Origin of the sequence: Mesorhizobium sp. M9A.F.Ca.ET.002.03.1.2 (assembly GCF_003952365.1) — a bacterium.
Taxonomy (GTDB): domain Bacteria; phylum Pseudomonadota; class Alphaproteobacteria; order Rhizobiales; family Rhizobiaceae; genus Mesorhizobium.
Genome location: NZ_CP034443.1, coordinates 1680755 through 1735138, shown reverse-complemented (window position 1 = coordinate 1735138; position 54384 = coordinate 1680755). Strand labels below are relative to the sequence as shown.

Sequence of the window (54384 nt, the reverse complement as noted above, 5' to 3'; positions counted from 1 at the left end):
GCGCCGACACGCGAAGCTGGTCGCCTTCACGGCGGGCGCTGCCTTCAACCACATAATCAACGCCGAGCCTCGCCCCGAGCTTGCGCACGTCCGTATCCTGCCCGTGCGCGGCGTAGGTGGAATCGCGCGCGATTACCTGCAGCTCTGAATTGCGGGCAAGGGCTGTCGTCACATCCTCGGTCAGTCCGTCCGCGAAATACGATTGCTCGCCGCTGCCGCTCATCGCGGCAAAAGGCATGACCGCCACTGACGGCCTGGGGTCGGCGCGGCTCTGGTCCATCGACAAGGCCGCCGGGATGCGGCTGACCATGGCTGCCAGGGAGAGCGGCTGGATTTGGGTGCCGATGAGGATGAGGGCTATGGCGGCCGCGCCATAAGACCAGCGGGCGGCGGTGCTGCGCAGCACCTGCGGCACCTGTCGCCATGGCGACCACAGAGAGCCCGCACGCCTTACGCGGTAGACGTTGAGAAGTTCGGGAATGTTCTTGGCCCGCCTGCGGCCGATGCGGACGAACCTGTCCGCGCTGTTGCGGTCGGCCGCCATCACCACGGCGCCGCTGACGAATATCTGCCCCGGATCGCACATGGCCTCAAGACGGGCGGCCACATTGACGCCATCGCCGTATACGTCGCCGTCATCTTCGATGACATCGCCAAGATTGATGCCGATGCGCAGCTCGAACGGGCCTTTGTCGAAGCCCTCCTGTATGGCCAGCGCCGCATCAACCGCTTCGTTGACGCTGGGAAACATGGCGAGAAAGCCGTCTCCCGTCGTCTTGACGATGCGCCCGCCATGGCAGGCAATGGACGGGTCAATGAGCTCATCAAAAACAGCGCGCAGCTTCGCGTAGGTGGAAGCCTCGTTTTCAGCCATCAGCAGGCTGTAGCCGACGATATCGGCGGCCATGATTGCCGCGAGCTTGCGTTCCATCAGCATTATTCCTGAGCGGCGGGCCATGTACGGACTCTTTTACTGACACTTAAGGCGACGCTCGGCCCAAGATAAGACCCATAATCCCGGATAGGCTTATCGACACAGCTCACAAATGCGTGACGATTGTGGCTATACCGTTCTGACCTTCGTCAGCCATCATCTGCTTCGTCCGGAGCCATTCGTCGCCGCATCGGCGGAGGGCGACGCCGCATTGAACGGCCTGGGCCTTGCCTGCCTGCCAGACCACGCGCTGCGCCCCTTCCTTGCTGAAGGACGGCTTCAGCAGTGCTGGAGGACTGGTGCCCGCTATCATCTCTATTATCCAAGCCGCCGCCAGAATTCCCCGCGTTCGCTCTCCTGGTCGAAGCGCTCCGCTGGCGAGGATAGCCCGGCAGGGCCAACAACAAGTTCAGCGCTGCCTCGCCCTTCATCGCAATTTGGTCTGTGCGATTAACTAGGTTGGGATGTACATTCCAATTGGCGCGCCCGAAGAGATTCGAACTCCTGACCCCCAGATTCGTAGTCTGGTGCTCTATCCAGCTGAGCTACGGGCGCGCAACAGGCCATGCTTTGCATAGCCCCGCGATCCGATCCTGGCGACCGGCCGCGAATGTGACGTGTTCCCTAGCGACTGAATTTCCGAAAAGCAAGTCGATCCGGCAAAAGTTTTGTTGTTCGTGGCTTGGCCAGGATCGTAGGGGGCGAGGATCGGAGGGGGACCCGGCCAAGGCGCGGATCAGGCGGGGCGAGGATCAGGCCGGGCGGCGCAGGCTGTTGCGGGCCTGGTCGAGCCGGACCGGCTGGTCGGGGATGGTGACCGCGAATGTGGTGCGGCCGCCTCTGCTTTCGACAAGCTCCACAGTGCCGCCATGGGCGCGGATCAATTCATGGGCAATCGCCAGGCCAAGGCCGGTGCCGCCGCTGCGGGCCGAGCCGCGGAACGCCGCGAACAGGTTCTCGCGCGCCTTCGGCGGCAGGCCGGGGCCGGTGTCGGTGACCGTGATGCGGCTGACGCTGCCCAAGCGCTCGGCCGACACCGCCAACCGGCGCACCACCGCACTTTCCGCGTCCGCCGCCATCGCCTGCACGGCGTTGCGGCAAAGATTGCTGAGCACGCGAAAGAGCTGATCGGAATCGGCATCCACCTCGAAGGCCAGATCGACGGCATTGACGAATTCGATGCCGCCTTCGGTGTCGAGCAGGCCGTGGACGTCGTCGACCAGTTGGCGCAGCCTGAGCCTGCGGCGCGACGGCGGCGGCTCCTGGGTACGGCCATAGGCGAGCACACCTTCCGAATAGGACACGGCACGATCAAGCGCGCGCAGCAGTTTCGGCGCAAAGGCCTGCACGGTCGGGTCCTGAACCTGACGCAGGCGGTCCGACATCAGCTGCGCCGACGCCAGGATGTTGCGCATGTCGTGATTGATCTTCGACACGGCGAGGCCAAGGTCGGCGAGGTGTTTCTGCTCGGCAAGCATCTTTTGCAGCCGCTCCTGCATCTGCGAAAGCTCGCGCTCGGCGACGCCGATCTCGTCGGCGCGGGCGGCAGGGCGGATGATCCGCCCGGGGTCGTCCGGCGCCTCTGAGAAGGCCAACATCGAGCGCGTCATCGTCCGGATCGGACCGATCATGATCAGGTCTATGGCGGCGTAGACCAGCATGGCGGTGAACAGCGAGATCAGCAGCGAGACGAAGGCGACGTTGCGCGAATAGATGAGCATGGCATTGCGCAGGCTGTAATCGGGCATGATCAGCTCGAATTCCTTGTCGCTGTCGCCGACCGGCCCGAATACGCGCAGCATCCGCTCGCCGCCGAAAAACAGCGTGTCCAAAGCGCTGGTCATGCCCTCGACCAGGCCGACATTGGCGATGTCGATATGCTCGTCGACCTGCGGCGGCATTTCCGCCACGACCAAAAGGCGCGAGACGCCGCCGTCGCGCACGGCGATCGCCTTGGCGCCGATCGCCGTCAGCACGTCGTTCTGGGCGGCGCGGGAGAGCGAGGCGGGCTCTCCCTGCACCAGCACGATCGATACGGCCGCGGCGGTGCTCAGCCTTTCCTTCAGCCAACTCAGCCTGTAGCTGGCGATCCAGGGCAGAAAGATAAGGACTTCGGCCAGGAGCACGAAGACAATGGTGAGCAGCAGGAGCTTTGTCGACAATCCACGCGATAAAGGCACCGATCGGGCGTCGGCCGCCGCCCGATCGATCCTTTCATCCGCGGGTGGTATTTCACTCATGCTGCTTTTGTCTTCACGATCACTTGATCAGCCAAGATTAGGCCATTGCGGCATTTTTGCCAATTTCGTCCTTCGTCCCAACATGGGGTAAGACCGCCAAGACTTCAGCCATCGGCCCCGCGGCGCCGGATGCCGGCGCCGGATTGACTTCCAAAACCCTTCTTTCTATAAGCCCGCTCACGCTCGGGCCATTCGTCCCGGCGCGGTTTCGATCGCGCCAAAACCGGCCCGGCAAAGCTCCTGTTACAAAGTGACAGAATCAAGAAGGGCCGCACCCCGCGGTATTAAAACAAATGAAGCGTACCTACCAACCGTCCAAACTCGTCCGCAAACGCCGGCACGGGTTCCGTGCCCGCATGGCCACCAAGGGTGGTCGTGGCGTCGTCGCAGCCCGCCGCAACCGCGGCCGGAAGCGGCTCAGCGCCTGACCCGAGCGAAAGACGAGATCGTTGCCCGCAACCGGCAAGCCAGCGGGAGCACATCCCAAACGGCTTCTGAAACGCGCGGAATTCCTGGCTGCCCGGCGTGGCGAGAAGCGCCGCGGGCGGCTTTTTCTCGTCGAGGTTCTGGACCGCAGCGACAGCGAGGCGCCTCGTGTCGGCTACACGGTCACCAAGAAGGTCGGCAACGCAGTCGTCCGCAACCGCATCCGGCGGCGGCTGAGGGAAGCCGTGCGCACGCATGCAGCGGGTGACATGGCGCCTGGCAATGACTATGTCATCGTCGGACGCGAAGATGTGCTTACCATTCCATTCGGCCAGCTGAAGGCCGAACTTTCCCGCCGACTGCGCGGAACACGATAGGCCAAGGCTTTCGATGGAAAACAACCGGAACTTCTTCATCACCATCGCGCTGTCGGTGCTGATCCTGTCGCTTTGGCAGTATTTTTACGTGCTGCCGCGCAGCGAGGCGCAACGCGAGGCGGCCCGTATAGAAGAGCAGCGGATAGCGGAGCAGAAGAAGGCGGCCGAAAGCGCCAGTCCGGGCAGCAGTGAAACGCCGGCGCCGCAGCAAGGCGCCATTCCGAATGCACCGGGCGCCAATGCACCGGGAACCGACGGCACGACGCCGGCCAGCCGCGAGCAGGCGCTGGCGTCGACGCAGCGCATCAAGATCGACACGCCGAGCCTGGAGGGCTCGATCAACCTCACCGGCGCCCGTCTCGACGACCTCAAGCTCAAGCACTACACGCTGACGGTCGACAAGAACTCGCCCGAGATCGAACTGCTCAACCCGGCGACGCTGCCAACTGGCTACTATGCCGAGATCGGCTTTGTCGGCAGCGACAAGATCGGCACGCTGCCAGGGCCGGCAACGGTGTGGACCGTCGACGGCAATGCGACACTGACGCCGGCGACCCCGGTCACGCTGACCTTCACAAACGACAAGGGCCTGACCTTCAAGCGCACTTTCTCCGTCGACAGCGACTACATGTTCACGGTCTCGGACACGGTGCAGAATTCGGGTTCGGCCGCCGTCACCCTGTCGAACTACGGCCGTGTCACCCGCTTCGACAAGCCTGCCGTTGCCAGCATCTATGTGCTGCATGAGGGGCTGATCGGCGTCACCGGCACGGAAGGCCTGCAGGAACACAAATACGCGGCCGTCGAGGACGACAAGCAGTACACGCCGGGCAAGTCGACCGATGGCTGGCTGGGCATCACCGACAAATACTGGGCGGTGACGCTGGTGCCGACCGAGAAGCAGCCGTTCCAGCCGCATTACGCCTATTTCGAGGACGGCCGCCCTCGCTACCAGGCCGACTTCCTCACCGATCCGATCACCGTTGATGCCGGCCAGTCGGCAACTGTCGAGACCGAGATCTTCGCCGGAGCCAAGGAAGTCGCCAAGGTCAACGCCTATGCGCAGGACCGCAACATCAGGCTGTTCGACCGTTTGATCGACTGGGGATGGTTCATCTGGATCACCAAGCCGATGTTCTATCTGATCGACACGATGTACAAATTCTTCGGCAATTTCGGCCTGGCCATCCTTGCCACCACCGTGGTCGTCAAGGCCCTCTTCTTCCCACTCGCCAACAAGTCCTACGCGTCGATGGCGAACATGAAGAAGGTGCAGCCCAAGATGCTGGAGATCCGCGAGAAGTACGCGGACGACAAGATGAAGCAGCAACAGGCGATGATGGAGCTCTACAAGACCGAGAAGATCAATCCGCTCGCCGGCTGCTGGCCGGTGGCGCTGCAGATCCCGGTCTTCTTCGCGCTCTACAAGGTGCTCTACATCACCATCGAGATGCGGCACGCACCGTTCTTCGGCTGGATCCAGGATCTGGCGGCACCCGACCCGACCTCGCTCTTCAACCTGTTCGGCCTCATCCCGATTACCCTGCCAGCTATGTTGATGATCGGCGTTTGGCCGCTGATCATGGGCGTCACCATGTTCCTGCAGATGCGCATGAACCCGACGCCGCCGGACCCGACGCAGGCCATGATTTTCACTTGGATGCCGGTGGTCTTCACGTTCATGATGGCGGGCTTTCCGGCCGGCCTCGTCATCTACTGGGCCTGGAACAACCTGCTTTCGATCATCCAGCAAGGCGTCATCATGAAGCGCCAGGGCGCCAAAATCGAGTTGTGGGACAATCTGGTCGCGCTTTTTCGGAAGAAACCGTCGCCGGCGGAATAGCCGGCGATCCCTTTTTGCGAATCCAGCAAAGCCCCGGCCGGACCGGGGCTTTTTCGCACAAGCCGAGCCGCCATCGAACGGCGAACCAGTCGGCCCAACGATAGACGCCGCCGCGACACATCCCTAAAGCGCGTCGCGTTTGAACGGATTCATGCGACGCGCTTTAGGTTCTGGTTTTTATGCATGTCGTTATCGCAAAACCGCTGCACACTTTTGCGCAACATGCATTATAAGCTCGCTCTCGTTTCAGGAGTGCTCCGTCGATGAACAGGTAAGGATGATCCGCTCCGCACGCGGTTGGTGCTGCCGGGCGGATCGCGCTATTTTGACCTTGCCTGTTTTCGTCGATGGAGCCAGACCATGATCGGACCCAACCCCAATATCAAACACCCGATCCCGATGCATACGCGCGTCGGTTTCCTGAAGGGATTGATCACGGCGCCGAACATCGAGATCGGCGACTTCACCTATTACGACGATCCGGACGGGCCGGACAAATTCGCCGAGCGATGCGTGCTGCATCATTATCCATTCATCGGCGACCGGCTGATCATCGGCAAGTTCTGCGCCATCGCCGAGGGCGCGCGCTTCATCATGAACGGCGCCAATCATGCCATGTCCGGTTTTTCGACCTATCCGTTCAACATCTTCGGTCATGGTTGGGAAGAGGGTTTCGACCCGGCGACCTGGTCGAAGGAATTGCGCGGCGACACAGTGCTCGGCAATGATGTATGGATCGGCATGGAGGCGGTGATCCTGCCCGGCGTGACGATCGGCCATGGCGCCATCGTTGCGGCAAAATCGGTGGTGACGCATGACGTGCCACCCTATGCGATCGTCGCCGGCAATGCGGCCAAGGTGGTGAAGATGCGCTTCGACGACAGGACCATCTGGCGGCTTTTGGCGGTGTCGTGGTGGGACTGGCCGGTGGAAAAGATCAGCCGCAACCTCAATGCCATTCGTGGCGCCGATATTTCTCTTCTGGAGGCAGCGGTTTGAACGCGTTGAACAAGACCGTGATCGGCACCGAGCTGTTCACGCGGCCGTGGATCTTCATCCGCGGCGTGCCGGCGATGAAGTTCCTGCCGCCGGAAGGACCGCCGGAAATCGCCTTTGCCGGCCGCTCGAATGTCGGCAAATCGTCGCTGATCAATGCGCTGGTCAATCAGAAGGGGCTGGCGCGCACGTCCAACACGCCGGGCCGGACGCAGGAACTCAACTATTTCGTTCCGGGTGGATTTTCCGGCGACGGCGCCGATCTGCCGCCGATGGCGCTGGTCGACATGCCGGGCTACGGCTACGCCACCGCGCCCAAGGAAAAGGTCGACGACTGGACGAAGCTCGTCTTCGACTATCTTAAGGGCCGCGTCACGCTGAAGCGCGTCTACGTGCTGATCGACGCCCGCCATGGCATCAAGGCCAAGGATGACGAAGTGCTGTCGCTGCTCGACAAGGCGGCGGTGTCCTACCAGATCGTGCTGACCAAGACCGACAAGATCAAGGCGGCCGGCGTGCCGCGACTGATCGAGGAGACCCTCCAGAAGATCAAGAAGCGGCCGGCCGCGTTTCCGTTCGTTCTTGCCACATCGTCGGAAAAGAGCGAGGGCCTCGAGGAATTGCGCGCCGCGATCGCGCTTGCGGCCAATGGCGGCTAGGGCAATTCCAGGAAAGGCGTGTAGCGGTTTTCCGTCAGGAATTGCGCAAAAAAGAAGTTAGCTCTTCGCCTCTAGTGCAATCGTTTGGGTGCTTTCTTCCGCCGCAAGCCTTTCGGTGCCGTAAGCCTTCAGGAACATGCCGACGCCTGACCTGACGATGTGGTCGATTTCATCCTGGCTGGGTGCCTTGGTGCGGTAGGCGAATATGCACTGACGGAAGAGACCGGCCAGGCACAGTTCAGTGAACTGATAGGCGGCAAGATCGACATCGTCTATCCGCAGCATGCCGCGCTCGATGGCGGCATTGAGAAAGGCCACGACCTTGTCATGGCCGCGTTTCGGGCCGCGTTCGTAAAAACGCGCGCCAAGTTCGGGAATCCTGTCGGACGCGCCGATCACCGTACGCTGCGCCTGAACGACCTTAGCCGACGTGATCTTGAGGGACAGCACCTTTCCGAACTTCACCAGCGTCTCGCGAAGGTCGTCGGCGCGGTCGAGCATATCATACATATTCTTGAAAATCGTGCCGCGTTCTTCCTCGATCAGCGCCTCGAACAGCTCTTCCTTGTTGGCGAAGTAGACATAGATCGTTCCCTTGGAAACGCCGGCCTCACGGGTGATGTCGTTCATCGACGCAGCTTCGAAGCCCTTGTCGATGAAAACACGGCGCGCGCCGTCGATGATCTGGCTGCGCTTGACCGGATCCTGTCCCGCTGCCGGGCGGCCGCGGCGCAGGCTGTCCAGCAAGTCGCACGGGTCCTTGCCAGCGTCAGGCAGAGGGCCGGTGTCAGGGTCGGTCATAAGGTCACACCTCGAAAAATATTCGAACCGATCGGTTCGATCGCCCTTGATATGGGGCTCTCTCCGCGCTAAGTCAATGCTCGCATCGAACCGAACGGTTCAGTCTGACTGATTTTCCCAAAGAGATGCCAGAGAGATCCCCAATGTCCTCGAACGCGCCAGTCACCGCCGAAGTCCGTCCATTCCCCAACGCCAAGGTCGCGCCAGCAACCGAGGCGCCGAACGCACCGACCGTGCCCGCAATCAGCCCTCCGGCCGAGGCGCCGGCCAAAAAGAAACGTTCGGCGCGCTCCTTTCTGCTGCCCGTCATCGCGCTTGGCTTGCTGGGCGCCGGCGCCTGGTACGGCTACGACTATTGGACCGACGGGCGCTTCATGATCTCAACGGACGACGCCTATGTCCAGGCCGACATGGCGTTCATTTCGCCGAAAATCTCCGGCTATGTCGATCAGGTCAAGGTAATCGAGAACCAGCAGGTGAAAGCCGGCGACCCGCTGCTGATCGTCGACAACGGCGACTACAAGATAGCGGTCGCCCAGGCCGAGGCTGAGATCGCCACCTTGAGCAAGACGCTCGACCGCATCGACGCCCAGACCGAGGCGGCGCGCGCAACGCTCAATCAGGCGCAGGCGCAGAAGACCGCCGATCAGGCCGCCGCCGACAATGCGGCGCGTGTTCAAGCGCGCGCCGCCCAGTTGCTGAAGACACATGTCGGCACCCAGGCTCAACTGGATGATGCCCAGACCGCGGTCGAGCAGGCCAATGCCGCGCTTGCAGGCGCCGACGCCCAGATCGCGGCGGCGCAGGCCAATATCGGTGTGCTTCAGGCGCAGCGCGCGGAGACGGCAAGCACGCTGGCGTCGCTGCAGCTTGCCCGGGACAAAGCCGCGCGGGATCTGTCCTTCACCGTGCTGCGCGCGCCCTATGACGGTGTGGTCGGCAACCGCTCCGTCGAGCAGGGCGACCTGATCAGCCCCGGACAGAAGCTCGCCGTCATCGTGCCGATGGACAAGCTCTATATCGTCGCCAATTTCAAGGAGACCCAGCTTGCCCAACTGGTGCCCGGCGAAAAGGTCAGGATTTCGGTCGATGCGATCGATGGCCAGGATTTCGAAGGCACCGTCTCGTCGCTGGCGCCGGCTTCCGGCGCGGTGTTCTCGCTGCTGCCGCCGGAAAACGCCACCGGCAATTTCACCAAGGTCGTGCAGCGTGTCCCGGTTCGCATCGACGTGCCGGCGGACGTGCTGAAGACAGGCAAGCTGCGCGCGGGCCTCAGCGTCGTCGTCGCCGTCGACAGCCGCACCGCACCTTCCGCATCGAAGTAAGCGGCCGGGAGCAGCGTCATGGCGACCGCAACCCTGACCGCGGGATCGGAGCCGGCCAAGCCGGTCGATCACATCGAGCCGCGTCGCATCATCGCCTTCCTGGCTATGGTGTTCGGCATGTTCATGGCGATCCTGGACATCCAGATCGTTTCGGCCTCGCTGTCCGAGATCCAGGCGGGCTTGAGCGCAAGCTCCGACGAGATCCCGTGGGTGCAGACCGCCTATCTGATCGCCGAAGTCATCATGATCCCGCTGTCCGGTTTTCTCAGCCGGATGCTGTCGACGCGTGTGCTGTTCACCGTCTCCGCAGCCGGCTTCACTGCGGCCAGTGCGCTGGCGGCGACCGCCACCAACATCGATCAGATGATCGTCTACCGCGCCATCCAGGGCTTCATCGGCGGCGGCATGATTCCGAGCGTCTTCGCTGCCGCGTTCACCATCTTTCCGCCGTCGCGCCGCGCCATGGTGTCGCCGATGATCGGTCTGGTGGCGACGCTGGCGCCGACCATCGGCCCGACCGTCGGCGGCTATATCAGCCATGCCATGTCCTGGCACTGGCTGTTCCTGATCAATGTGGTGCCCGGCATCCTGGTGACCGCCGCGGCATGGTCGCTGATCGACTTCGACAAGCCCGATCTCAGCCTGTTCCGCAAGTTCGACTGGTGGGGCCTTGCCGGCATGGCAGCCTTCCTCGGTTCGCTCGAATATGTGCTCGAGGAGGGTCCTAACAATGACTGGCTTCAGGACCAGGCCGTTTTCATCTGCGCCATTCTGATGACGACCGGCGCGGTGCTGTTCTTCTGGCGCGCCTTCACCGCCGAGGAGCCGATCGTCGACCTGAAAGCCTTCACCAACGTCAACTTCGCTTTCGGCTCGCTGTTCTCCTTCGTCATCGGCATCGGCCTCTACGGCCTGACCTATCTCTATCCGGTGTTCCTCGGACGCATCCGCGGCTACGATTCCTTGATGATCGGCGAGGCGCTGTTCGTCAGCGGCCTGGCCATGTTCGCCACCGCGCCCATTTCCGGCATCCTGTCACGCAAGATGGATCCGCGGCTGATGATGATGATCGGCTTCCTCGGCTTCGCAGCCGGGACCTGGCGGATGACCCATCTGACCGCCGACTGGGATTTCTGGGAACTTTTGGTGCCGCAGATCCTGCGCGGCGCCTCGATGATGCTGTGCATGGTGCCGATCAACAACATCGCGCTGGGGACGCTGCCGCCCGAGCGGCTGAAGAACGCATCCGGCCTGTTCAACCTCACCCGCAACCTCGGTGGCGCGGTCGGCCTTGCCGTCATCAACACCGTGCTGATCGACCGCAACGCCTTCCACTACGCAAGGCTGGCCGAGCATGTGCAATGGGGCAGTGCCGAGGCGCAGACCAAGCTGCAGAACATGACGCTCGACTTCCAGCAGAATGCCGGCCTGGACGCCTCCAAGGCGGCTATCTCCAAACTGTCCGCCACGGTCCAGCAACAGGCGTCGCTGCTGTCCTTCATGGACGTGTTCTACCTCTTGACGGCGCTGTTCGCCACGCTGGCGATCTTCGTCCTGTTCATCCGCAAGCCGGCGGAACCGGGCGGCGGCGGCGGGCACTAAGGAGCGCTGGCTCCGTCCGGCATCCTCGCGCATGACCGAAAAGCAATTTTCGGGGTCATGCGAAAAATCAAATGCTGCCATGTTCTTGCGCGACATCCGTTAGCTGGTTTCGGCTAAAGTTCCGGCATGAACATCCTGATTCTCGGCGCGACCGGCTTCATCGGTTCCGCCGTCACGAGAAGACTGGCGGACGAAGGCCATCAGGTCACGGGACTTGGGCGCGATCCCGCGCGTGCCGCATTGAAGATGCCGCATGTCCGCTGGCTGGCGGCGGATCTCGCCGGCATGACACAAAGCGAGGATTGGCAGCGCGCGCTGGATGGCCAGCAGGCTGTCGTCAATTGCGCCGGCGCGCTGCAGGATGGCCTTTCGGACGATCTCGACGCAACCCAGGAAAAGGCGATGCTGGCGCTCTACGAGGCGGCGCGGGAAAGAGGGCTGTTAATCGTCCAGATATCGGCGGAGACGGAAAGCGTTGGCGGTAACCTTCCCTTTCTCGACACCAAGCGGCGGGCAGACGCGGCTCTCGCCGCAAGCGGCATACCTTATGTCATCCTTCGTCCGGCGCTTGTCCTCGGCCGCAATGCGCATGGTGGCTCCGCGTTGCTAAGGGCTCTCGCAGCCTTTCCATTGGCGATCCCGCTGGTTTACGCCAACAGCCCCATCACGACAGTTGCCCTTGACGACGTCGCGAGCGCCGTCAACGCGGCCATTCAGGGCACCCTGCCACCCGGATCCGATGTTGCTCTCGGCAGCAATGAAAGGCTCACGCTGAAGGAACTGGTTCTATTACACCGTAGCTGGCTCGGCCTCCCTTCAGCTCCGGTAATTGCCGTGCCGTCCGCAGTCGCGCGACCGGTGACATGGCTCGCCGATATGGCCGGCAGGCTCGGTTGGCGTTCGCCGCTCCGCTCGACCGCGATGGCGGTCATGTCAGGTGGTGTCGAAATCCGACGGCCACGGAACAACGATCCGCCTCTCTCGTCGGCGGCCGAGACCCTGGCTGCCGCCCCTGCAGGGGTCCAGGACATCTGGTTCGCCCGCCTCTATCTGCTGAAATCGCCAACCATCATTGTCTTGTCGCTGTTCTGGTTGATCTCCGGCCTGGTGCCCTTCCTTAGGTTCGAGGCGGCGCGAAGCCATTTCGCCGCCCTTCTGCCTGATCGCCTTGCAAGCATCATGGTGGTCGCGACATGCCTCGCCGACATCGTTCTCGGGCTTAGCGTCCTATACCGACCCTGGGCAAGGCGTGCTCTTGTCGGCATGATCTTCCTGACGCTCGCCTATCTTGTTGCCGCAACGCTCACCGAACCCGCACTTTGGCTCGATCCGCTCGGAGTTCTCGTCAAGGTGGTGCCGTCGATTCTGCTGACGCTTGCAGCTCTTGCCACTTTGGATGAACGCTGATGGTGCTCGAAGACTTTCTTCGGCTTGTCCACGTACTCGGCGCGACAGTGCTGTTCGGCACCGGCGCCGGCATCGCCTTCTTCATGGCAATGGCGGTGCGAACCCGCGACCCTCGCATTATCGCTGATGTCGCCGGCATCGTTGTCGTCGCCGATGCCGTCTTCACGGCAACAGCTGTCGTGCTCCAGCCGTTGACAGGATACGGGCTGGCGCGTGTCACCGGCTGGCCGCTCAACGAGGGCTGGCTCATCGTGTCACTGGTGCTTTATGTCTTCATTGGCCTTTTCTGGCTGCCGGTGGTCTGGATCCAGATCCGCTTGCGCGACATGGCAAGGTATGCAGCCGCCGAGGCGGCCACCCTGCCGCCCAGCTTCCATCGGCTCTATCGCATCTGGTTTGCTTTCGGTTTTCCAGCCTTTTTCGCAGCGATCGCGATCTTTTGGCTGATGTTGACCAAACCCGCCATCACCCTGTTCGACCTCAACTAGGGCTATGGTTAGGAGACAGCTTGCAGGCCATCAGGCGGTGGCTGGCTTGAAGGTCAGGGCGACGCCGTTGATGCAATGGCGCAAGCCGGTCGGCGGCGGGCCGTCCTCGAAGACGTGGCCGAGATGACCGCCGCAACGGCGGCAGTGGACCTCGGTACGTGTCATGCCCAACGACCTGTCTTCGGTCTTGCCGACAGCATTGGGAATCTCCTGCCAGAAGCTCGGCCAGCCGGTGCCGGAATCGAACTTGGTCTCGGAGGAGTAAAGCGGCAGGTCGCAGCCGGCGCAGGCGAAGATGCCCTTGCGGTGTTCGTTGAGCAGCGGGCTGGTGCCCGGATATTCGGTGCCTTCCTTGCGCAGCACCTTGAAAGCCGCGTCGGACAGGATGGCGCGCCACTCGGCCTCGGTCTTGGTAACCTCGAAGGTTTCGGCCGCGCGTGCATCCTGCGGTCCGCCCATGCGCATCAGAGCGGTGGCGGCTGCAATAGCGCCAATGGCGGCCGCGCCGCATAAAAGAAGATCGCGACGGTTCATGACCATTCCTCCTGTTGTTCGTTTGCCAAATTCGACCGTCATACGGAAATCAAAAGCCGGTGACAGCCAGCCCCTGAAACGGGCACTCCGCACCTGCCCCCGCCTGGAGTGGACAGTGCGGAGTGTACGCTTGTCGATAGCGCGGGTCACGCGAGCGGAAACCCGCGCTATCGGCATGGAGCCTCAGCCATATCTTCGCTGGCAGCAGGCCCTTCGTTACATCTTCGGCAGGAGAACCCTGTCGATGACGTGGATGACGCCGTTCGACTGCTCGACATCGGCGACCGTCACATTGGCGACATTGCCGTTCTCGTCGGTCGCGGTGACCTTGCCGCCATCGGCCTTGAGCGTCAGCTCGCAGCCGCCAACCGTCTTGACCTTGTGCGCGCCACCATCGTCCATGGCCATCTTAGTGACGTCGGCGGCCATCGCCTTGGCACCGATGACGTGGCAAGTCAGGATCTTGACCAGCTTGTCCTTGTTTTCGGGCTTGAGCAGCATGTCGACCGTGCCGACCGGAAGCGCGGCAAAGGCGTCGTTGGTCGGCGCCAACACGGTGAAGGGACCAGCACTCTGCAGCGTGTCGACCAGACCGCCGGCCTTGACGGCCGCGACCAGTGTCGTGTGATCCTTCGAATTGACGGCGTTCTCGACGATGGTCTTGGTGGCATACATGGCGGCGCCGCCGACCATCGGATTTTCGGCATAGGCGGCGGTGGCGAGCGCGGAGGCGGCGACCGTTCCAGCAAGCAAAAGGGTGGCGAATTTACGCATGGTGTCAATCTCCTCGGGTTATCGTTCCCCTCTTTGGGAACACAAGGAGATACGGACCAGAAATACGAGAGTTTCGTCCTCTCCGGAAAAATCTCGTCTTGCCACAAATTACCAGGCATAATCGCTCGCCAGCTGACAAGTTTGCAAGCCTCTCTTTCTCAGGAGGATAGATTTTGGCTCTTCTTTCCTGAGAGGCGTGACGCGAAAGCGATCAGATGCCTCTCAGATCGCCCGCGGCGACAACCGGTCCGGTCGGCTGGCCGGTCGGCGAACCGCCCGTCGGCTCCACGCTGACCGCAAGCACGGCGCCCTGCGCAAGTCTTTCCTGCACGGCCGGCGCAATCGTCATACGCGCGGTCTGACCGGCCGGGATGACGCCCATCGAGACCGGCGCATTCTTGCCTTCGATCATCCACAGTTCGAAATCCTTGCCGGCGGCACGCTCGCCGGAGACATGCGACAAGCCGACCTCGCGATCGGCGGCGTCGTAGACGACAAGGTATCTAACGTCGCTGCCGTCGGCAGCCAGCGAGGCGACGAGCTGCGGCTGCTCGACCGGCGGGCTGAGGTAAGGCACGGCGATAGTGATCGCCAGCGCCGCAACGGAAGCGGCGGCAAGACCGCGCCAGAAGGCAAGGCTTGACCAGAGGCCCGCGCGAGGCTCTGCCACGAACAGCCGGCTATCTATTGCCTCCTTGACCCTGATCGGCGGCTCTGTCTCCGGATAGGCGGCGATCATCGGCGAAAGATGCACCTCCCAGGCATCGACAAGGTGTGCGAAAGCGGCGTCCGCGTCGATGCGGCGCGACGCGATCTCGCGTTCGTCCGCGTCCAGCACGCCGAGAACGTATTCGGCGGCGAACAGGTCGTCGCCCCCGGGATCCGGTCCGTTATCGTCTGCCAGCGTCATCTTTCCAGACACTCTCTGAGCTTCAACAGGCTGCGCCGCAGCCAGGTTCGCATCGTGTTCAGCGGCACGCCATGGCGTGCGGCCAGGTCGGCATAGCTTTCGCCATCCAGATAGGCGCCCCGGACGGCCGCCGCCCGGTCCTTTTCCAATTGGTCGAGACAACGGTAGACGCGTTCGGATTCACCTCCCGCAACAGCCGCAGCCTCGGGTCCCGGCGCCGGATCGGCCACGTCGAGCGCGGCATCGATATAGGCAGCAGGCTCTCGCCGCGCCCTTATCCGATCGATCGCATGATTGCGCGCAATGGCCACCAGCCAGGAAATCGGGCTTAGATCCGAGACGGCGAAACGGTCTGCCTTCGTCCATATTTTGACGAAGGCCTCTTGAAGAGCCTCTTCCGCATCCCCCCGATCCTTCAATACACGAAGGCAGACGCCGAAAAGTTTCGCGCTGGTCTGCCGGTAGAGCAGATCGAACGCAGCTCGATCCTTCATCGAAGTCCGAACGATCAGGTTGCTGATGTCCCGCGGCGTCATTTCGGCAAATTAGGCAATCGCGATATATTTGCAACGGCGGAAGTCGTTGCCCACCCAAACGTTCCGCGCAGCTGCCACGCAATTCATACGTCGATTGCCCAGGGAAATCACCTGCCGCTAGCGGTGATCATCTCCGGCTGAACGGAAACCGGAATACAACCAAACCGTATGGGCAATAAGTGCCGGTCGAAAGCGGTGGCGTTTTATAGCTGACGGGCGATCGGGTAACCTGAAATCACCGACATCGCCGTCGACGTGCCGGAATGCTCCCGCAACCTCCGAAATCCGCCATTCCGCTTGATTTTCCACCGATCATCACACATTATTGCGCTGCACTATCCGGGTAGGTCGATTGTCTCAGCCGCGACCTTAAGATTGGAGATAGCGGCTGGCATAGGCGCCGTGCTCACGAAAAGTGTCCGACTTCAGCCGGTTGAAGTTGATCGCGTTTTGACGTCGGATCGACCAAGTCCGATGTTCAGCAAGGATCGCATATGTTTCGCGATATGTCCGCATACAAGAAATTCTTGATGCTCGGCATTGTCGGGCTGGTATTCGTAGGCGTCTTCGATGCCCTCAGCAATCTGCCCGTCATTTCGGGCTGCGCGTTCTACGGCAATTGTGCGATCGATGGCCCCGCCGAACCGCCGACCGAACTCGGTCTGGACCCGGTGGGGTAATGAAGCCGTCCGGGAAAGCGGCGCTCATCGTCTATGACGGCGATTGCATCTTCTGCCAGAACTATGTCCGCTTTGCCCGGCTGCGCGCCGCCGTCGGTCCCGTCGAGTTGCTCGACGCGCGCTCGGGCGACCCGCGCGTCGCCGGGTTCCAGAGCCAGGGCTTCGACTTGAACGAGGGCATGCTCTTCGTCTTCGAGGATCGCGTCTACCATGGCGAGGAAGCTATCAATCTCCTGGCGATCCTCAGCTCTTCTTCTTCGCTCTTTGGCTGGCTCAACCGCAAGATCCTCTCAAACAGGGCGGCCGCGCGGCTGATCTATCCGGCGCTCAAGCTCGGGCGTCGGGCCACCCTGCGGCTTCGCGGCCGCTCGCTCATCCCTGCCGACCTTGACCGCCGCTAATGCATGTCGCGCAAAAGTGCGCAGCGGTTTTGCGATAACGACTTGCATAAAAACAATAACTTAAAGCGCGTCGCATTCAAATGCGACGCGCTTTAGAGCATTTCCCGACGAAGTGGATTCGGAAGTCCGGAAATGCTCGAGGACAAACCCTGGTGGGTGAGCATTTGAGCGATTCAACGAGAAAGCAGAAAGAGGCCTGGAACATGCGCGCCGGGCTTCCTCCAAAATATCGGGCTGGATTGATCAACGGCCTGGATCGGTCGAACATTCCGGCGGCCCGCGGGGCAGTTGTCAGTGGGTGCAGACCTTCGGCCGCGAGAAATCCACAAGCTTGAAAACCAGGAACTTGCGCTCAAGGACGTTGGGCATGTCGTCCGCAAAGGTCGCCGCCTTCGCGCGCGTGACCGTCTCGCCGTCCTTCACATAGGTTACCCAGGCCTCGGGATTCCAGCGGAGACGTCTCTTCAGATCGAGCAGGATGTGGTAATTGCCCGCCCGCGACTGCCGGACGAGATAGGGCTCCGAGGAATCGACGATTTTCACCACCTCGTTCTGATAGTTGAACAGGTATGGCGGTTTGGTGAAGAGCAGATGGTTGGTCTGGCCGCCTTCCGTATGCAGATTGCTGAACATGTTGATCGAGCTCTCTGTCTTTAGCCCGACATAGGGCGATAGACAGGAGAGAAAGAACATGCCCGGCACCAAATAGACCCACAGTGGCCGGCGCGGCGCGGAAACGTTCTGGCAAGGCAGGTTCTGCAGGGCCACATAGGCCAGCACGATCATCGCCACGCCGCCCACTACCGCCCAAATGAGGATCCAGACGGAGTGGACCATCATGTCGAAAGAGCCCCTGGGATAAGCGTAATGGAGGAGCATGACGACGGTGACCGTGAACAGCAAAACCGCTCCGCCCGGCACCAAGATCCCGATCCGCCCGAACGTTACGCGTAACGGATTGGCCGCTCCCAGCAAGATGCGATAGAGCGCCTGGCTGGCGGGCGCGGGGATGCTCAGCACATATAGCGCGAACACCAGGCTGGAAAAGTCCATGTACCAGGAATAGGCCGAGATCGGGATCACGTAGTGGAAGACGAGCGCGAGGATGAACCCCACGGCGAAATAGCGCTTCCAGTAAAGCGAGACGATGGCAATGGCCTCGATGACGAAGGTGACGTAAATCGCCAGATACCGGCCGAAGAGATTGTCCTCGAGCCCGAACGGACGCGCGAGTGGCGTGTAGAGACCGACGGCGCAACTCACGGAAGGGTCGAGGAAGTCCGTGTTGATCTTGTGGAAGATGCCGTAGAAATACATGATGGCGAGCAGCGACCGGGCGACGACGCGGATCTGTTCATAAAGCGCCATGCGGTCTATGGAGCCGCCGCGGCCCGCCCGCAGATAGAGAACCGCTACGCTGAGCAGGATAGCCCCATCCATTACCGCAGCGATCGTCTTGTTGTTGGAGGCGACCGGCATTCGCAGGGCATAGAGCGTAAGCGAAACTAACACGAGCCCGATCAGAAGGTCCGTCCGTCGCGGATGGAGTAAGAGAAGCAGGCTGAACAGGACCACGCCCCAGCTCAGAACGGCATAGAGAAGTCCTTTGTAGCCTATCAGGCCATAGGTATCGCCGGCGATGCTGAAGATAGCGGCCCCTGCCCAGAAGGGGGTGAAAGCAGTCAGGCCGTCATATGCGTGGTCGAGATATTTGACTTTCGCGATCTTTCCGCGACCAAAATTCCACAAGGGTATCGCGCTTGTCGTCATCACGAATTCCGCCGCCTTGCCAGAAACATTGGCCCACGCTACGCGGAAACATTTCTGAGTTCTAAATAACAGTCAACTCGAAGCTAATTGCTATCAGTGTCAGCAGTTCGGGTAACCAAGATGGCGCGACATAACCGCCTTTCAGCGACGCGACTAGGATGTATACCTCGTCCCAATACTCGAATTGGTGATGCCAGGTTAAGTCTGCTAGGGCAATCCTGGTGGATGCCGGGCTTCAAGCAGCAACATCGGTGACGGATTTCTGATGTGCAAGTGCACGTATGCGATGAATGTGGATTACAAGGGCGTTGCATCTGATCCGAGGCGGCACGAAGAGATTGCGGACCGCGGAGAAAGCTGAGAGGAACTGTTGAAGGCTTCCCGATGATCGAAATGTTTGCATCACGGGCTTCCGTTTTCGCAGCGGCAGATGCGAGTTCTCCGCTCGATTGTTTAATCCTTTGTGAGATCGCCGCGCAAATGGAAAGGATTTCGGGCTGATTGGTGCTGCGGGCGCCGCTGCAGAGGCCGGCATAAAGACGCACCGATTTGATCATTGTGACAGCAAAGCTGTTTGCGGCCTGCCGTAATTCCCGCTAAGACGCCGCCGTTCATGCCAAGCTGGGAACCATGCCGATGACGGACCTCGCCGCCACCGCCGAAATGCAGGCCGCGCTGCTTTCGAGGGCGCTGCCCTACATGCAGCGCTACGAGAACAAGACGGTCGTGGTGAAATATGGCGGCCACGCCATGGGCGACAATGCGCTCGGCAAGGCCTTCGCCCGCGACATCGCGTTGCTGAAACAATCCGGCGTCAACCCGATCGTCGTGCATGGCGGCGGGCCGCAGATCGGCGCCATGCTGACCAAGATGGGCATCGAATCGAAATTCGAGGGCGGCCTGCGCGTCACCGACCAGACGACGGTCGAGATCGTCGAGATGGTACTGGCCGGCTCGATCAACAAGGAGATCGTCGCGCTGATCAATGCCGAGGGCGAATGGGCGATCGGCCTGTGCGGCAAGGACGGCAACATGGTTTTCGCCGAAAAGGCGCGCAAGACCATGATCGACCCGGACTCCAACATCGAGCGCGTGCTCGATCTCGGCTTCGTCGGCGAGCCGATCGAGGTCGACCGCACGCTCCTCGACCTTCTGGCGCGGTCCGAAATGATCCCGGTGCTGGCGCCGGTGGCGCCGGGCCGCGACGGCCACACCTACAACATCAATGCCGACACCTTCGCCGGCGCCATTGCCGGCGCCTGCCAGGCGACACGCCTGTTGTTCCTCACCGACGTGCCCGGCGTGCTCGACAAGGACAAGAAGCTCATCGACGAGCTGACCGTGGCCGAGGCAAAGGCCCTGATCCGCGACGGCACGGTGTCGGGCGGCATGATCCCCAAGGTCGAGACCTGCATCGAGGCGATCGAGCGCGGCGTCGAAGGCGTCGTCATCCTCAACGGCAAGACGCCGCATTCGGTGCTGCTCGAGCTGTTTACCGAACATGGCGCCGGCACGCTGATCGTGCCGTGAGGGGCGCAGGCTGACGGGTTTGTTCGACAGCGGAAATCCAGGGGTGCAGGCGTCCGGCAGGCTCATCGCCTGAGGTGCCCAAGCGGGACGTGGCCCGGCCCCTTGATGTTCTGCAGGACAAGCTGCGTGTGGACGTCGCGCACGCCGTCGAGCCGCATCAGCCGGTGCATGACGAAGGCATTGAGGTCGTCGACAGACGGCACCATCACATGCAGCAGGAAATCGTGGTCGCCGGTCATCGTCCAGCATGACGAGACCTCGTCCATGCGCTGCACGGCGGCGATGAAGGTTTCGGGCGAGCCGTCGCTGTGGCTCACCAGGCGCACCTGGATAAACACCTCGACCATCAGGCCGACGGCGCGGCGGCTGAGCACGGCGGCAAAACCCTTGATGACGCCGGCGCCCTGAAGGCCCTCGAAGCGGCGCGCGCACGGTGTCGTCGACAGGCCGATCTCCTGCGCCAGTTCGGACACCGGCTTGCGCCCGTCGCGCTGCAGGATATCGAGCATCTTGATCTCGAAATCGTCGAACTGAGGCATTTTCACCTCTCCAATGGCGTTACTGTGATGACTTTTACCTCCAATCCTGCATTCGGACCATCATCAAAGCTGATTTGCCTCGCCGCATTCGGCTATCTCTTAGGGGAATTCGCCGGTTCATAAGTTGCGAGGAGAAGAGCCATGACGATAAACGTTGCCGAGTACGCAAGGGAATGCGCGGCGCAAGGCCTTCGCGGCGACTATTCGGTCTGCCGTGCCGACTTCACCGTGGCGCAGCATTACGATTACAGCGCTGAAGAGCAGGCCGTATGGCGCACGCTGTGCGACCGCCAGACAAAGCTGACGCAGAAGCTGGCGCATCAGTCCTATCTCGACGGCGTCGCCGCGCTTGGCCTTCTCGACAAGATCCCGGATTTCGGCTCGGTCAGCGAAAAGCTGCGCAAGCTCACCGGCTGGGAGATCGTCGCCGTGCCGGGCCTTATCCCCGCCGCGCCGTTCTTCGTCCATCTCGCCAGTCGCCGCTTTCCAGTCACCAACTGGCTGCGGACGCGGCAGGAGCTCGACTACATCGTCGAGCCGGATATGTTCCACGACTTCTTCGGCCATGTGCCGGCGCTTGCCCAGCCGGTCTTTGCCGACTTCATGCAGATGTATGGCGAAAAGGCCGAGCATCTGATCGCGCTTGGCGGCGACGAGATGATCAGCCGCCTCTACTGGTACACTGTCGAATACGGGCTGATCCAGGAAGCAGGCCAACCGTTGAAGGCTTTCGGCGCCGGACTGATGTCATCGTTTGCGGAACTTCAGTTCGCGATCGAAGGCAAGGATGCGCACCATGTCCCCTTCGATCTGGAAACGGTCATGCGCACCAGCTACGAGATCGACAAGTTCCAGCGCGCCTATTTTGTACTGCCGTCCTTCGACGTCTTGCGCGATGCCTTCCAGAACGTCGCCGGCCTGGCAGCGATCGTCGGACGCCACAAGGGCAAGCCGGCGCTCGACCCTGCGAAACTTTAGAACGACCGACACTCTATTTTTGCTTGAGCATCGGATTGCTCATTGCCGCCGGCCGGCTATGCGCCGATTACCTTGCCGAGGTGGTCGCCCAGCCGGCAGGCCAATGCTGTGATCGTCGTCGTCGGATTGCATTCGCCGGACGTGCAAAACACCGAGGAGCCGCCGACATAGAGATTGTCCATGCCGTGTACCTTTGAGTTGGCGTCCACCACGCTCTTGGTCACGTCCGCGCCCATGCGCGTGCCGCCCATGTGGTGGTGGCCGGCCAATTCCTCGTTCGTCGGATAGTCCCCGCCATTGGTGAGCCAGTCGGCGATGCGCACCCGGCCAAGATCCTTCTGGACAAGCGTCGTGCCGAACAGCCTCAGGCCCTCCAGGAGCGTGCGGCGCTCCAGTTCCGACTTTTTCCAGTGCAGCTCGATGCGTGGCGCGCCGGCGTGGTCGACATCGGTTTTCGACAATAGAATCTGGTTCGAGGCCCGCGGCGCCTGTTCCCAGGTGACATAGAGCTGGGCGGCGCAGCGCAGGTTCTGGCTGAGCTGATAGGATACCCATTCAGCCATCTCAGGCGCCGTGCAGGCGAGGTCGGCGATGATGCTTTTGATGCCGGGATACGGCGTCTCGATCAGCCTGATGCCGAAGTTCATGATCTCAAGGCGCTCCATGGCCGCCAGCGTCGGCGAGAAGAAAGCCTCGTTGGTGGCGTCGACCTCAAACTCGCTATAATCGGCGAGGATGGCATTGCCGCCTTCGAAGGTCGGATGCTCCATCCAGTAGCGGCCGAGTGCCGTTGCATTCGGCACCACACCGCCGTTCGAGCGTTGGTTCGACCATAGGAGCAATCGTGAGTTTTCCAAGCCACCGGTGCAGACGACGAAATAATCGGCGGTGAAGGAACCGGCATCCTTGCCGTTCGACCACAGTTTGGCGCCGGTCACTCTCTTGCCGTCACCAGCGAGTTCGGTGGCATAGGTGTTGAGCACCACGGCGACGTTCCTGCTCTTGTCGAGTTCGTCGGCAAATTTTTCACCGAAACGCACGGCCGGGCTCTTGATCAGCTGCACCCAGCGAATGTCGTCCGAGACCGGCACATCCGGCCGGAAATCGGGAAGTTCGAGAATTTCGTGGACTTCAGGCAGATAGGGCTCGATGTCGGCGCGACTGATTGGCCAGCCGGTATCCGACGCCCAGGCCTTCGGCTCGAAATCTTGGCTGTCGAGCACGCGGCACCAGCCGGCCCAGTGATTGGAGCTACCGCCCATGAAGCGCAGCCGGGTGATGTCAAGGTCGAAATAGGGGTCGCCGACCGTAACGCCACGGTAGAAATCCTGTGAGCCATCGCTGAACTCGCGGGAGCCGGCCTCCAGCACCACAACCGGAATGCCGGCCGCGCCAAGCTTCCTGGCGATCGTGGTGCCGGCCGGCCCGGAGCCGAGGATGCAGACCTTGGCGGTGAAATTCACCGCTCGAAATGCCTCGTAGCTGTCGAAGATCACGTGAGGTCGCCCCGCTTGAGGATCCAACCATTGACCTCGACGATGGCATCCGGATCGGCATCGGGCGGCTTGCGGAACAGCGACAGGGCCGGCAACGCGATCAGCGCCTGCATGATCGTGCGGCGCGATATCTTCCTGGTGAAGAAACTCATGACACGTCTCTTGATGGGGGCTTCGACCCACGCATGGCGTTCCCTGAACGGCACATGCTCGCCAAGAGTTAGGATTTTCTTAACGAGCGAGACCGCTCAGGCCGCTTCGGAAACGTCCCTGTCCAGGATGGTCCGATTGCGGCCGCTGTGCTTGGCCTGGTAAAGGCGCTGGTCGGCGGCACGCATCAGATCCGATACGGCCGCATCTTCGCCGCAGGTGACGCCGCCGATGCTGACGGTGAGGGGGATGGTCCGCTCATCGACGGGGCGGAAGCGGATCAGCTCGACTTCACGGCGGATGCGCTCGGCGACGCGTTTGGCTTCCTGTTCGGTGGCGCCGACCAGAAACGCGCCGAATTCCTCGCCGCCAATGCGGCCGATCACGTCGCCGCTGCGCACGCCGCGCTCGATCGCATTTGCGATGAGGAGCAGCGCGTCGTCGCCGGTCAGATGACCGTAGCTGTCGTTGATGATCTTGAAATGGTCGGCATCGATGATCAGCAACGTACCGCGATCGGATTTACGCCGGGAGGCGTCGAGCGCCGCAAAGAAGCTCTCGCGGTTGAGCATGCCGGTCATGTCGTCGCGGCTCGCCTTTTCGGAAAGACGCCGATGCGCGGCGGCGAGTTGCGCGTGAGCGCGGGCGAGCTCGCGATGGGCGCTCTTCAGCCTTTCGCCCTGCCAGAACGTGTGGCCGCTGGCGATCCAGGCGAGCGCGAGCGGGCAGACCGTGGATGTCAGCCACATCGTGCGGTTGAACGGAAAGCCCATCGCCGGGACGACGATCAGCGTCAACAGAAGCGAGACCGCGAGGGAGGCGAAAGCGACGGCGGCGGACTTCAGAAATATGCGGCTCATCGCTTGCTTCCCACTGGACTGCCTCTGTGCCAGCAAGCCCTGAATGCCACCTTTCGGCGATGCCTAAAATTTGAATCGTTGTGCCACTTTGGCCCCTCGCAACGCGCATAAGTTGTGGATAAAGCCTCTGCCAAAAGCACCGTTTCGTGCCATAAGGGCTGCATGACCACGTTCCTGGACCCCGCCCGCTTTGCCCATGTCACCGACTGGGTGTTCGACCTCGACAACACGCTCTATCCGCACCATTCGAATCTGTTCTCGCAGATCGACGTGAAGATGACCGCCTATATCGGGGAACTGCTGACGCTGCCGCGCGACGATGCCCGCAAGCTGCAGAAGGAACTTTACCGGGAATACGGCACGACGCTGAACGGTCTGATGACGCGCCACGGCATCGATCCCGATGACTTTCTCGAGAAGGTCCATGACATCGACTATTCCTGGCTGGTGCCCGATCCTGTTCTTGGTACCGCCATCCGCCAGCTTCCCGGCCGCAAGTTCATCTTCACCAATGGCGACCGCAGGCATGCCGAACGCACCGCGCGCCAACTCGGCATCCTCGACCATTTCGACGACATCTTCGACATCGTCGCCGCCGGGCTGAACCCCAAGCCGGCACGCCAGACCTACGAGAAGTTTGCGGAACTCCACGCCGTCACCGGCCACAATGCGGTGATGTTCGAGGATCTGGCCCGCAACCTGTCCGTGCCGAAATCGCTGGGCATGACTACGGTGCTGGTCGTGCCGCGCAACTTCGAGCCCACCTTCTCGGAAATCTGGGAACGTGACCCGGCCAACGAGGACGACGTGGATTTCGTCACCGACGATCTCGCCGAATTCCTCACCGCGATCGTCGAGGTTCCAGCCTGAAGCCGCCTACCGCCTGATCGGCGCTTTTGTTTCATTGGGGGCTTGATCAGGGCAATCGCTTCGGAAAAAAGATAGCCCGGTCGGCCACGCGACCGGCAGCCCTCAAAGCTCGTAGAAGCGGCTGATAATCCCCCAGGCTTCGTCGGCGGTGTCGACCAAATCGATGATGTCCTGGTCGCCGGGGGTGATCGTGCCTTGCTCGGCGAGGAAGTCGAGGTCGATCGCCTTTTTCCAGAAAGCCCTGCCGAACAGGATCACCGGCACGCGTTCCATGCGGCCGGTCTGGATCAGGGTCAGCGTCTCGAAGAATTCATCCATCGTGCCGAAGCCGCCCGGAAACACCGCGACAGCCTTGGCGCGCATGACGAAATGCATCTTGCGGACCGCGAAATAGTGGAAATTAAAACAGAGTTCCGGCGTCACATAGGCATTCGGCGCCTGCTCGTGCGGCAATACGATGTTGAGGCCGATCGACGGTGCGCCGACATCGTCGGCGCCGCGGTTGCCTGCTTCCATGACGCCGGGTCCGCCGCCTGTCACCACGACGAATTCGCGATAATAGGAAGCGGCCGACTGCTGCGAGCAGAGGCGGGCGAACCTGCGCGCCTCCTCGTAATATTTGCTGTTTTCCTCGAGGTTTCTCTTCTGCGTCTCGTTCTTGGCCGCCCAGGCTTCACCGCCCGGCTCGGGGATACGCGCCCCGCCGAACAGGATGACGGTCGAATGGATGCCGCGTTCGGCCAGGATCATCTCCGGCTTCAGGAGTTCGAGCTGCAGCCGCACCGCACGCAATTCGCGCCGTGTCATGAAATCGGGATCGTTCCAGGCCAACCGATAGGTCTCGGCGCGCGTCTGCGGCGTGTCCGGCACGCTTTTCGACCGCTCCAGATCCTCGTCCGAATGCGGCAGCGGCGTCCACCCCGCCTTTTCCATGGGGTTCATATTACCTACCCGTCCAAATCATTCACTTGCGCCGTCCCGTGACGCAGCCGCGATTGACCCCTACTCGACCTTCACATAGGGTCCGCGCGACTTTCAAACAGGTTAAGGCGCGGCCCCTTAACAGCTTGGTAATGGAGCGAATTCATGTCGAAGCCCGATCTGGCGAGTCTCGAAAACACCATCGAAAAAGCCTTCGAGGAACGCGACGCGATTTCGACGGCAACCCGCGGCGCGACGCGCGATGCCATCCAGTCGGCGCTCGACCTGCTCGACCGCGGCATCGCCCGCGTCGCCGAGCGCCAGGCCGACGGCACATGGCATGTCAACCAATGGCTGAAGAAAGCGGTGCTGTTGTCGTTCCGGCTCAATCCGATGGAGATCATCGGGGGCGGTCCCGGCCAGGCCGTGTGGTGGGACAAGGTGCCGTCGAAATTCGACGGCTGGAGTGCCGTCGATTTCGAGAAGGCAGGCTTCCGCGCCGTGCCGTCATCGATCGTGCGGCGTTCGGCCTATGTCGCGCCGGGTGCCGTGCTGATGCCGTCCTTCGTCAATGTCGGCGCCTATGTCGACAGCGGCACCATGGTCGACACATGGGCCTCGGTCGGCTCCTGTGCGCAGATCGGCAAGAACGTGCATCTGTCGGGCGGCGTCGGCATCGGCGGCGTGCTGGAGCCGATGCAGGCCGGCCCCACCATCATCGAGGACAATTGCTTCATCGGCGCGCGCTCCGAAGTGGTCGAAGGCTGCATCGTGCGCGAGGGCTCGGTGCTCGGCATGGGCGTCTTCATCGGCCAGTCGACCAAGATCGTCGACCGTGCCACCGGCGAGGTCTTCTACGGCGAAGTGCCGGCCAATTCCGTCGTCGTCGCCGGCTCGCTGCCCGGCAAGCCATTGCCCAATGGCGAGCCCGGTCCGAGCCTCTACTGCGCCGTCATCGTCAAGCGGGTCGATGCCAGGACCCGTTCCAAAACCTCGATCAATGAACTGCTTCGCGATTGATCCTTGAAGAAACGGACGCACCCGATTGCCCGACAGACCTCGATTTCTATGGCTTTTCTTCAGCCTTTCCGGGCGAGTGAATCCCAGTGCCTATGTTTTGGCTGGTCTTTTGCCCCTCCTCGTTCAACTTTTCCTGCTCTACCAGTTCTCGCGGACGCCACTCGGCACCGCCGCAAGTCAGTACTGGGCGCTCGCCTGGTGGATCGCCGTGGTTGTCTCGACATGGTCGACCTTTGCGCTGACGGCGAAGCGGTTCCATGATTTCGGCAAGCCTACCTACTACGCATTGATCTCTCTCGTCGTCGGCGCCATTCTCCTTGTCATCCTGGCCTTTTTCAAAAGTGATCCCGGACCCAACCGCTACGGCAAACGCACCAATGCACCGGCCGAACGCTGAGGGTCGGTCGGATATCTCGCTATGCGCTACCGCTCGCTTGATTCGAAACTGATCATCGAAACCGCCGGGCGACTGGAAAAATGCGTCGCCGACCGTTTTCCCGATGCAGGCTTGCGTGGAGGATCACGCTGATCGACGGTCCCCTGCGGTCGGCAGACACCTAAGCGAATCTTAATTACCTTGGTCCAGCATGCCCGTGGAGACTGTGTCGGCAGACACGGAGCACTCGACTGGCACACGACGAAACCCTGGCCAATCCGAAAGCACGCGCAAAGCGAAGCACCGGCGCGCGGCTGTTCGCCTGGTTTTCTTCGCCGATGAGAGCGGAACCGGAAACTGTCCGCGCACGGCTTCTCGACACCACCTTCGACCGCAAATTCGCTGTCCTTTTCGGCACCATCAGCGTCCTGGTGCTGGCAGTCAGCGCGGCGGTCGTCACCGGCGACTGGTGGCCTTACGCCTGGATAGCGGCCGACCTCATCCTATTTGCCGTCCGCTTCCTGCTGATGCGGGAGTGCGAGCAGGCCCGCAAGCGCGGGAGAAAGGGGCCGCTGGCAGCCCTGATGGCCGCCGGCGGCGTGTGGTCGGTGATTTTCGGCCTCGGCTGCTATGGCTGCGTCGCCAGCGGGCATATGGCGCTCGCCGTGCTGGCTGGCTTGAACGTCGCAGGCGTCGTCGGCGTGGTGTCGTCACGCAACGCAGCGACCCCGCGCTACGCCATATTCGTCATGCTTGCCGTAAGCCTGCCTTATCTGGTTGGCGCGCTGCTTTCTCCGGCGCCCGGAATGTCGATCGTCGGAATTCAAATGCCGTTCTATGTGGCCGGCGTCATCGTCGTGCTGCTTCAGAACCATGCGATCAATGCCCGCATGATCCGCGCCGAACTGGACAATCGCGATCTGGCCATCAAGGACGCGCTGACCGGCCTGCCAAACCGCATCTTCCTTCAGGAAAGACTGCGCGACATGTGCGGCGAGCTTGCGGCGCCGGCCGCGAATGGCGGCAGGCCGTTTGCCGTTCTCAGCATGGATCTCGACGGCTTCAAGCACGTCAATGACCGCTTCGGCCACGCGATCGGCGATATCCTGCTGCGCAAGGTGGCCGAACGATTGAAACGCGCTTTCCGAGCGGAGGATATGGTCTTTCGCATCGGAGGTGACGAATTCGTCATCCTGCTGCCCGGCACATCCGAGATCGAAGCCACCTACCTGGCAAAACGGGCCATCGAGAAGATTTCACTGCCTTTCGACCTTGGCGTGGGCACCGCCATACACATCGGGATGAGTATCGGAAGCGCTTTCGCGCCTGCCGACGGCGGCGAGCCGGAAGTTCTCCTCACCTGTTCAGATCACGCGCTCTACGAAGCCAAGCGCACCGGCAAGGGTCGTTACCGCGCGCATGTGCGGGCCGCGAACTGACGATCCCACCGGCCCCTGGGGCACACCGATCCCTGGGGCACACCGATCATTGGGGCACACCGATCCCTAGGGCACACCGATCCCTAGGGCACACCGATCATTGGGGGACATCCGCCGCGATGATGGCCTCGGGCGTCAGGCCGGGCGATCCACGCCTTTCCTGCTCTGCCTGGCGCACCAGCGCCGTGACCCGCCTTATCAGTGGTGCCGGCGTGCCCGCTCTGTCCGCCAGGCGCAGGATCGCGCCTTGCAATTCGTCGATCTCGGTCGGCCGGCCGCGCTGCAAATCGTCCCACATCGACGAGCGCGCTTCGGGATCGATCGCGAGCATACGCCGCGCCAGCATCTTGAACAGCCAGCCGGGCAGACGCAGCACTTTTGGCAACAGCGCCGGGCGCATGCCGACGATCCGCGCCGGTTCGATGTTCGAAGCCCGCATTGCCGCCAACGCCTCGTCGATCTGACCGGCCAGGATCAGCCGCCAGCGGCGGTCGGCCAATTGCGTTGCCAGCGGCAGGCCGCAAAGCGCCACCAGCGCGTTGTTTAGGTTGAACAGCAGCTTGCCCCACAGCACCGCCGTCATGTCGCCATGCGCGGTTACGGCAAACCCGTCGACATCGAGGAGATCGACGAGGCCAGCTACCCCGTCTTCGATCACCACCTTGCCTTCGCTGGCGCGATGCACGCGAAGCGGCAATTCGCCACCCGGCGACTGGACCACGTTGAACGGCACCATGCCGGCGAGCACACGCCGCCCGGCGAGCCCGGCCCGCAGCCTGTCGGCATTGTCGATGCCGTTCTGCAGGCTGACCACCACCGCGTCCGGGCGGGCATGGGCGGCAATGAGCGCCGCCATCTCTTGCGTCGCGCCGCTCTTGACCGTTACCAGGATCATTTCGGCACCAGGCAAGGCGACCGCCGGATCGGCGGTGACCGAAAGCGCGTCAGCCTCGATGAGACGGTCACGGCCATCAAGGTCGGTGACCCGCAATCCATGCTTCAGCAAGGCCTCGCCGATGCGCGGCCGTGCCAGCAGAATCACCTGCCGTCCGGCAAGCGCCAGGCAACCGCCGGCATAGCAACCGATGCTGCCGGCGCCGGCTACGACGATCCTTTGGTCGCCTCCGTCCATCCAATATCCCGTTCTGGCCTGCGACTATACGACCTGAAAACCATAATGTCGGCGGTATGTCTGGCCTTTATGTCTGACCGTGACAGGCCTTGCTCTTTCGACTATCGCTTTTGCCCATGACACTGCCAACCGATCCCGCCGACAACCTTGCCGCCCTCATCCGCTGCGCTTCCGTGACGCCCGCCGAGGGCGGTGCGCTGAGCACGCTGGAAGACATGCTGAAGCCGCTTGGTTTTGCGGTCGAGCGGCCCGTGTTTTCCGAGGACGGCACGCCCGATATCGAAAATCTCTATGCGCGGCGCTCCGGCAACGGTCCGCATCTGATGTTCGCCGGGCACACCGATGTGGTGCCGGTCGGCGACGAAGGCTCATGGACGCATCCGCCATTCGCTGCCGAGATCGCCAAGGGCGAGATGTTCGGTCGCGGCGCCGTCGACATGAAGGGCGGCATCGCCTGTTTCATCGCCGCGGTGGCGCGCCACGTCGGGTCGAAAGGTGGCCCGAAGGGCTCGGTCTCGCTGCTGATCACCGGCGACGAAGAAGGACCGGCCATCAACGGCACGATAAAGCTGCTCGAATGGGCGGCTGCCAGGGGCGAGAAATGGGACGCCTCGATCGTCGGCGAACCAACCAATCCCGACGCGCTCGGCGACATGATCAAGATCGGCCGGCGCGGCTCTTTGTCCGGCAGCATCATTGTCAACGGCCGGCAGGGCCACGCCGCCTATCCGCAGCTAGCTGACAACCCGGTGCGCGGGCTGATGACGCTGGTCGACGCCTTGCTGCATCCCGTCTTCGACAAGGGCACAAAGGATTTCCAGCCGACCAATTTGGAGGTGACCTCGATCGATGTCGGCAATCCGGCCACCAATGTCATTCCGGCGAAGGCGACCGCCATCTTCAACATCCGTTTCAACGACACATGGACGCCTGAGACCATCCAGGCAGAAATCCACAACCGCCTCGACCAGGCGGCGAAGCGCAAGAAATACCGGGCCGGCAAGACGACGCCGGTCGATTACGAGCTCGTCTGGCGCGACCGGCCGAGCCACGTCTTCCTGACCCGCGACGACCGGCTGATCGAAGCGCTCAGCGGTTCGGTCAAGGCGGTGATCGGCAGGAGACCGGCGCTTTCCACCTCCGGTGGCACCTCCGATGCGCGCTTCATCAAGGACTATTGTCCGGTGGTCGAGTTCGGGCTGGTCGGCAAGACCATGCACATGGTCGATGAACGCGTCGCGCTTGCCGACCTGGAGACGCTGACGCAGATCTATCAGCGCTTCATCGAAGACTGGTTCGAGCGAGGCGTATCTTAATCATGCTTTCGTCGGATGAAACATATGCTTCGCTGACCGGCGCCTGGCGGCTGATGCTCGGCAAGGCCGACGGGCTGCGCCTGCTCGACCTTTCGGCCGACGGTTTCTGGAATTCCTTTTTCGCCATCCTCGTCGCGGCACCGGCGCTGATCGTCGGTTGGGTCGGCCTTGCCAACGAGATCGGCGATCCGGATGCATTCGCCGGGCGCTTCAGCATGCTGATCCGCCTGGCGGCGGTCGACATCGGCGCCTGGGTATTGCCGCTTGTCGGCCTTGCCCTGGTCGCGCCCCGCGCAGGCATTGGCGGGCGTTTTGTCCACTATGTCGTCGCCAGCAACTGGGCGTCGGCAATCATCGCATGGATGATGCTACCGGCGGCGTTGATCAGGCTTTTCCTGCCGTCCACCAACGAGTTCGCCGTGCTGGCAGCGCTGCTTTTGTTTGCGCTGTCGATGGTCCTGACCTGGCGGATGACGAACGCCGCCATCGGCAGGGGCGCGGCTGTCGGCACCGCTGTCTTCGCCGGCATGTTTATGGCGTCGTTGGCGGTTTGGTTCGGCATGGAGGCGCTGCTCGGAATCGCCGTACCGAGCGGAACCGGGACCTGAAGCAAGTTTCGTCCAGGTGAATTTGAGCAAGCCGCTTTTATCGACCAACTCGTTCAGTCCGGCACCTATGCAACCAGCAGCGAAGTGATCCGCGCCGGGCTTCGCGCCCTTGCAAGAGCGCGATGCTGCCGTGGAACGTTGGCTGCGCGAGGAAGTCGCGCCGGCCTATGACGCCTGGAAGGCAGAGCCTGGTAGGAGTATTTCGCGGGAGGAGATGGCCGAACGCGCACGCAAGCGCCACGCTGCCCGCCTACAGAGGAATGCGTGAGGCGTGGAGCTGTCATTTATGCTCTAACTGATCGGCATATCCGGCCGCGTCATCCGGACGCCTGCGAATAGTCCACACCGACGAGAAAAAGTCCGTCGGGCGGCGCCACCTGGCCGCAGGCTGCACGGTCGCGCGCGTCGAGCGCCGCCTTCAGGTCGGCAATTGTCCAGCCGCCTTCACCAACGCGCTTCAGCGAGCCGACCATGGAGCGCACCTGATTGTGCAGGAACGAGCGCGCCGAGGCCCTCACTTCGATCACGTCGCCCACCCGGCTGACATCCAGCCGGTCGAGCGTCCGGATCGGGCTGTCGGCCTGGCATTGGGTCGAGCGGAACGTAGTGAAATCATGCCGCCCCAGCAGCACTTTTGCCGCCTCGTGCATCGCCTCGGCGTCGAGACGCTTCGGCACCCACCAGATCTTGCCCTTGTCGAGTGCCGCCGGCGCGCGCCGATTGACGATGCGGTAGAGATAGTGGCGGCCGGTTGCCGAGAAACGCGCATCGAAGCTATCCGGCACGACAGCCGCCTTGAGGATGGCGATGCGCGCCTTGGCCGTTTGCAGATGGGCGTTGACGGCGTCGCGCACCTTGTCATCAGGCCACACCTTGACGAGATCGACATGCGCCACCTGGCCGGTCGCATGCACGCCGGCATCGGTGCGGCCGGCGCCGCGCAGCGAGACCTCTTCGCCACAGAATTTCTCGATCGCCTGCTCGATCGCCTGCTGCACCGAAGGCCGGTCTGCCTGGCGCTGCCAGCCGGCATAGAGGCCGCCGTCATATTCGATGTCGAGGCGAAAACGCGGCATTCCTGAAGCAGGATGAGGTTAGGCGGCGAGCGCGGAGCCAAAGGCCGAAGCGTAGACCAGCCTGCCGGTCTCCGGCGCTTCGCCCCAGGCCAGCGCCTGTAGCGCGTCGCCCTGGTATTCGCTCTCGAACTTTTCGGCGCGTGCGTGGCTGTAGCCGAAACGGCCGTAATAGGCGGGATCGCCAAGCACCACAGCCAGCACCTCGCCGGCGTCCTTCAGACGGATATGCGCCTCGCGGATCAGCGCGCCGCCGATGCCGGTGCCGTGGAAAGACGGCTCGACCGCCAAAGGCGCCAGCGCCACCGCCGGGAAGCTCTTGCCGCCGTTCAGCACGAAAAGCCGCGAAAACAGGATATGGCCCACCACCTGCCCGTCTTCGTCCGCCACCAGTTCGACAACGGCATCGCCGCCGGTGACCAGCGCGTCGACCAGCCCGGCCTCCGCCTGCTGGCCGAATGCATGTTCTTCGACAAGGCGGATCGCCTCGCGGTCCCGCGGCGTCGCCGCGCGTATAGACATCATGCTCATGAGAATTTCATTCCTTTTTCGAGCTTGGCCCCGCGCAGGAACTCCTGCGCGCTGACGGGCCTTCCGCCCGCCCGTTGAACTTCGACCAGCCTGATCGCGCCTGACCCGCAGGCGACCGTCAGCCGGCCGTCGAGAATTCCTCCCGGCTCGCCGGCGCCATCCGATAGCGTCGAGCGAAGCAGTTTCAGCCGTTCCATGCGGCCGCCAATTTCGACCTCGCACCATGCCCCCGGAAAAGGCGACAGGCCGCGAATATGATCGTGGACCTCGCCGGCAGGCCGCGTCCAGTCCACGCGCGTCTCCGCTTTATCGATCTTTTTGGCATAGGTCACCCCCGCCGTCGCCTGTGTGGTAAATGTCAGGGTATTCCGCTCCAGCCGCGCCAGTGCTTGCACGATCAGCGCCGCACCAAGACTCATCAACCGATCGTGCAGATCACCGGCCGTCATATCGGGGTCGATGGCGCATTTTTCAACCATCGCCACCGGACCGGTGTCCAAGCCTTCTTCCATCCGCATCACCATCATGCCTGTCTCGGCATCGCCGGCCATGATGGCGCGCTGGATGGGGGCGGCACCGCGCCAGCGCGGCAACAGCGACGCGTGGCCATTGAGGCAACCGAACCGCGGCGCCTCGAGAATGGGCTTGGGTAACAGCAATCCATAGGCGACGACGATGGCGACATCGGCCCGCAAGGCGCGGAATGCCTGCTGCTCGGCCTCGCTCTTCAGCGACACCGGCGTTCGCACCTCGATGTCCAGCCGCTCCGCCTCGCGCTGCACCGGCGACGGCGTCAATTCCAGCCCGCGGCGACCGGCGGCGCGCGGCGGCTGGGTGTAGACAGCCTTTATCTCATTCCCGGCTTCGGCGATCGCCCGCAGCGTCGGCACCGAGAATTCGGGCGTACCCATGAAGATGACGCGCAGGGGCATTTTTGCTCCGGGTCCAGTCTTGGTCTGGCCGTTAGATTGGGTCAGGCATCCGCTTCAAACGGATTTACTAGCTTCAGGTCAAGCCCGTCGAAGTCTCTGATATTGCGGGTCGCAAGCGTAGCGTCATGCGCCAGGCAGATTGCGGCGATCATCGCGTCAGGGAGGCTGATCGGGCGGCCATGTTGCTCCCGCGCGGCGCGAAGCTTTCCAACCAGCCGGGGGACCGATCCGGCAAAATCCACGATGCGGCCAGCAAACTGCTGCGAAATCAGGTGATCGAGCACGCGAACATAACGGTCCGACCCCGTCTTGTTCAAAAATCTTTCCGCGCCGAAAGACTGCTCCATGATGACAGGGCCGCACATATAGAGCTCTAGAAAGTCCTGTTTGCGAAACCATGCAGAGACATTCGAATCGGGCGCGAGCTTGCTGGCTTCGGAAACAATGTTGGTATCGAGGACAATCACTCGAAATCCTCGACCGGGCGACCGAAGTCGCGTTTCCGTTCGGCCTCGATTTCGTCCATTATCTTTGCGAACTCGTCGTCAATCGCGTTTTCAGCAGCGAATGCCGAGCGAATCGCGTCCCATGCCGAAAGACCCGGTTCCGGCTTGGCCTCTCTTTCCGCGACCATGCCTTTGCGCAACAGATCGATCGCTTTGCCCGACAGACTTTGGCCGCCCTTGTGCGCCGCCTGTTCGATCTCGCGCTTCAAGGGTTCGGGAATATTTCTGATCAGCATATCGCCCATCGGCACCTCCAAGTCGATATCAATGATATCGGCGCGAGGACCTTTGCTCAACATGTATTTCAAGCTGCTGCTTGAAATACCCTATCCCACCAGCTTGCCCGGCGCCTTGTTGCCCGGCGTCTTCTCCCTGGCGAGCTTCTTGAACTTCTTCACCACCATGTCGCGCTTCAGCTTCGAGATGTGGTCGATGAACAGAACGCCGTTCAGATGGTCGATCTCATGTTGCAGGCAGGTCGCCATCAGCCCCTCGGCCTCGATCTCCTGCAGCTTGCCGTCGCGGTCGAGATATTTCACCCGGACAGCGGCGGGGCGCTCGACCTCGGCATAGTAATCCGGAATCGACAGGCAACCCTCCTCGTAGACCGAGCGCTGATCGGCGCTCTCAAGGATCTCCGGATTGATGAAGATATGCGGCGCCGGCGTCTCGTCTTCCTTGGCAAGGTCGATCACCAGCATGCGCAGCGGTTCGCCGACCTGGATCGCCGCCAGACCGATGCCCGGCGCGTCATACATGGTCTCCAGCATGTCGTCGGCCAGTTTGCGCAAGGCGCCGTCGACGCGCTCGACCGGTTTCGAAACCTGGCGCAGGACGGGATCGGGAAGGATGATGAGCGGCTTGATCGACATGGCGTCTCACCTAAGACCTCGCACGAAAAGCGTCAACCGGGGCGTTTGAAGCGCTGTTCACGTTTTGATCTGTGCCATCAGAGCGAATCATCTATGCTGTCCCACATGAACGACCTGACATCAATCCTGTCCGAACCTGTCGCCCGGCTCGGCGCCACCACGATCACGCTCGGCCATGCACTGGCATTTGGCGCGATCCTATTCCTGGGCCTGTTCGTGGCACTCGTCGTCGCGCTGTGGCGGTCGGCCAAGGCGCGTGCGGTGGCGGCCGCGGAAGCCGCCGATCATGCCCGCGACGCCGAGGCGCGGATGGCCGGCATCTTGGCGAGCCAGGCCGAAATGCAGGGCCGCATGGGCGCCATCGCCGAAGTGTTCGGGGCGCGGCAGGCCGAACTCACACAGTCGATCGGCCAACGCCTCGACGCAATGACCGGCCGTCTCGGCCAGACCATGACCGAGCAGACCAAATCGACGCATGAGAGCCTCGCCAAACTGCAGGAACGGCTGGCGGTCATCGATACGGCGCAGGGCAACATCCAGTCGCTCGCCGGCCAGGTCGTCCAGCTTCAGGCGATCCTCTCCAACAAGCAGACGCGCGGCGCCTTCGGCCAGTCGCGCATGGAGGCGATCGTCGCCGACGGCCTGCCGCACGGTGCCTACGAATTCCAGGCGAGTTTGTCGAACGGCAGCCGGCCCGACTGCCTGGTCAAGATGCCGAACGGCGCGCCGGCACTTGCCATCGACGCAAAGTTTCCGCTGGAAGCCTGGAACGCCATCCGCGCCGCCGAAGGCGCCGATTTGCAGAAGGTCGCCGCACAAGCGTTTCGGCGTGACATCGAGGTGCATGTCCGCGATATCGCCGAAAAGTACCTGATCCAGGGCGAGACGCAGGACACCGCCTTCATGTTCGTGCCGTCGGAATCGGTGTTCGCCGAGATCCACGAGAATTTCGAGGGGATTGTCCACAAGGCGCACCGCGCCCGCATCGTCATCGTCTCGCCGTCGCTGCTGATGCTGTCGATCCAGGTCATCCAGGCGATCCTCAAGGACGCACGCATGCGCGAGCAGGCGCATTTGATCCAGGGCGAAGTCATCCGGCTGATGGAGGATGTCTCGCGGCTCGACGAGCGGGTGCGCAAGCTGCAGAGCCATTTCGGCCAGTCGGCCAAGGATATCGACGATATCCTCGTCTCGACGTCGAAGGTGACCAGGCGCGGCCAGAAGATCGAGGCGCTGGAGTTCGGCGCGCAGCCGACGGAGGGCGACGCCGGATCGGCCGAGACGACACGTGGGGCCGGCGCGAAGGCCGAAGCGGGTGCGCGCGTCGCCGACTCCAAGACCGGTCAGCTTAGACTAAGGGTCGTCGAAGGCGACGACTGAGAGGCTACTGCTCCTCGACGATCGTCGTGCCTTCGAATTCCGGCAGCCAGTGCAGCGCCGAGCGGTGCCACAGCTGCTTTCTCGGAACCAGCTCTTCGCGCTGCCGCGCCGTGCCGACCCTGATGCCATAGATCTTTGGTCCGTCGCCAACCGAAGTGGCGTAGAGATGCGAACCGCAGTCGGCGCAAAAGGCCTGGGCGCGCTTGGCGCCGCTCGATCCGGTCTTGATGTAGATCTTCGGCACGCCCTTGGTGATCCGGTAATGATCCTCCGGCGCCGGCACGGTCACCCGAAATGCTGTGCCCGTCAGCTTCTGGCAATCGGTGCAGTGACAAATATTGGTCTTCTCCGGATCGACTTCCGCCTCGTAAGTGATGGCGCCGCAATGGCACCCGCCGTCGATTTTCATCTTCATTCCTCCCTTCAGCCGCGCCTCGGTGCGTTCGAGCTTAACGGCGCGTCCGCCGAAGCTCCACAAGCAATCACGACGCGCGGTAGCTCTCGATCGGCATCGGTGGGTTCGAGGTCAGGAAATCCGGCCGCTCGAGACCGGACGCGCGGGAATAGTGGACGTTGAGCATCACGATCAGCGGCGTTTCCTGCGGAAAGTCGAAGCCCATCTCACAGCCGATATGGATTCGCATTGTCGTCCTGACTGGTCTGCCGGATCATCACCCGGCGAAGGCACGGGCCGATGCTGCAGTGCGAAAAAGATCATCGCACGGACCGGCGCGGTTTACGAGCGAATTGGAATCGGTTGACAGCCGCCGGCTGGCGCCGGCGCCAGATTATGCCTCTTGCGGTCGGGCGTTTCTCTTGGTTCATTTCGCTTGCCACAATCGGAGGAAACGAATCATGGCTAAAGGTGCGATGAAGGCGGGCAAAGAGGCCCGCAAGCCGAAGAAGGACGCGAAGAAACCCGCCGCTGCCCCAGCCCTGAAGGCACCGCCCGTTAAGGCGATCAAGCTCAAGGACAGGTAAGCCTCGGCGTTTCGGCGCAAGGTCATGACCGGCGGCATTTCAGGACCAATCGATAGTCAGCGATTGGTTCTGAAATGCCGCCGATGTTGCTGTTGATTGGGCGCGCGAAATTTCTATATCCACGCAGCGAAGACGGCTTCGCGCTTTCCCCGAAATCGGCCGGGACGACCCGCAATCCAATGGAGCGTTCCGATGTCGTGGATTCTTCTCTTCTTCGCCGGCCTGTTCGAGATCGGCTGGGCGATCGGCCTCAAATACACTGATGGCTTTTCGAAGCCGCTGCCGACCGTGCTGACCGTTGCCTCGATGGTCGTCAGTCTCGCCTTGCTCGGACTGGCGCTGAAGACGCTGCCGGTCGGCACGGCCTATGCGGTGTGGACCGGCATCGGCACCGTCGGCACGGCGTTGCTTGGCATCTGGCTGCTCGGCGAGCCTGCGACCGCGATCAGGCTGGCCTGCATCGCACTTATTGTCTGCGGCATCATCGGGCTGAAGCTCGCGGCTTAGTTGCTACGAGGCCGCAACACAAACGCCTTCAGGGCCGCTGCAAGGCGCGGCCCTGAGTCGATTGGTGGATCGCGCTATGAAAGCGCTAGCGGGCTGAAAAGCCCGGAGGCGTCCGGCCGGTGCGCTGCTTGCGCGCCGCATAGCGCGCGTCGCGCTTGGCCTTGCGTTCGGCCTCGTCGGCAAGAAGACGAGCGATGCGCTCGTTCTCTTCGGCTTCCCGGATCTTCGCTTCCGCTTGGGCTGCTTCTTCCGCAGCGATGCGCGCTGCTTCGGCAGCAGCCTCGCGCTCGGCCTTTTCTGCCGCCTCGCGCGCCAGCTTTTCCTGCTTCAGCCTGGCCTTTTCGGCCTCGCGTATCGCACGGGCTTCGAGGATTGCCTTGCGTTCGGCCTGTCGTGCCAGCACCGCGGGATCGTCTGCTGCCGGTTTTGACTTGAAGCGCTCCAGAAGCGCCTTCTTTGCCTCGTTCGCGGCATTGCGCCGCTCAAAAATGTCTTTTTCCCTGTAGATAGCCAAGTCCACTTCCCTGAAGTCAATTCGCGACGCTTACATACGCGTGAAAACCGAGAGTTCAAGCGCCAAAACGGTATGCCAGGCATGAAATTCTGGGCTGTTGCAGTCGGGAGACGCCATTCCGGCTGAATTCGGCTGAAACCGACAAGCACTGTTCACCATCCGCCCCTCTGGCGATGCGACAGCCGGATCGCTACCTGTAGCGCGAAAAACGAAACGCCAGGATGACACATGATGGAACTCGGTCTCTACACCTTCGCCGACGTCAGCCCGGAACCGGGTCCCGGTGCCATCGGTGCGCATGAGCGGTTGCGCAACCTGATCGAGGAGATCGAGCTGGCCGACCAGGTCGGCCTCGACGTGTTCGGACTGGGCGAGCATCACCGTCCCGATTATGCTGCTTCAGCGCCGGTGGTGGCCCTGGCCGCGGGTGCCGAACGCACCAGGCGCATAAAGCTGACCAGCGCGGTCACTGTGCTTTCCTCCGACGATCCGGTTCGTGTCTTCCAGCAGTTTGCGACGCTCGACCTTCTGTCCGGCGGCCGGGCCGAGATCATGGCCGGGCGCGGCTCGTTTATCGAATCCTTTCCGCTGTTCGGCTACGATCTCGAAGACTATGACGAACTCTTTGCCGAGAAACTCGACCTGCTGCTTGCCATCCGCGATCATGTCAAGGTGGCCTGGTCAGGCAGGCTGCGCGCTCCGATCAACGGCCGCGGCGTCTATCCCCGCCCGTTTCAGGAAAGACTGCCGGTCTGGATCGCAATTGGCGGCACGCCGCAGTCTGCCGCCCGCGCGGGCGCGCTCGGCCTGCCGCTGGCGCTGGCCATCATCGGCGGCGAGCCGGCGCGGTTCGCGCCGCTGTTCGATATCTACAGGGAGGCGGCCAAACGGGCCGGCAAGGATCCGTCTGATCTGGCCACCAGCCTCAACGTCCACGGCTTCATCGCCGACACCGCCGACCAGGCGGCCGACGATTTCTATGGGCCGCAGGCCGAGGTGATGAACCGCATCGGCCGGGAGCGCGGCTGGGGTCCAACGTCGAAGGCGCATTTCGACCAGTCGCGCGGGCCGAACGGCGCGCTGTTCGTCGGCAACCCCGAACAGGTGGCCGAGAAGATCGTTGCCCAGCACAGGATATTTGGCAATGACCGCTTCCTGCTGCAGATGGCGATCGGCATCATGCCGCACGCCAAGATCATGAAGGCAATCGAGCTTTACGGCACCAAGGTGGCGCCGATCGTGCGCAAGGAAACGGCGAAGGCCATTCCCGCCGTGGCCGCACCAGGCGCCTGATTCCCAATCGCCTGATTCCCAGTCACCTGATTCATCGGTAAGGTCGCAACGACCTTGCCGTCAATACATCAACGCCGGCTAACGGAACTTTGAAGCCGCAAAGGCGTTTTTTGCCAACGGCCGACACCATTGCGGTGTGCCCCCGAGGGTCAGAATGAAAGCCGAACCCGCCGCTTTGGGCGCAGGCGTTGCCGAAAGCCCCGATCCGCGCGTCGAGGCGCGTGCGGACACGCATTTGATGCGTTCGCTGCTCGTCGGCATCTTCATCCTGATGGCGATCTACGCGCTCTACTTCGCCCGCGCCTTCTTCATGCCGATCATTCTGGCTTTCCTGCTGACGCTGACGCTGACGCCGATCGTCCGCTTCCTGCGCAAGCGCGGCATGCCCGATGTGATGTCGGCGACACTGCTGGTGGTGCTGTCGCTCTGCGCCGTCGCCAGCGCCGGCTATCTTTTGAGTGGTCCGGTCATCGATCTCATCAACAACACCTCGTCGATTGGCCAGCAGCTGACCGAACGTCTCGCGCAACTGCGGCGTCCTTTCGAAAGGATCATGGAGATTTCGCATCAGATAGAGGGACTGACGCAGACATCGCAGGAGCCGGGCGTTCAGAGGGTAGCCATGACGCAATCCGGCCTTCTCTCGCAAGCCGCCAGCAATTTGCTGTCGGCAGGCACCGGGGTCATCATCGTCTTCGTCCTGTCGCTGTTCCTGCTCGCCTCCGGCACGATGTTCTATGAGAAGATCGTCCAATCCTTCCCCAGTCTCAGCGAAAAGAAGCGGGCACTGCGCGTCGTCTATGATGTCGAACGTGAAATCTCACACTACCTGCTTACCGTCGCCGTAATCAATACATGCCTGGGCGTGGTCATCGGACTCGGACTCTGGGCACTCGGCGTGCCCAACCCGCAGGTCTGGGGCGCGGCGGCGGCTCTGCTCAATTTCCTGCCCTATATCGGGGCGGCGATTACGATCACGCTTGTCACGATCATGGCGCTGATCAGCTTCGACACGATTTCCTACGCGCTGCTGGCGCCGGCCTTCGTGCTTTTGTGCGATACCGTCGAAGGTCAGTTCGTGACGCCAACGGTGGTCGGCCGGCGGCTCGAGATCAACGCGGTGGCGATCCTCATCGCCATCGCCTTCTGGTCCTGGCTGTGGGGCTTTGTCGGCGCGCTGATGGCGGTGCCGCTGCTGGTCGTCATCAAGGTGTTCTGCGACCACTTCGACGGCCTCAGCCATGTCGGCAATTTCCTGGCGGCGCAGCATACGGCGGTTGAGAACGAAGAGATTTCCGACACCGAGAAAGCGGCGGGCGCATGATCAGGGAACCGGAATAAGTTCCGAAAGGATCCTCGAACTCAAAAATGCCAGAGCGTCCTTTGCGCCTGCCTGAACGCGCGGCGTCTGTTCAATTTTTTGAATTTGCGGCAGTGGCGATCGCTTCCTACATCCTTCCCGTCCATAGGATCCCCGCCCATGACCGCTCTTTCCGTTCTCGACCTGTCGCCGATCGTCGAAGGCAGCAACGCTTCGCAATCGCTCGCCAATTCGCTCGATCTCGCCCGCCATGCCGAGCAGATGGGATACAAGCGCTACTGGCTGGCCGAGCATCACAACATGCCGGGCATCGCCAGCGCTGCCACCTCCGTCGTCATCGCCCATGTCGCGGGCGGCACCAGGACGATACGCGTCGGCGCCGGCGGCGTCATGCTGCCCAACCATTCGCCGCTGGTTATCGCCGAGCAGTTCGGCACGCTTAACGCGTTGCATCCCGGCCGCATCGACCTCGGCCTCGGCCGGGCGCCGGGCACCGACATGGGCACGGCGCGCGCGCTGCGCCGTAACCTCGAGGCCGGAGCCGACAGTTTCCCGCAGGATGTCGTCGAGCTGATGGGTTATTTCCAGCCGGCCGAAGACGGTCAGCGCATCCGCGCCGTGCCCGGCGAGGGCGAAAAGGTGCCGATCTGGATCCTGGGCTCAAGCCTCTATGGCGCGCAGCTCGCCGCCATGCTCGGCCTGCCCTATGCGTTCGCCTCGCACTTCGCGCCGGCCGAACTGGACCACGCGCTGGAGATCTACCGCTCGCGCTTCCAGCCGTCGGAACAGCTCGACAAGCCCTATGTCATGCTCGGCCTCAATGTGTTCGCTGCACCCTCAGACGCCGAGGCGCGGCTGTTGTTCACCTCGCTGCAGCAGGCCTTCGTCAATCTGCGCACCGGCCGGGCCGGCCGGTTGCCGCCGCCGGTCGAGGGTTACGAGCGCGATCTCGACCCTATGGCGAAAACCATGCTTGGCCAGGCGCTGTCCTGCGCCGTCGTCGGCGCCCCGGAGACGGTCAGCAACGGCATCGAGGCTTTCGTGCAACGCACCGGCGCCGACGAGCTGATGGTCACCGCGCAGATTTTCGACCACACGGCGCGGGTGCGATCCTTCGAGATACTGGCGGAAGTCCACAAATCGCTGTCGCAAGCGGCCTGACGGTCTTTCCGCTGGACACTTTTGGGCGACATGCATCAGGCGCTGACGCTTTGTGCGATCGCCCCCAAGGGCGCCCCGAGCGGCCGGCATGAATTGCGGATCATCAGGCGTCCCTTGAGCGCCAGTTTGCGCGGCGGCGCGTCCCTGTTTCCGGCGAGTCGGTCGAGCAGGAGATTGGCGGCCTGCTCGCCGATCGCCTTGACCGGTTGTGCGACCGTGGTCAGCTGCGGCTGGAACACGTCCGACCACGGAAAATCGTCGAAGCAGGCAACCGATATATCCTCGGGGCAGGTCAGCCCGATATCGCGGATCGCCTTCATGGCGCCGATCACCATCGGGTTGTTGGCCGAGAAGATCGCGCTCGGGCGGTCATGCAGCGAAAGCAGCTGCATCGTGGCGTTGTAGCCATCGACTTCGTGGAAGTTGCCGAAGCGGATGAGCTCGTTCTCAATTGGCAGGCCGGCGGCCTGGAGCGCTTCTCGATATCCCGCCATGCGGTCATGCATGGGCGAGATGTCGAACGATCCGGAGATGTAACCGATCCGCCGGTGGCCGAGATCGATCAGATAGGTGATGGCGTCGAACACGGCGCGCTGGTTGTCGAGAATGACGGTGTCGGTATCGACGCCTTCGCAAACACGGTCGAGCAGCACCACCGGCACGTTGGCGTCGTCGACAATTCTCTTCAGGATCGCGCCGTCGCCGACGCGCGCAACGATCAGCCCGTCGACCATCCGGTCGAGCAGCAGCCTGATCTGGTCGTCCTGCGTGTTCAGATCCTCGTCCGTGCAGCACAGCATGACCGCATAACCGGCGCGGTCGAATGCCTGCTGGATGACCGAAACGACATCGGTGAAGAACGGATTGGTGATGTGGGGGACGGTAAGCCCGATGGTGCGGGTCGTGCCCATCTTCAGGCTGCGGGCGATGGCGTTGCGCTTGTAGCCAATGTCGCGGATCGCCTGTTCGATGCGCTGGCTGAGCTCGGGACTGACAGTCGCGGTGCCATTGATCAGCGCCGAGACGGTGGCGACCGAAACACGCGCCACTTCAGCCACGTGCAGCATGGTCGGAGCCGTGGACTTTCGCTGCTTTTTTCGCCCTGACGCCATCATCTTCGAAACGTTTCACCGCCCTCTACCTGCAATACCTACGGAAACTCGCGGATTTGCGCAAGAATTGAAATGCATCAATCGCGCCCCATCAGATACCGGCTTGACATGATCGAAACGTTTAGATTAGCGTTTGGGGCGTTCGACGACGACGGAAGGGAGGCCGTCCTTGTCATGGAGCACGGCAATTCCATCACGTCCGGAAATGATGCGGCTGCGGCTGGCCGCTCGGCTGTCGTGCTGAGCGCCGAGCACATCTCCAAGACGTTCGGCGGCATCGCCGCACTTGTCGATGTCGGCTTCGACCTCAGGCATGGCGAGGTCCATGCGCTGATGGGGGAAAACGGCGCCGGCAAGTCGACGCTGATGAAAATCCTCTCCGGCGTCTATACCGATTACGAAGGCACGGTCAGCATCGACGCCCGGTCGGTCCGTTTCGCCGGCGTCCGCGATGCCGAAGACGCCGGCATCGCCATCATCCACCAGGAACTCAACCTCGTCCCCGAACTCAGCGTTGCCGACAACATCTTCCTGGGGCGCGAGAAGCTGATCGCCGGACTTATCGTCGACCGCAAGGCAAGCAGCCGTGCCGCCGATGCGCTGCTGCAGAGGCTCGGCATCGAGCTCAACCCGGAGGCGCGGGTCGGCAGCTTGCGCGTCGGCGAGCAGCAACTGGTCGAGATCGCCAAGGCACTGTCGATGTCGGCGCGCATCCTGATCATGGACGAGCCGACGTCCGCGCTTTCGCCGGCCGAATGCCAAAGACTGTTCCGGATCGTCCGTCAGCTCGCCGACAGCGGCGTAGCGATCGTCTACATTTCGCACCGTATCGACGAAGTCATGCATCTGGCCAGCCGGGTCACCGTGTTTCGCGATGGACGCCACGTGCTCACCGAGGCGATGGCAAGGCTCGACGAAAACACCATCATTTCGGCGATGGTCGGGCGAAACCTGCTTGCCTCTTCCCAGGAAGAGCGCGGCCCCAGCGGCAAGATCGTCCTGTCCGTAAGCGGCTTGTCGCTGTCGAAACCCGACCGCCACGGCTGGCGCACCGCGCTCGACGGCGTCTGCTTCGATCTCGCCACCGGGGAAATTCTGGGGATAGGCGGGCTGCTGGGCTCGGGACGCACGGAAATCCTGGAGACCATCTTCGGCTCCAGTGGCGGGCATGCCGGCGGCGAAATCCGGCTCGACGGCGAGCCCGTGGAAATCCGTTCGCCGCGCGACGCCCGCCGGCTCGGCATCGCCCTGGTGACAGAGGACCGCAAGACGCAAGGCTTGCATCTTCAGGCGTCGATCACCGACAACGTCGCGCTGCCGCTGGTCGGAGCGCTGGCGCGGTTCGGCCTTCGCTCGCTGGCTGGAGAACAAGGCCTGGCGCGGCACGCCGTCAAGACGCTCGGCATTCGCTGCGGGACCATCGAGCAGCCGGCGGGCACGCTGTCCGGCGGCAACCAGCAGAAGGTCGTCATCGGCAAGTGGCTGGCGACGCGGCCGCGGGTGCTGTTGCTGGACGAGCCGACGCGCGGCATCGATGTCGGCGCCAAGCGCGAGATCTACGACCTCATCTTCAAGCTGGCGCGAGACGGGCTCGCCATCGCCGTCATCAGCTCGGAATTGCCGGAGCTGTTGCATCTTTCCGACCGCATCCTGGTCATGGCCGATGGCCGCCAGACGGGAATCCTCTCACGCGCGCAAGCCAGCGAGGAGGCTATCATGCGGCTTGCGGCGCCGCGCCGGACCATGACGAGACCCGCAGCATGAGTATCTTGAACGTTCTGTCCCGGACAAAGCTCTATTGGGGCCTGATCGCCATCTTCCTGATCGGCGTGCTGGGCTCGCCGATCAGTTCCAAGGGCAACAACATCTTCCTGTCCTATGGCAATCTGCTCGATGTGCTGCGCCAGGTGTCGACCACCGGCCTGATCGCCACCGGCATGACGGCGGTGATCATCACTGGCGGCATCGACCTTTCCGTCGGCTCGCTGATGGCGATCTGCACCGTGGTCTGCGCCATGCTGCTGACGGTCCCGGGCGTCACGCCGGCGGTGGTGCTGGGGGTGCCGACGGTTGCCGTAACAGCCCTTTGCCTCGGCATCCTCGCCACCCGTTTCATCTTCCTGAACATCGAAAAGTCCCGCGCCGGCTCGCAGGCCACGCACGACATCAGGCTCGACGGCGTTCGTGGGCTGGTCACGCCCGCCATTGTCGGGGTGATCCTCTGCTCTCTCGTGCTGTGGTTCCTGCTGCCGCAGGTAGGCTCAAAGTTCGGCGTGCTCGGCGTGCTGCTGGTGGCGCCTTGCGTCGGCCTGCTGTTCGGCGCGCTCAACGGCTTCATCATCGTTGCCGGGCGGCTGCAACCTTTCATCGTCACGCTGGCGATGATGGTGACGGCGCTCGGCATCGCCCGGCTGACCGCCGGCCAGAACAATGCTGTGCTGCCGGTGTACACCGGGTCGAACGCCACCGCCGATTTCGAAATGCTGCGCTCGCTGGTGTTCGGGGTGATCCCGATGCCGGGCCTGTTCTTCCTCGGCGCGATCCTGATCTACGGAGCCGTGCTGCGCTTCACGCCGTTCGGCCGCTACGTCTATGCCATCGGCGGCAATGAAGAGGCGGCGCGGCTGTCCGGCATCGCCGCCGGCCGCGTCAAGATCGCCACCTACGCCGTGTCCGGATTGCTGGCCGGCGTGGCGGCGGTGCTCTATGTCGCACAGTACAGGCAAGGCAAGCCGGATGCCGGCGCCGGGCTGGAGCTCGACGCCATCGCCGCCGTGGTCATCGGCGGCACCAGCCTGATGGGCGGACGCGGCAGCCTCATCGGCACATTCTGCGGCGTGCTGATCTTCGGACTGCTCTCGAACATCCTGCAATTGCACAACATCAATTCGAACCTTCAGCTCGTGCTGAAGGGGATGATCATCATCGGCACCGTGCTCGTGCAGGAGCGCAACGCCGTTGATCTTCTCTTCTATCTGCGTCTGCCTGGTGGAAAAGCAGCGCGCAAGGAAACGACCGCAGCAAAGCGGCCGTCAAAAGAGACCCCGTCTCTAAATCTTGGAGGAAACAAGAAATGAAACGACGTGACATGTTGAAGCTTGCCGCTGTCGGCGCGGCACTGCTGACCACGACCGCCCTTTTGACCAGCGGCAACGCCTACGCGCAGGACAAGAAGTGGAAGATCGGCTTCTCCCAGGTGACGACCATCGAGCCGTGGCGCGCCCAGTTCAACAAGGACATCCTGGCTGAGGCCGCCAAGCATCCCGACGTCGAGTTGATCGTCACCGACGGTGAGGACAAGACCGAAAAGCAGGTCGCCGATGTCGAGAACCTGATCCGTCAGGAAGTCGACGCGCTGCTGGTGTCACCGAAGGAATCCGCCGGCCTGACCGGCGTCGTGCAGCAGGCGATCGATGCCAAGATCCCGGTTTTCGTGCTCGACCGCAATGTCGAAACCAAGGATTACACCCAGTTCGTTGGCGGCGACAACAAGCTGATCGGCCGGGCTGCCGGCGAATATGCCGTCGAGCTGCTCGGCGGCAAGGGCAAGGCCGCCGGCAACGTCGTCGAGATCTGGGGCGGCATGGGCACCCAGCCGGCACATGACCGCCATGACGGCTTCCATGAATTCACCGACAAGGAGCCGGGCATAAAATACCTGCTCGACCAGCAGTCGGGCGACTGGAAGCAGGACCAGGCCTACAACATCATGGCCACGGCCCTGCGCAACAACGAGACCATCGATCTCGTCTACGGTCACAACGACCCGATGGCCTACGGCGCCTATCTTGCCGCCAAGGATGTCGGGCGCGAAAAGGACATCAAGTTCATCGGCATCGACGGCCTGCCCAATGAAGGCGTGACGCTGGTCAACAATGGCGAGCTGACGGCGACCTTCACCTATGTGACGCCGGGCGCCGAAGGGCTGCGGCAGGCGATCAAGTTCCTGAACGGCGAGCAGGTCGAAAAGACCATCACTTTGCCAACTGAGAAGATCACCAAGGAAAACGCCGCTCAGATCCTGAAGGACAACGGGCTCTGAGTTGAAACTTCCCTGCCGGGCGGACATCGCCCGGCAGGGAGAAAAATTCAAGCTTCGACAGGCAAGCGGCAGCCTCAGGCCAGCTTGGCCAAAAGCCTCATGAAGGTGGCGACCTCCTTGGCGGACAGCGGCGCCAACGTTTCCTCCGTGATGTCGCGGGCGATCGGGATCAGCCGCTCGATGGCATCGCGGCCCTCGGCGGTCAGATTGACCAGCAGACGCCTTTTGTCGACCTCATGCTTGGAAAGCTCGACCAAGCCGCGCGCCTTGAGCCGGTCGATCACACCTTTCACCGTCGCCGCGTCCATGGCGATCAGGCTGCCAAGCTGGTTCTGCGAGGTCTCGCCGACGTCGTGCAATTTGGCCAGGGCGGCGAATTGCGGCGGTGTCAGGTCGGCGATATGTGCCGCGAAGATCGAGACATGGCGCTGGTGCGCCTTGCGCAGGATGAAGCCGACCTGCTCCTGCAAGCGGTAATCGTTTTCGTCAGGCTCCTCGGCCTCGACGAGCTTGAGCAGATTGTCCTCGCCGCTCACCGCAGCCCGTCCCAAGCCTTGATGTCTTTCGCCGCGAGGCCGCCCATGCGGTCGTGCACGCGCGGGCCGCAGCTCATGGCGAGGCAGAACAGGATTTCGTCGGGACGGGGCCCGTCGCTGATGCCGACCTCCATGGCATCGAAATGGCTGCGCACATAGGCGGCGTTGATATGGCCGAGCGGCACGTCGAGCCGCGAGCCGAAGGCGCCAACCTTCTTTGCCGACGGCACGATCGCCTTGGCGTCGCCGAGCCGCTCGCGCATGGCGTAGCCGCCAGGAACATGCCACAGCGCGCCATGCTCCAGCTCACCCGCTATGCCGACGATGGCGCCCTTGCCGTAGCCGTCGATATGTTTCACGTCGCCGCCCAATGCGGCGATCAGCTTGTCGGAGAGCAGCAGGCCGAGCGGCTTCAGATCGTCCATGGCGCCCTGCAGCTCTTCCACATAGCGCCCGGCGAACGGGTTCTTCACCACCGCCATGGCGGCGGCGCGGCGGCGCGGAACCTTCGCCACCGGCCCGCCCTCGTGAAAGATCTCTTCGGTCAGCACCGCAATCTTGCGGATCGCAAACTCAGGCATCGGCAATTTCCTTCCTTGATTTCTCGTTGGGCGCAGCGAGCGCCATGGGACCGGCGATCCGTGCCTGACCGGCAAGGAACAGCGCTGAAGCGGCAATCAGGCCCTGTCGCCGAAAATCTTCTGCGACAGCAAGCCCGCTGTCCAGCGCGGCGGCGATTTCACCAGGGGAAAGCGGGCCTACGCCTTGGATGACTAGGCGATCGCCAAGGTCGCTGTCGGGCGCCAGATCGCGCGCCGGCAAGCGCTCGATGGCAGGATGACCGGGCAGGTCGACGGCGTTGGCGATCAGGGTCGCGGCGGCATCGGCCTCTGCACCCGTCCGCGCCAGCACGGTGACGGCGTCGGCGATGCCCAGCGAAAAGGAACGGCCGCGCCAACCGCTTGTCGCAACGCCGCGAATCCCGTCCCCGGCGCGAATCGTGATACGGTCCGCCAGCCCATGACCTGTCCCGGCAATGGCGAGGGTCATGGACTGGTCGCTGCCGAGATGGATCGCGCTGTCGCCGCCATTGTTGACATAGGCGCGATCGAGTCGGCGCCCGGCCAGCAGCGCGCCAAGCATTTCGTCGGCTACCGAACCGGCAACGGCGGCCATCGGCGTGATGAATTGTTTCGCCAGCGGCACGACGGCCGCCTCCATGCGGCACGCCGTCGGCCCGGCGAAAGCGCGCGGCTGTGACGAAGCCGGGCGGCGCAGCTCGATGAGTTCGTCGACAAGTTCGGGCAGGATTGTCTGGAAGCGTGCCACCGCCTGGCCATAGGCGGCGCGGCATTCGTTCGCATCGCCTGATGCCTCGATGATCAGGTCGATCGGGCCATGGTTGAGATGCAGCCGCCGGCCGTCCTTAAGCCAATGCGCCTGTGGGCCGTTCATCGCCTAACCCCGTTGCCCGCTGCGCGCCGCAACTGTGCCAGCGGCGGCCACGGATTGCTGGCTGGCGCGCCCGTGCCATGACGCGGATTGAGGTACTCGCCGCCCTTGGCAAGGATGTCCTCGACGCTGCGGATCTCGGCTTCATAGCCGCCGAGCCTGACATAGTCGTCGCGGCGCAGCGTGAACTCGATCGGTGCCACCAGCGCCGGCGTCGGCACATAGCCGAAGGCATTTTCCGGCACGCGGGTGACATCGACCATCAGGGTGATGCCGCCGCCCGGCCAGACATAGACCGGTGCGCCGCCGACCGTGACATAAGTCGTCAGGCCCTGCACCGAGCGGGTCAGATTGACCGGGTTCTCGGTGACGCCGGCGCGCAGCGAACCGCCGGCGCCGCCTATGAACAGCACGGTGCACAGCGCCGGCTCGCAATTGTCCTCGATCAGGCCGACGGATTTCTGCAGCCGCTCCGGGAACGGTTTCTGAACCGGCTTCAATTCGTCGTCGAGTTCGTAGTAAGCGAACTGCTCGCCGGTGGTCGAGACCATCAGCAGCGACAGGCCCGGCCGCGCGCCTTTCTTCGCGTTCCATTCGCCAAGGATCGACAGCGGGTCGGAAATGTTGGTGCCACCCCAGCCGAGGCCGGGCTCGGACACCTTGAAATAGCGGCCCGGCGTCGAACGGCGGCCGATGATCTTGATGCCGGTGTCCTGCCAACCCAGCACCTTGCCAGCCTGATGCTCGGAAACGACGCCGGTGATGTGGTCGTCGACCACCACCACCTCGTCGACCAGGCCGCGCCACTGGGTGGCGAACATGCCGATGGTGGCCGAGCCGCAGCCGACGCGCATGCGATGTTCGAGCTTGCCGTCGATGACCGGCGGCTTGCCGGCTTCGACGATGATTGCAGCACCTCCCTCGATGGTGAGTTCGACCGGCTTGCGGTTGCACAGATCAAGCAGCGCGTCGCAGGTGGCGCGACCCTCGGCCTTCGAGCCGCCGGTCAGATGATGCACGCCGCCGAGCGACAGCATCTGCGAGCCGTATTCGCCTGTCGTGACGTGGCCGATCGCCTCGCCTCCGGCGCGCACCGTCGCCGTTTCGGGACCGATATGACGGTCGGTGTCGATTTTCACCTTGACGCCGCAATAGGAGAAGATGCCCTCGGTGACCACGGTGACGAGATCGACGCCCTCGACCTCCTGGCTGACGATGAAAGGGGCCGGCTTGTAGTCGGGATAGGTGGTGCCGGCGCCGATCGCAGTGACGAAGCGGCGGCCGGTATTGACCAGTTCGCCGTCCCAGGCCTCGCCTTCGGCGACAAACGGCACGACAGCGCCGCCGGTCTCGGCCGCATGGTCGAGGATGGTCAGCGGATCTATCCGCACGATCCTGCCGCCGACATTGCCGTAGCGGTCGCAGGCGCCGGTGCGGCCGTCGGCGATGTAGCACATGACCGGGCAGGCATCGCAGCGGATCTTCTCCGCCACCTGCTTCTCGCCGGGATCATGCGTCTCGAAACGTTCGGCAAGCTCGCTCATCGGCGTGCCTCCTTGTCGCGGATGACGGCGCGGATACGGGCAGGCGTCGCCGGAATTTTGGTGACCAGGACGCCGGCGGCATGACGGATGGCGTTGAGGATCGCCGGCGCCGTCGGGATCAGCACATGCTCGCCCAGGCCCTTGGCGCCAAAGGGTCCTTCCGGATCCGGAACTTCGATCAGGATGGTCTCGATCGGCGGCACGTCACCGATCGTCGGGATCAGGTAGTCGTGCAGATTCTCGGTGCGGCCGGGGATGTATTCCTCCATCAGTGCCATGCCGATGCCTTGTGCGATGCCGCCCTCGATCTGGCCTTCGGCGAGCAGAGGATTGATCGCCTTGCCGACATCATGCGCGGCGGTGATCTTGATCAGCTTCACCGTACCGAGCTTGAGATCGACCTCGAGTTCGGCGATCTGCGCGCCGTAGCCGTAGACGGCATAGGGCTTGCCCTGGCCCTTTGCATCGAGCGGCAGCGTCGGCGGATCATAGCTTTCCTCGGCGCGAAAGACGAAGCCGTCAGCGTCGGACTTTAGCGTCGAAAGATCGATCCGCCGCGTCGCTTCTCCCTCGCCGATGGCCAAGTTGTGCCCTTCCAAGGCAATCGTCGCATTTTCGGAGACATTGGCGAAGCGCAAGATCATTTCTCGCAAGGCGCGGCCGGCCTTTTCGGCGGCCTTGCCGGTCACGAAGGTCTGGCGTGAGGCGGACGTCTTGCCGGCGTCCGGCGTGATCGCGGTGTCGGCACTTTTCAGCCGGAATCTTTCGAGCGGCAGACCGAGCGCGTCGGCACAGATTTGGGCAATGACCGTGTTCGAGCCTTGCCCGATATCGACCGCACCCTGGTGCAGGACGGCATCGCCATAGGCGGAGATGCCGACCCGGATGGTCGACGGATTGGGCAGCGAGGTGTTGCCGCAGCCATACCAACAAGAGGCGACGCCGACGCCGCGTTTCTTTGTGCTACTGTCGGCGTTGAACGTCTCGGCGTCGACAAGCGCACGCTCCCAATGCGGCCGCAACGCCTCAAGGCACTCGGCGATGCCGACGCCCGATTCCAGCTTCTGGCCGGTAACCGTTTCGGATCCGTTACGAAGGCAGTTTTTCAGGCGAAAATCGAGCCGGTCGATGTCGAGCTTCCCGGCCAGCTCGTCATAGAGGGTTTCCTGCATGATCGTCGCCTGCGGCACGCCGAAACCGCGGAAGGCGCCCGAGATCGGGCCATTTGTGTGGATGGCGCGGCCTTCGGCACGATAGTTCGGCGTCGCATAGGGACCGGAGGCGTGCACCGGCACGCGGTTGGCGACGGTCGGGCCCCAGCTCGCATAGGCGCCGGTGTTGAAATCGCCCGCGAAAACCATGCCGGTGACGCGGCCATCGGCATCGGCGCCGATCGTCGCCTTCATCTCGGCGGGATGACGCTTGGTGGTCGATATCATCGATTCATTGCGGGTATAGGCGAGTGCCGCCGGCCGCCCGGTCTTCATCGCGACCAGGCCGATCAGCGGCTGCAACGAAACGTCGAGCTTTGAGCCGAAACCGCCGCCGGTGGCGGTCGGGACGATACGCACCTTGTCGACGGCAAGGCCAAGCACCTTTGCCACGTCGTCGCGGTCCATGTAGGGCGCCTGCGTACAGGCAACGACGACGAGCGTGTCGCCATCCATGTAGGCATAGCCGGCTTCCGGTTCGATATAGGCGTGCTCGACACAGGACGTGTCGATGGCCCCCGAAACGACGAAAGCCGAGCCGGCAAGGGCGGCCTCCGGGTCGCCGCGCTCGACAAAGCCTGATGTGAGCAGGTTCGCCGGCCGGTTCTCGTGGATCAGCCGCGCGCCGCCGGCCTGCGCCTCGCAAGGCTGCAGAAGGTGCGGCAGTTCGATCCAACGAACAGGAAAATCCGAAAGATCGAGATCGAGGATGGCTTCGTGCTCGCCGGCAACCAGCGCCACCGCCTCGCCGCGAAAGCGTGAAAAACCTTCGGCCAGCGCCGGCTGGTCGGCGAAAGGCGCAATGACGCCGAAGCAGTTCTTTCCGGGAATGTCGGCGGCGGTGAAGACGCCGACGATGCCGGGATGGGTTTTCACCCAGCCGTCGAGCTCGCCAAAGGCGAAGCGGGCATGATGGTGCGGCGAGCGGACCACCAGCACCGCCAGCGCATCGGCCGGGAAGGAATCGCCGCCGAATTTTTCGCCGCCGGTGACCTTCGGCAGGCCGTCGAGCCTGATCGGGGACGAACCAACGGCGTGGCCCGAGGTTGGCATTCTGCGGTCAAGAGTGCGGTCGAGCTGGTCAGGTTGGCGCTGCCCCTCACCCTTACCCTCTCCCCGTGAAGAACGGGGAGAGGGGGTCGCCAGCGCCGGAGCCTCTTCCTTCTCCCCGTCACTATACGGGGAGAAGGTGCCGGCAGGCGGATGAGGGGCAGCGCTATCACTTGCGAACCGTCCAGCATTCATCACCGCCGCGATGATCTTCCGGTAGCCGGTGCAGCGGCAGAGGACGCCGCCCAGCGCATCTTGGGTTTCGGCCTCGGTTGGGTTGGGCTTGTTGTCCAGCAGCGCGGTTGCCGCGATTAGCAGGCCGGGTGTGCAGATGCCGCATTGCGCCGCGCCGTGGTCGAGGAACGAGGCTTGCAGCGCCGACAATCTGCCGTTGGCGAGCCCTTCGACCGTGGTCACCACTGTGCCAG

Annotated in this window: 59 protein-coding genes, 1 tRNA gene and 3 pseudogenes (2 of these 63 only partly in view); 31 read left to right on the top strand and 32 right to left on the bottom strand. The window is 62.8% G+C overall.

The genetic code is table 11. The annotated features are described in order from the left end of the window. Together EJ066_RS08715 and EJ066_RS31795 are read right to left on the bottom strand one after the other, a co-directional pair. Positions 1-931, bottom strand: the 5' portion of a protein-coding gene (locus tag EJ066_RS08715; RefSeq protein ID WP_126036784.1) for a tetratricopeptide repeat protein. The gene continues 941 nt to the left of window position 1, outside the view; only the first 931 of its 1872 coding nucleotides appear in the window; its start codon is at positions 929-931; its stop codon lies beyond the left edge, outside the window. 109 nt (positions 932-1040) lie between these two features. Further along, positions 1041-1247 (bottom strand): hypothetical protein, encoded by a 207-nt coding sequence (locus tag EJ066_RS31795; RefSeq protein ID WP_245455260.1) that lies wholly within the window; start codon positions 1245-1247, stop codon positions 1041-1043. On the opposite strand from EJ066_RS31795, the gene EJ066_RS31790 reads away from it, so the two are divergent. Continuing rightward, a complete protein-coding gene (locus EJ066_RS31790; protein WP_245455191.1) occupies positions 1155-1388 on the top strand; it encodes a hypothetical protein in 234 nt (77 codons plus the stop codon). The genes EJ066_RS31795 and EJ066_RS31790 overlap by 93 nt on opposite strands. A 24-nt stretch (positions 1389-1412) precedes the next feature. On the opposite strand, the gene EJ066_RS08705 is transcribed toward EJ066_RS31790, so the two are convergent. After that, a tRNA-Arg gene (locus EJ066_RS08705) sits at positions 1413-1489 on the bottom strand. Between the two features lie 197 nt (positions 1490-1686). Beyond that, on the bottom strand, positions 1687-3174 hold the full coding sequence (locus EJ066_RS08700; RefSeq protein WP_126036782.1) for a HAMP domain-containing sensor histidine kinase: 1488 nt from the start codon (positions 3172-3174) through the stop codon (positions 1687-1689). A 293-nt stretch (positions 3175-3467) separates the two neighbouring features. On the opposite strand from EJ066_RS08700, the gene rpmH reads away from it, so the two are divergent. The 5 genes from rpmH to yihA all read left to right on the top strand — a co-directional run bounded on the left by rpmH (position 3468) and on the right by yihA (position 7475). Next, positions 3468-3602: a 50S ribosomal protein L34 gene (gene rpmH / locus EJ066_RS08690; protein WP_008833937.1), complete on the top strand. Its 135-nt coding sequence runs from the start codon at positions 3468-3470 to the stop codon at positions 3600-3602. Between the two features lie 21 nt (positions 3603-3623). After that, positions 3624-3977: a ribonuclease P protein component gene (gene rnpA, locus EJ066_RS08685; protein WP_126036779.1), complete on the top strand. Its 354-nt coding sequence runs from the start codon at positions 3624-3626 to the stop codon at positions 3975-3977. Between the two features lie 13 nt (positions 3978-3990). Beyond that, a complete protein-coding gene (gene yidC / locus EJ066_RS08680; RefSeq protein ID WP_126036777.1) occupies positions 3991-5820 on the top strand; it encodes a membrane protein insertase YidC in 1830 nt (609 codons plus the stop codon). A 360-nt stretch (positions 5821-6180) separates the two neighbouring features. Continuing rightward, positions 6181-6819, top strand: coding sequence for a CatB-related O-acetyltransferase (locus EJ066_RS08675; protein ID WP_126036775.1), 639 nt, complete (start codon positions 6181-6183; stop codon positions 6817-6819). After that, on the top strand, positions 6816-7475 hold the full coding sequence (gene yihA / locus EJ066_RS08670) for a ribosome biogenesis GTP-binding protein YihA/YsxC (RefSeq protein WP_126036773.1): 660 nt from the start codon (positions 6816-6818) through the stop codon (positions 7473-7475). The genes EJ066_RS08675 and yihA overlap by 4 nt, the downstream gene beginning before the upstream one ends. A 57-nt stretch (positions 7476-7532) precedes the next feature. On the opposite strand, the gene EJ066_RS08665 is transcribed toward yihA, so the two are convergent. Beyond that, on the bottom strand, positions 7533-8276 hold the full coding sequence (locus EJ066_RS08665) for a TetR/AcrR family transcriptional regulator (protein ID WP_126036771.1): 744 nt from the start codon (positions 8274-8276) through the stop codon (positions 7533-7535). Positions 8277-8419: 143 nt separating this feature from the next. Between EJ066_RS08665 and EJ066_RS08660 the strand changes: the two genes are divergently transcribed. From EJ066_RS08660 to EJ066_RS08645, 4 genes are all read left to right on the top strand, one after another. Next, positions 8420-9601, top strand: a complete 1182-nt coding sequence (locus EJ066_RS08660) for an HlyD family secretion protein (RefSeq protein ID WP_126036769.1) — start codon at positions 8420-8422, stop codon at positions 9599-9601. A gap of 18 nt (positions 9602-9619) precedes the next feature. Beyond that, a complete protein-coding gene (locus tag EJ066_RS08655; protein ID WP_126036767.1) occupies positions 9620-11203 on the top strand; it encodes a DHA2 family efflux MFS transporter permease subunit in 1584 nt (527 codons plus the stop codon). A gap of 126 nt (positions 11204-11329) precedes the next feature. After that, positions 11330-12610 carry an SDR family oxidoreductase gene (locus EJ066_RS08650; RefSeq protein ID WP_126036765.1) on the top strand — a complete coding sequence of 427 codons (1281 nt, stop codon included), beginning with the start codon at positions 11330-11332 and terminating at the stop codon, positions 12608-12610. A 2-nt stretch (positions 12611-12612) separates the two neighbouring features. Beyond that, positions 12613-13098 (top strand): DUF2269 domain-containing protein, encoded by a 486-nt coding sequence (locus tag EJ066_RS08645; RefSeq protein WP_126043791.1) that lies wholly within the window; start codon positions 12613-12615, stop codon positions 13096-13098. Between the two features lie 30 nt (positions 13099-13128). Here EJ066_RS08645 and msrB read toward each other — a convergent pair whose 3' ends face one another. The 4 genes from msrB to EJ066_RS08625 form a co-directional block, all read right to left on the bottom strand. Next, the gene (gene msrB, locus EJ066_RS08640; RefSeq protein ID WP_126036763.1) at positions 13129-13632 is read right to left on the bottom strand and encodes a peptide-methionine (R)-S-oxide reductase MsrB; all 504 of its coding nucleotides are present in this window, start codon (positions 13630-13632) and stop codon (positions 13129-13131) included. A gap of 216 nt (positions 13633-13848) precedes the next feature. Beyond that, a complete protein-coding gene (locus EJ066_RS08635) occupies positions 13849-14406 on the bottom strand; it encodes a fasciclin domain-containing protein (protein ID WP_126036761.1) in 558 nt (185 codons plus the stop codon). 211 nt (positions 14407-14617) lie between these two features. Then, positions 14618-15316, bottom strand: a complete 699-nt coding sequence (locus EJ066_RS08630; protein WP_126036759.1) for an anti-sigma factor — start codon at positions 15314-15316, stop codon at positions 14618-14620. Then, positions 15313-15810 (bottom strand): sigma-70 family RNA polymerase sigma factor, encoded by a 498-nt coding sequence (locus tag EJ066_RS08625; RefSeq protein WP_245455103.1) that lies wholly within the window; start codon positions 15808-15810, stop codon positions 15313-15315. The genes EJ066_RS08630 and EJ066_RS08625 overlap by 4 nt, the downstream gene beginning before the upstream one ends. Between EJ066_RS08625 and EJ066_RS31785 the strand changes: the two genes are divergently transcribed. The 3 genes from EJ066_RS31785 (at position 15700) to EJ066_RS08615 (ending at position 16933) form a co-directional block, all read left to right on the top strand. After that, positions 15700-15993, top strand: coding sequence for a hypothetical protein (locus tag EJ066_RS31785; RefSeq protein WP_245455259.1), 294 nt, complete (start codon positions 15700-15702; stop codon positions 15991-15993). The two genes, EJ066_RS08625 and EJ066_RS31785, sit on opposite strands and share 111 nt — an antisense overlap. Positions 15994-16346: 353 nt before the next feature. Beyond that, complete coding sequence (locus EJ066_RS08620; RefSeq protein WP_126036755.1) at positions 16347-16532, top strand: hypothetical protein; 186 nt, start codon at positions 16347-16349, stop codon at positions 16530-16532. Then, the gene (locus EJ066_RS08615) at positions 16532-16933 is read left to right on the top strand and encodes a DCC1-like thiol-disulfide oxidoreductase family protein (RefSeq protein ID WP_126036753.1); all 402 of its coding nucleotides are present in this window, start codon (positions 16532-16534) and stop codon (positions 16931-16933) included. The genes EJ066_RS08620 and EJ066_RS08615 overlap by 1 nt, the downstream gene beginning before the upstream one ends. A gap of 291 nt (positions 16934-17224) precedes the next feature. Here the strand turns inward: EJ066_RS08615 and EJ066_RS08610 are convergent, their stop codons facing one another. Continuing rightward, positions 17225-18703 (bottom strand): thiol-disulfide oxidoreductase, encoded by a 1479-nt coding sequence (locus EJ066_RS08610; protein WP_126036751.1) that lies wholly within the window; start codon positions 18701-18703, stop codon positions 17225-17227. A 235-nt stretch (positions 18704-18938) separates the two neighbouring features. Beyond that, a pseudogene (locus EJ066_RS31780) lies at positions 18939-19175 on the bottom strand (DDE-type integrase/transposase/recombinase); the annotation flags it as partial. Between the two features lie 164 nt (positions 19176-19339). Between EJ066_RS31780 and argB the strand changes: the two are divergent. Then, positions 19340-20233, top strand: a complete 894-nt coding sequence (argB, locus tag EJ066_RS08600) for an acetylglutamate kinase (protein WP_126036749.1) — start codon at positions 19340-19342, stop codon at positions 20231-20233. Between the two features lie 62 nt (positions 20234-20295). Here the strand turns inward: argB and EJ066_RS08595 are convergent, their stop codons facing one another. Continuing rightward, a complete protein-coding gene (locus tag EJ066_RS08595; protein ID WP_126036747.1) occupies positions 20296-20772 on the bottom strand; it encodes an Lrp/AsnC family transcriptional regulator in 477 nt (158 codons plus the stop codon). Between the two features lie 141 nt (positions 20773-20913). On the opposite strand from EJ066_RS08595, the gene phhA reads away from it, so the two are divergent. Beyond that, on the top strand, positions 20914-21750 hold the full coding sequence (gene phhA / locus EJ066_RS08590; RefSeq protein WP_126036745.1) for a phenylalanine 4-monooxygenase: 837 nt from the start codon (positions 20914-20916) through the stop codon (positions 21748-21750). Between the two features lie 56 nt (positions 21751-21806). On the opposite strand, the gene EJ066_RS08585 is transcribed toward phhA, so the two are convergent. The 3 genes from EJ066_RS08585 to EJ066_RS08575 form a co-directional block, all read right to left on the bottom strand. Continuing rightward, the gene (locus EJ066_RS08585; protein WP_126036743.1) at positions 21807-23246 is read right to left on the bottom strand and encodes a GMC family oxidoreductase; all 1440 of its coding nucleotides are present in this window, start codon (positions 23244-23246) and stop codon (positions 21807-21809) included. Continuing rightward, on the bottom strand, positions 23243-23398 hold the full coding sequence (locus tag EJ066_RS08580) for a hypothetical protein (protein WP_126036741.1): 156 nt from the start codon (positions 23396-23398) through the stop codon (positions 23243-23245). The genes EJ066_RS08585 and EJ066_RS08580 overlap by 4 nt, the downstream gene beginning before the upstream one ends. 96 nt (positions 23399-23494) lie before the next feature. Further along, a complete protein-coding gene (locus EJ066_RS08575; RefSeq protein ID WP_126036739.1) occupies positions 23495-24256 on the bottom strand; it encodes a GGDEF domain-containing protein in 762 nt (253 codons plus the stop codon). Positions 24257-24418: 162 nt separating this feature from the next. On the opposite strand from EJ066_RS08575, the gene EJ066_RS08570 reads away from it, so the two are divergent. After that, a complete protein-coding gene (locus EJ066_RS08570; protein ID WP_126036737.1) occupies positions 24419-25126 on the top strand; it encodes a pyrimidine 5'-nucleotidase in 708 nt (235 codons plus the stop codon). Positions 25127-25228: 102 nt separating this feature from the next. Here the strand turns inward: EJ066_RS08570 and EJ066_RS08565 are convergent, their stop codons facing one another. Next, a complete protein-coding gene (locus EJ066_RS08565) occupies positions 25229-26068 on the bottom strand; it encodes an LOG family protein (RefSeq protein ID WP_126036735.1) in 840 nt (279 codons plus the stop codon). 144 nt (positions 26069-26212) lie between these two features. Between EJ066_RS08565 and dapD the strand changes: the two genes are divergently transcribed. The 3 genes from dapD to EJ066_RS08550 all read left to right on the top strand — a co-directional run bounded on the left by dapD (position 26213) and on the right by EJ066_RS08550 (position 28882). Further along, on the top strand, positions 26213-27067 hold the full coding sequence (gene dapD, locus EJ066_RS08560) for a 2,3,4,5-tetrahydropyridine-2,6-dicarboxylate N-succinyltransferase (RefSeq protein WP_126036733.1): 855 nt from the start codon (positions 26213-26215) through the stop codon (positions 27065-27067). Positions 27068-27176: 109 nt separating this feature from the next. After that, positions 27177-27464 (top strand): DUF805 domain-containing protein, encoded by a 288-nt coding sequence (locus EJ066_RS08555; protein WP_245455102.1) that lies wholly within the window; start codon positions 27177-27179, stop codon positions 27462-27464. 317 nt (positions 27465-27781) lie between these two features. Next, the gene (locus EJ066_RS08550; protein WP_126036729.1) at positions 27782-28882 is read left to right on the top strand and encodes a GGDEF domain-containing protein; all 1101 of its coding nucleotides are present in this window, start codon (positions 27782-27784) and stop codon (positions 28880-28882) included. Positions 28883-28979: 97 nt separating this feature from the next. Here EJ066_RS08550 and EJ066_RS08545 read toward each other — a convergent pair whose 3' ends face one another. Then, positions 28980-30014, bottom strand: coding sequence for a 2-dehydropantoate 2-reductase (locus tag EJ066_RS08545; protein WP_126036726.1), 1035 nt, complete (start codon positions 30012-30014; stop codon positions 28980-28982). A 116-nt stretch (positions 30015-30130) separates the two neighbouring features. On the opposite strand from EJ066_RS08545, the gene dapE reads away from it, so the two are divergent. From dapE to EJ066_RS08530, 3 genes and pseudogenes are all read left to right on the top strand, one after another. Next, positions 30131-31330, top strand: coding sequence for a succinyl-diaminopimelate desuccinylase (gene dapE / locus EJ066_RS08540; protein WP_126036724.1), 1200 nt, complete (start codon positions 30131-30133; stop codon positions 31328-31330). Positions 31331-31332: 2 nt separating this feature from the next. Continuing rightward, complete coding sequence (locus tag EJ066_RS08535) at positions 31333-31938, top strand: transporter (protein WP_126036721.1); 606 nt, start codon at positions 31333-31335, stop codon at positions 31936-31938. Between the two features lie 39 nt (positions 31939-31977). Beyond that, a pseudogene (locus tag EJ066_RS08530) lies at positions 31978-32206 on the top strand (type II toxin-antitoxin system ParD family antitoxin). Between the two features lie 49 nt (positions 32207-32255). On the opposite strand, the gene truA reads toward EJ066_RS08530, so the two are convergent. The 6 genes from truA to def all read right to left on the bottom strand — a co-directional run bounded on the left by truA (position 32256) and on the right by def (position 35852). Further along, complete coding sequence (gene truA, locus EJ066_RS08525; RefSeq protein WP_126036719.1) at positions 32256-33014, bottom strand: tRNA pseudouridine(38-40) synthase TruA; 759 nt, start codon at positions 33012-33014, stop codon at positions 32256-32258. A gap of 18 nt (positions 33015-33032) precedes the next feature. Next, positions 33033-33542, bottom strand: coding sequence for an N-acetyltransferase (locus tag EJ066_RS08520; RefSeq protein WP_126036717.1), 510 nt, complete (start codon positions 33540-33542; stop codon positions 33033-33035). After that, positions 33539-34474 carry a methionyl-tRNA formyltransferase gene (gene fmt, locus EJ066_RS08515; RefSeq protein WP_126036715.1) on the bottom strand — a complete coding sequence of 312 codons (936 nt, stop codon included), beginning with the start codon at positions 34472-34474 and terminating at the stop codon, positions 33539-33541. The genes EJ066_RS08520 and fmt overlap by 4 nt, the downstream gene beginning before the upstream one ends. A gap of 41 nt (positions 34475-34515) precedes the next feature. After that, positions 34516-34941, bottom strand: a complete 426-nt coding sequence (locus EJ066_RS08510; protein WP_126036713.1) for a type II toxin-antitoxin system VapC family toxin — start codon at positions 34939-34941, stop codon at positions 34516-34518. Further along, positions 34938-35189, bottom strand: coding sequence for a plasmid stabilization protein (locus EJ066_RS08505; protein ID WP_245455101.1), 252 nt, complete (start codon positions 35187-35189; stop codon positions 34938-34940). Before EJ066_RS08505 ends, EJ066_RS08510 begins: the two co-directional genes overlap by 4 nt. A 117-nt stretch (positions 35190-35306) precedes the next feature. Further along, entirely contained in the window at positions 35307-35852 is a 546-nt protein-coding gene (gene def / locus EJ066_RS08500) for a peptide deformylase (RefSeq protein WP_126036709.1), read from the bottom strand. 105 nt (positions 35853-35957) lie between these two features. Here def and EJ066_RS08495 point away from each other — a divergent pair, with 105 nt between their 5' ends. Next, a complete protein-coding gene (locus EJ066_RS08495; protein WP_126036707.1) occupies positions 35958-37232 on the top strand; it encodes a DNA recombination protein RmuC in 1275 nt (424 codons plus the stop codon). A 4-nt stretch (positions 37233-37236) separates the two neighbouring features. Here the strand turns inward: EJ066_RS08495 and EJ066_RS08490 are convergent, their stop codons facing one another. Together EJ066_RS08490 and EJ066_RS08485 are read right to left on the bottom strand one after the other, a co-directional pair. Beyond that, positions 37237-37641 carry a GFA family protein gene (locus tag EJ066_RS08490; RefSeq protein ID WP_126043790.1) on the bottom strand — a complete coding sequence of 135 codons (405 nt, stop codon included), beginning with the start codon at positions 37639-37641 and terminating at the stop codon, positions 37237-37239. An 82-nt stretch (positions 37642-37723) separates the two neighbouring features. After that, positions 37724-37876 (bottom strand): annotated as a pseudogene (locus EJ066_RS08485) (transglutaminase family protein); the annotation flags it as partial. A 211-nt stretch (positions 37877-38087) separates the two neighbouring features. On the opposite strand from EJ066_RS08485, the gene EJ066_RS32350 reads away from it, so the two are divergent. After that, positions 38088-38213 (top strand): hypothetical protein, encoded by a 126-nt coding sequence (locus EJ066_RS32350; protein ID WP_126036705.1) that lies wholly within the window; start codon positions 38088-38090, stop codon positions 38211-38213. Between the two features lie 192 nt (positions 38214-38405). Then, complete coding sequence (gene sugE / locus EJ066_RS08475) at positions 38406-38720, top strand: quaternary ammonium compound efflux SMR transporter SugE (protein WP_126036703.1); 315 nt, start codon at positions 38406-38408, stop codon at positions 38718-38720. Positions 38721-38805: 85 nt separating this feature from the next. Here the strand turns inward: sugE and EJ066_RS08470 are convergent, their stop codons facing one another. Then, positions 38806-39234, bottom strand: a complete 429-nt coding sequence (locus EJ066_RS08470) for a DUF6481 family protein (protein WP_097571857.1) — start codon at positions 39232-39234, stop codon at positions 38806-38808. Positions 39235-39465: 231 nt separating this feature from the next. Between EJ066_RS08470 and EJ066_RS08465 the strand changes: the two genes are divergently transcribed. The 3 genes from EJ066_RS08465 to EJ066_RS08455 all read left to right on the top strand — a co-directional run bounded on the left by EJ066_RS08465 (position 39466) and on the right by EJ066_RS08455 (position 43009). After that, positions 39466-40527 carry an LLM class flavin-dependent oxidoreductase gene (locus EJ066_RS08465; RefSeq protein ID WP_126043789.1) on the top strand — a complete coding sequence of 354 codons (1062 nt, stop codon included), beginning with the start codon at positions 39466-39468 and terminating at the stop codon, positions 40525-40527. A gap of 154 nt (positions 40528-40681) precedes the next feature. Then, positions 40682-41851, top strand: coding sequence for an AI-2E family transporter (locus EJ066_RS08460; protein ID WP_126036700.1), 1170 nt, complete (start codon positions 40682-40684; stop codon positions 41849-41851). A 156-nt stretch (positions 41852-42007) separates the two neighbouring features. Then, entirely contained in the window at positions 42008-43009 is a 1002-nt protein-coding gene (locus EJ066_RS08455) for an LLM class flavin-dependent oxidoreductase (protein ID WP_126036699.1), read from the top strand. Between the two features lie 35 nt (positions 43010-43044). On the opposite strand, the gene EJ066_RS08450 is transcribed toward EJ066_RS08455, so the two are convergent. Then, a complete protein-coding gene (locus EJ066_RS08450; RefSeq protein WP_126036697.1) occupies positions 43045-44076 on the bottom strand; it encodes a LacI family DNA-binding transcriptional regulator in 1032 nt (343 codons plus the stop codon). Positions 44077-44295: 219 nt separating this feature from the next. Here EJ066_RS08450 and EJ066_RS08445 point away from each other — a divergent pair, with 219 nt between their 5' ends. From EJ066_RS08445 to EJ066_RS08435, 3 genes are read left to right on the top strand one after another with little or no spacing between them, the layout of a single operon-like run. Continuing rightward, positions 44296-45885 (top strand): sugar ABC transporter ATP-binding protein, encoded by a 1590-nt coding sequence (locus EJ066_RS08445; protein WP_126043788.1) that lies wholly within the window; start codon positions 44296-44298, stop codon positions 45883-45885. Continuing rightward, the gene (locus EJ066_RS08440; protein ID WP_126036695.1) at positions 45882-47198 is read left to right on the top strand and encodes an ABC transporter permease; all 1317 of its coding nucleotides are present in this window, start codon (positions 45882-45884) and stop codon (positions 47196-47198) included. The genes EJ066_RS08445 and EJ066_RS08440 overlap by 4 nt, the downstream gene beginning before the upstream one ends. Continuing rightward, positions 47195-48163 (top strand): substrate-binding domain-containing protein, encoded by a 969-nt coding sequence (locus tag EJ066_RS08435; protein ID WP_126036693.1) that lies wholly within the window; start codon positions 47195-47197, stop codon positions 48161-48163. The genes EJ066_RS08440 and EJ066_RS08435 overlap by 4 nt, the downstream gene beginning before the upstream one ends. Before the next feature lie 74 nt (positions 48164-48237). Here EJ066_RS08435 and EJ066_RS08430 read toward each other — a convergent pair whose 3' ends face one another. The 5 genes in view from EJ066_RS08430 to EJ066_RS08410 are tightly spaced (each overlapping or abutting the next) and all read right to left on the bottom strand, a layout consistent with a single transcriptional unit that may run on beyond the window. Beyond that, on the bottom strand, positions 48238-48699 hold the full coding sequence (locus tag EJ066_RS08430) for a MarR family transcriptional regulator (protein WP_126036691.1): 462 nt from the start codon (positions 48697-48699) through the stop codon (positions 48238-48240). Then, positions 48696-49280 carry an amino acid synthesis family protein gene (locus EJ066_RS08425; RefSeq protein ID WP_126036689.1) on the bottom strand — a complete coding sequence of 195 codons (585 nt, stop codon included), beginning with the start codon at positions 49278-49280 and terminating at the stop codon, positions 48696-48698. The genes EJ066_RS08430 and EJ066_RS08425 overlap by 4 nt, the downstream gene beginning before the upstream one ends. Continuing rightward, complete coding sequence (locus EJ066_RS08420; protein WP_126036688.1) at positions 49273-50154, bottom strand: UPF0280 family protein; 882 nt, start codon at positions 50152-50154, stop codon at positions 49273-49275. The genes EJ066_RS08425 and EJ066_RS08420 overlap by 8 nt, the downstream gene beginning before the upstream one ends. Then, on the bottom strand, positions 50151-51695 hold the full coding sequence (locus EJ066_RS08415; protein ID WP_126036686.1) for a 6-hydroxynicotinate reductase: 1545 nt from the start codon (positions 51693-51695) through the stop codon (positions 50151-50153). The genes EJ066_RS08420 and EJ066_RS08415 overlap by 4 nt, the downstream gene beginning before the upstream one ends. Continuing rightward, positions 51692-54384: the 3' portion of a molybdopterin-dependent oxidoreductase gene (locus tag EJ066_RS08410; protein WP_126043787.1), read on the bottom strand. 250 nt of this gene lie beyond the right edge of the window; 2693 of the gene's 2943 nt are visible here — the last part of the coding sequence; the start codon falls outside the window, past its right edge; it ends in the stop codon at positions 51692-51694. The genes EJ066_RS08415 and EJ066_RS08410 overlap by 4 nt, the downstream gene beginning before the upstream one ends.

Bases quoted from the DNA above. Each gene is read 5' to 3' on its own strand.
- yidC (WP_126036777.1), top strand. From the start codon at position 3,991: ATGGAAAACAACCGGAACTTCTTCATCACCATCGCGCTGTCGGTGCTG.
- EJ066_RS08700 (WP_126036782.1), bottom strand. From the start codon at position 3,174: ATGAGTGAAATACCACCCGCGGATGAAAGGATCGATCGGGCGGCGGCC.
- EJ066_RS08545 (WP_126036726.1), bottom strand. From the start codon at position 30,014: ATGGACGGAGGCGACCAAAGGATCGTCGTAGCCGGCGCCGGCAGCATC.
- EJ066_RS08415 (WP_126036686.1), bottom strand. From the start codon at position 51,695: ATGAGCGAGCTTGCCGAACGTTTCGAGACGCATGATCCCGGCGAGAAG.
- EJ066_RS08665 (WP_126036771.1), bottom strand. From the start codon at position 8,276: ATGACCGACCCTGACACCGGCCCTCTGCCTGACGCTGGCAAGGACCCG.
- EJ066_RS08520 (WP_126036717.1), bottom strand. From the start codon at position 33,542: ATGAGCATGATGTCTATACGCGCGGCGACGCCGCGGGACCGCGAGGCG.
- EJ066_RS08625 (WP_245455103.1), bottom strand. From the start codon at position 15,810: ATGAAGGATCGAGCTGCGTTCGATCTGCTCTACCGGCAGACCAGCGCG.
- EJ066_RS08675 (WP_126036775.1), top strand. From the start codon at position 6,181: ATGATCGGACCCAACCCCAATATCAAACACCCGATCCCGATGCATACG.
- truA (WP_126036719.1), bottom strand. From the start codon at position 33,014: ATGCCGCGTTTTCGCCTCGACATCGAATATGACGGCGGCCTCTATGCC.
- dapE (WP_126036724.1), top strand. From the start codon at position 30,131: ATGACACTGCCAACCGATCCCGCCGACAACCTTGCCGCCCTCATCCGC.
- EJ066_RS08455 (WP_126036699.1), top strand. From the start codon at position 42,008: ATGACCGCTCTTTCCGTTCTCGACCTGTCGCCGATCGTCGAAGGCAGC.
- EJ066_RS08440 (WP_126036695.1), top strand. From the start codon at position 45,882: ATGAGTATCTTGAACGTTCTGTCCCGGACAAAGCTCTATTGGGGCCTG.
- argB (WP_126036749.1), top strand. From the start codon at position 19,340: ATGACGGACCTCGCCGCCACCGCCGAAATGCAGGCCGCGCTGCTTTCG.
- EJ066_RS08465 (WP_126043789.1), top strand. From the start codon at position 39,466: ATGGAACTCGGTCTCTACACCTTCGCCGACGTCAGCCCGGAACCGGGT.
- EJ066_RS08620 (WP_126036755.1), top strand. From the start codon at position 16,347: ATGTTTCGCGATATGTCCGCATACAAGAAATTCTTGATGCTCGGCATT.
- EJ066_RS08495 (WP_126036707.1), top strand. From the start codon at position 35,958: ATGAACGACCTGACATCAATCCTGTCCGAACCTGTCGCCCGGCTCGGC.
- EJ066_RS08575 (WP_126036739.1), bottom strand. From the start codon at position 24,256: ATGAGCCGCATATTTCTGAAGTCCGCCGCCGTCGCTTTCGCCTCCCTC.
- def (WP_126036709.1), bottom strand. From the start codon at position 35,852: ATGTCGATCAAGCCGCTCATCATCCTTCCCGATCCCGTCCTGCGCCAG.
- EJ066_RS08435 (WP_126036693.1), top strand. From the start codon at position 47,195: ATGAAACGACGTGACATGTTGAAGCTTGCCGCTGTCGGCGCGGCACTG.
- EJ066_RS08565 (WP_126036735.1), bottom strand. From the start codon at position 26,068: ATGAACCCCATGGAAAAGGCGGGGTGGACGCCGCTGCCGCATTCGGAC.
- EJ066_RS08595 (WP_126036747.1), bottom strand. From the start codon at position 20,772: ATGCCTCAGTTCGACGATTTCGAGATCAAGATGCTCGATATCCTGCAG.
- EJ066_RS08610 (WP_126036751.1), bottom strand. From the start codon at position 18,703: ATGACGACAAGCGCGATACCCTTGTGGAATTTTGGTCGCGGAAAGATC.
- EJ066_RS08630 (WP_126036759.1), bottom strand. From the start codon at position 15,316: ATGACGCTGGCAGACGATAACGGACCGGATCCCGGGGGCGACGACCTG.
- EJ066_RS08445 (WP_126043788.1), top strand. From the start codon at position 44,296: ATGGAGCACGGCAATTCCATCACGTCCGGAAATGATGCGGCTGCGGCT.
- EJ066_RS08580 (WP_126036741.1), bottom strand. From the start codon at position 23,398: ATGAGTTTCTTCACCAGGAAGATATCGCGCCGCACGATCATGCAGGCG.
- EJ066_RS08490 (WP_126043790.1), bottom strand. From the start codon at position 37,641: ATGAAAATCGACGGCGGGTGCCATTGCGGCGCCATCACTTACGAGGCG.
- EJ066_RS08655 (WP_126036767.1), top strand. From the start codon at position 9,620: ATGGCGACCGCAACCCTGACCGCGGGATCGGAGCCGGCCAAGCCGGTC.
- phhA (WP_126036745.1), top strand. From the start codon at position 20,914: ATGACGATAAACGTTGCCGAGTACGCAAGGGAATGCGCGGCGCAAGGC.
- EJ066_RS08570 (WP_126036737.1), top strand. From the start codon at position 24,419: ATGACCACGTTCCTGGACCCCGCCCGCTTTGCCCATGTCACCGACTGG.
- EJ066_RS08615 (WP_126036753.1), top strand. From the start codon at position 16,532: ATGAAGCCGTCCGGGAAAGCGGCGCTCATCGTCTATGACGGCGATTGC.
- dapD (WP_126036733.1), top strand. From the start codon at position 26,213: ATGTCGAAGCCCGATCTGGCGAGTCTCGAAAACACCATCGAAAAAGCC.
- EJ066_RS08425 (WP_126036689.1), bottom strand. From the start codon at position 49,280: ATGCCTGAGTTTGCGATCCGCAAGATTGCGGTGCTGACCGAAGAGATC.
- EJ066_RS08650 (WP_126036765.1), top strand. From the start codon at position 11,330: ATGAACATCCTGATTCTCGGCGCGACCGGCTTCATCGGTTCCGCCGTC.
- EJ066_RS08660 (WP_126036769.1), top strand. From the start codon at position 8,420: ATGTCCTCGAACGCGCCAGTCACCGCCGAAGTCCGTCCATTCCCCAAC.
- EJ066_RS08450 (WP_126036697.1), bottom strand. From the start codon at position 44,076: ATGCTGCACGTGGCTGAAGTGGCGCGTGTTTCGGTCGCCACCGTCTCG.
- EJ066_RS08460 (WP_126036700.1), top strand. From the start codon at position 40,682: ATGAAAGCCGAACCCGCCGCTTTGGGCGCAGGCGTTGCCGAAAGCCCC.
- msrB (WP_126036763.1), bottom strand. From the start codon at position 13,632: ATGAACCGTCGCGATCTTCTTTTATGCGGCGCGGCCGCCATTGGCGCT.
- EJ066_RS31795 (WP_245455260.1), bottom strand. From the start codon at position 1,247: ATGATAGCGGGCACCAGTCCTCCAGCACTGCTGAAGCCGTCCTTCAGC.
- EJ066_RS08420 (WP_126036688.1), bottom strand. From the start codon at position 50,154: ATGAACGGCCCACAGGCGCATTGGCTTAAGGACGGCCGGCGGCTGCAT.
- EJ066_RS32350 (WP_126036705.1), top strand. From the start codon at position 38,088: ATGGCTAAAGGTGCGATGAAGGCGGGCAAAGAGGCCCGCAAGCCGAAG.
- EJ066_RS08635 (WP_126036761.1), bottom strand. From the start codon at position 14,406: ATGCGTAAATTCGCCACCCTTTTGCTTGCTGGAACGGTCGCCGCCTCC.
- rpmH (WP_008833937.1), top strand. From the start codon at position 3,468: ATGAAGCGTACCTACCAACCGTCCAAACTCGTCCGCAAACGCCGGCAC.
- sugE (WP_126036703.1), top strand. From the start codon at position 38,406: ATGTCGTGGATTCTTCTCTTCTTCGCCGGCCTGTTCGAGATCGGCTGG.
- EJ066_RS08535 (WP_126036721.1), top strand. From the start codon at position 31,333: ATGCTTTCGTCGGATGAAACATATGCTTCGCTGACCGGCGCCTGGCGG.
- fmt (WP_126036715.1), bottom strand. From the start codon at position 34,474: ATGCCCCTGCGCGTCATCTTCATGGGTACGCCCGAATTCTCGGTGCCG.
- EJ066_RS08550 (WP_126036729.1), top strand. From the start codon at position 27,782: ATGAGAGCGGAACCGGAAACTGTCCGCGCACGGCTTCTCGACACCACC.